This window comes from Burkholderia sp. AU16741 (assembly GCF_002223345.1).
Lineage (GTDB): Bacteria > Pseudomonadota > Gammaproteobacteria > Burkholderiales > Burkholderiaceae > Burkholderia > Burkholderia sola.
The window spans coordinates 689420-746194 of the sequence record NZ_NKEZ01000007.1; the positions used below are offsets into that span (position 1 = coordinate 689420).

The following is a 56775-nucleotide window of genomic DNA, read 5'->3' on the forward strand; positions in this document are numbered from 1 at the left end:
GTGGACCAGCCAGAACGCGCTGGATCTCGGCGTGCCGCTGCCGCTGATCACCGAGTCGGTGTTCGCGCGCGTGCTGTCGTCGCTGAAGACCGAGCGCGTCGCGGCCAGCAAGATCCTGTCGGGCCCGGCCGCCGCGCCGTTCGACGGCGATCGCGCCGCGTTCGTCGAAGCGGTGCGCCGCGCGCTGTACCTGAGCAAGGTGATCTCGTACGCACAGGGCTTCGCGCAACTGCGCACGGCGTCGGAAGAATACGGCTGGAACCTCGATCTCGGGACGATCGCGAAGATCTTCCGCGCGGGCTGCATCATCCGCGCGCGCTTCCTGCAGAAGATCACCGACGCCTATGCGAAGGATCCGGCGCTCGCGAACCTGCTGCTCGACCCGTACTTCAAGGATATCGCCGCGAACTATCAGACCGCGCTGCGCGACGTCGTGGTGGCCGCGGTGAAGGCCGGCGTGCCGGTTCCGGCGTTTGCATCGGCGGTCGCGTATTTCGACAGCTACCGTTCCGAGCGGCTGCCGGCGAACCTCGTGCAGGCGCAGCGCGACTTCTTCGGCGCGCACACGTTCGAGCGCACCGACAAGCCGGGCAGCTTCCACGCGAACTGGTCGTAACCGGCAGGCGGGGCAGCATTGTTGCGAAAATCTATTCTCTGAATAGGGTTTTTCTATTCCGGATGCCAGCATTGTTGGCTCACGGGAAACAGTGTTTTCGTTCTTTCATGGTTTTCCCTAGGTGCTGCCGGGACTAAACTCTGTTCCATCGCTGCAGACATGGTGTGTGCGGCGGAGCAAAAAAATCCTCGGAGGTAATCATGAAATCGCTGATCGCAACGTTCGCTGCTGCTGCTGTCCTCGCCGTCCCCGCCGTCTCGTTCGCCCAACAGAACGCGCCCGTCACCCGTGCCCAGGTGAAGGCCGAACTGGTTCAACTGCAACAGGCCGGCTACAAGCTGGGCAGCGACCGGACGAACTACCCGGAAAGCATCCAGGCTGCTGAAGCGCGTGTGAACCCGCAACAGAACGTCGCTGCCGCCGACACGACCGGCTACGGCGCACAACCGGCCGCCGGCCAGGAATCGGGCGCACCGGCTGCCGCCAAGACCGGCTGGCAAGTCAAGCGCATCTCGGATGGCGCACCGGTCTACAAGGGTCGTTAATGGTACGGCCGCGCTGGCGACCGCATCCGACCCCCTGTAGTACAAAAGCCCGTCGTTCCGCATAGCGGAACGACGGGCTTTTTCATGGGCGGCGCGTAATGCGCCGGTATTCAGTGCAGCGGGCGTCTGCCGCGCCCGATATCGCGGAACAGCGCTTCGGCCGGTTCCAGCACCTGCAGCCACGTTTCGTCGTAACCGCTCAGCGTGTCGAGCGCGTCGCGCAGCCGTTCGATCGCGAGGACCGGCAACTCGACGCTGTGACGCGTGGCGCCGGTCAGGTGCGTGACGCTCGCCAGCTGGACGAGCGCATCGGCCGCTTCGGCGACGTCGGTTGCGAACAGCAGGTGCCGGTTGAGCAATTCGACCAGACCGCTGGAACCGGCGAAATCGTCGGCGTCGAGCTGCACGGAGAGAAACGTCGCGTTGTTCATTGTCATGCTCCTCGTTGTCGTTGGATCGCGCTGCGCATCACCGAGTATAGGCGGCGATCGAAGCGGACAATATGACGGCGCCGAGGCGGCACGCGATGAGGGCGCCTCCGAAGAAAAAGCCGCAAGCGGCCGCCCGGCACGGCTCGCAGGCCGCCGGCGCCCGCGCGGCGCCGCAAGATTGTGTCCGGATCGGGCAACTATCGGGGCCTTGACCGCGACAAATGGTATCTTTGCCGATCGGGACGATGCGAAAAAAGGGCCGGTGAGCGCTTCGCACCCACGTTCCGCTGTGGAAACTGACGGCCGCGAAAGCGGTCGGATACTGATTGATCCGGCCGTTCGGCCGGACATCGTGCGTCGCACGCCGGGGGGCGGTGGGCGGCGCAACGACGCAAATCCGGGAGGACCCTTGAGAGAAACTATTCCCATCCACGACGCGCTCACGCGCTGGCTGCCGCAGGCGGCGCTCGTCGCCGCGGCCATCGCGCTGACGGGCTGCACGATGACGCCATGGACCGACAACTGGCAGCCCACGCGCCAGCCGGCGTCCACGTCGGCGGCGACGCCGGGCGTGATTGCCGGTTATTACCGCGTGAACCCGGGCGATACGCTGGCGGGCATCGCGAACGCCTACGGGCAACGCGTGCAGGACGTCGCCAACTGGAACCGCATGGCGCCCACCGACGCCGTGTCGCCGGGCCAGGTGCTGCGCGTCGCGCCGCCGCAGGCCGCGACCTCGTACGGGCAACCGCCGGCGGCGGCCGCCCAGCCGGGCTCGCTCGCATGGCCGGCCACGGGCGTCGTCGCGACGCCATTCTCGGCCGGCAAGACGCGCGGCGTCGTGATCGCCGCATCCGGGCCCGATCATTCGGTGCGGGCCGCGGCAAACGGGCGCGTCGTGTACGCCGGCTCCGGCGTCAAGACATACGGTCCGCTCGTAATCCTGAAGCACGACAACGGGCTCATCACGGCCTACGGGCACAACGGCAAGCTGCTCGTCAACGAAGGCGACGCGGTGCGCCAAGGTCAGCCGGTCGCCGAAATGGGCACCGACGCGAGCGGTCGCTCGACGTTCGAGTTCGAAGTGCGCCAGAACGGCAAGGTCGTCGATCCGATGAACTTCCTGCCGCGCAACGGCGGCTGATCGTCGGCATCGCCACGTGTGCGCCGGGCGGCGCACACGTTCCCGCCTCCTTCACCTTTTCCGCTTTCATCCGTCGTTGAGCGTCGCGCCGCCGGACTGTCTCGCACGATTGCCGAGCCAGCAAATGCCCAACGCGAGCGCCGCCGCGCCGAGCGCGATCAGCGAACACTGGATCGCGACGGGCAGGTAGCCGTGCGGCCGCGGATCGACGAACGGGTAGGGATACCAGTTCTCCACCGCGCCGCGCACGAGCGTATAGCCGAGATAGACGACCGGAAAGCCGAGCCACGCGAATGCACTGCGGCGCGGAATCGGCGAGCGCGGCTCGACATACAACCAGTCGCACAGCATCACGAGCGGCACGATCCGGTGCAGTACCCAGTTGTTGAGCGCCGGCGTGACGTGGTGCAGCGCATCGAGCCGTGCGAGCAGCAGCTCGTAGACGATCGCGGTGATCAGCACGTACAGCACCGCCGCGCCGCGCATCGATTCGTAGCGGGTCGAGCCGGGGCGCGCGATGCGCCACAGCCCCGCGGCCAGTATCGCGGCCGCGTAGAGGCTGCTCAGTTGCGTGAAGTAGCTGAGGTAGTTGCCGAGATGGAAGCTTGGCAGGCGCCAATAGTTGGCGACGCTGTGCAGTGTGGTGGACACCGCGAGTAGCGCGGCGAGCAGCCGGTAGGCCGCAACGAAGAACGCTTTGCTCATGATGCCCGCGCGCCGTCGCACCAAAGCTTCATCGTGCCACAGCGGCTCGCGCGCGCGATGCGGATTTTCCATAGGGCGAGCCATCGCGCGGCGCGCGCCGACGATTCATCGGATATTTGACCGCGCCGTGCAAAACCGGACGCCCGTGCGGCTACAATCGCCACAGCTTTGCCGGGCGCAGGCCGTTTGCAGTGGGCGCCCTCCCCGCATACGACACGAGACGAAGCATGAAAAACATCCTCGCGAAACAGACGCGCTACAGCTCCCCCGCGATCTTCTTCCACTGGGCCATCTTCCTGCTGGTCGCGCTGGCTTACCTGGCCATCGAAATCCGCGGCCCGAAGGGCAGCGACAGCCGGGCGTTCTGGATGAGCGTGCACCTGACGGCCGGTACGTGCGTCCTCGTGCTGTCGGTGCTGCGCGTGCTGTGGCGAGTCGTCAGCCGCGTGCCGGAGGCGATTGTCCAGGCGACGCTGCTGCGCTGGCTGTCGAAGCTCGCGCATTTCGCGCTTTACGCGTTCATCATCGCGCAGCCGCTGCTCGGCATCATGATGATCAACATGGGCGGCAAGCCGGTGTCGCTCGACTGGCTCGGCGTGTCGTTCACGCTGTTCGGCCCCGACAAGGCGCTGCGACCGACGATCAAGGAGGCGCACGAGCTGATCGGCAATGCGTTCTACTTCGTGATCGGCCTGCATGCGCTGGCCGCGCTCTACCATCATTTCATCCGGCGCGACGACGTGCTGCGGCGCATGATGCCCTGATCGTTCGGCTGCCGGCGCGCGCGGCACGCGGGGGCGCATGGTTGTGTTGACAACCATGCGCCCCCGGTTCGTTTACCGTCGCCCGCACTGGCCATCGCGTAGAACATTCTGTAACATCGCGGCTGTTTTTTACATTCCGCCGACTCGTTGCCGTACATGCTGCACCGACATCGTCACCTGACTGCCTGGCTTGGCCTGCTCGCGATCTGGATCGCGATCGCGGCGCCGCTGGTGTCGCAGTGGCGTATCGCGCGGGCGGCCACGCCCGATGCGATCGTCTGCAGTACCGAGCATGGTGCGAATCGTTCGTCCAATGCACGCGGCATGCACGATCATGCGCTGCATCTCGACGCGTGCGGCTACTGCGGTTTCTTCGCGCATAGCCCGGCCATCGGCGCGCCTGCCGCCGCATCGGTCGGCTCCCTTCCCGTCGTTTTCGTTTCCGCCGCCGCGTCGCCTGCCGTCGCGGCACGCGGCGACCGCTATCCGCGCGCCTATCCGCGCGCACCGCCCGAGCGCGCCTGACGCGTTTATTCCGTTCTTGTTACCGCCGATATCCGTGCGGCCCGTCGAGGCCGCGTGGAGGGCGTCACTCGGGCTTTCGATCATGACCAATTTCCAGTTGCGTGCGCCGCGGGCGCCACGCAATGCCGGTGCGCGGCCTCTGCCGCGCATGCTGAAACTCGCCGTTCCCGCGCTGGCCGTCGGCGCGCTGGCCGCGAACGCTGCCGCCGCCGACACCACGCGTGCCGCAAGTGCGCCGACGGGCGATGCGGCCATGCTGTTGCCGCCCGTCGAAGTCGTCGCATCGCCGCTGTCGACACCGCTCGTCGTCGTCACGGACCCGAAGGCGCCGCGCCAGCCGCTGCCCGCGAGCGACGGCGCCGATTACCTGAAGACGATTCCGGGCTTCACGTCGATCCGCAGCGGCGGCACGAACGGCGACCCCGTGCTGCGCGGGATGTTCGGATCGCGGTTGAACATCCTCGCGAACGGGATGCCGACGCTCGGCGCGTGCCCGAACCGGATGGATGCGCCGACGTCGTACATCGCGCCGGAAAGCTATGACAAGGTCACCGTCGTGAAGGGGCCGCAGACCGTGCTGTACGGTCCGGGCGCGTCGGCCGGCACCGTGCTGTTCGAACGCGTGACGCCGCGTTTCGAGCGGCCCGGCATGCGCTTCGACGGCAGCCTCGTCGGCGGGTCGTTCGGCCGCAACGACCAGAACGTCGACCTGACCGCCGGCACGCCGGACGTCTATGGCCGCGTCACAGCGAACCACGCGCATGCGCAGGACTACCGGGACGGCAACGGCGACACCGTGCCGTCGCAGTGGGACAAGTGGAACGCCGACGCGGCGCTCGGCTGGACGCCCGACGACCATACGCGCGTCGAGCTGACGGCCGGCACCGGCGACGGCTATGCGCGCTACGCGGGCCGCGGGATGGACGGCGCGCATTTCCGCCGCGAGACGTTCGGCCTGTCGTTCGACAAGCGGCATCTCGGCGACGTGCTCGACCGGATCGAGGCGCGCGTGTACTACAACGAAGCCGATCACGTGATGGACAACACCACGTTGCGGCAGCCCGACCCGACGAGCAGCATGCCGATGCGGATGGCAGCCGACGTACGGCGCCGCACGGTCGGCGCGCGTGCGGCCGCGACGTTCCGTTTTGGCGACGACGTCAAGCTCGTCACGGGTGTCGATGCGCAGTCGAACCGGCTCGACTCGCGTTCGTCGATGGGGCGGCAGAACTACCGCGACCTGCCGTGGGATGCCCAGGCGACGATGTGGAACGCGGGCGTGTTCGGCGAGCTGACTTGGTATGCGAGCGACGTCGCGCGCGTGATCGGCGGCGCGCGCATCGACTATGCGAGCGCACGCGACAAGCGCCCGATGAAGAGCGGGATGATGACGAGCAAGCCGAATCCGACTTTCGATGACGATCGGACGAAGGTGCTGCCGAGCGGCTTCATGCGCTATGAGCGCGATCTCGCGTCGTTGCCCGTTACGTGGTACGCGGGAATCGGCCATGCGGAGCGTTATCCGGACTACTGGGAACTGTTTTCCGCGACGCGCGGGCCGGCCGGTTCGGTCAACGCGTTCTCGGCGGTGCAGCCGGAGAAGACCACCCAGCTCGATATCGGCGCGCAATACAAGAGCGACCGGTTCGATGCGTGGGTGTCCGCGTACGCGGGCTACGTACAAGATTTCATCCTGTTCAACTATGCGGCCGGCATGATGGGCCCGACCACGCAGGCCACCAACGTCAACGCGCAGATCGTGGGCGGCGAAGCCGGCGTGTCGTGGCGGCCCGTCGCGCCGCTGCGCGTCGAGACGTCGCTCGCGTATGCGTGGGGGCGCAACGTGGCGAGCGGCGATCCGCTGCCGCAAATGCCGCCGCTCGAAGCGCGCATCGGGCTCGAATACACGCGCGGCGCGTGGTCGGCTGGCAGCCTGTGGCGCATCGTTGCGCCGCAGCATCGCTATGCGATGAACGAGGGCAACGTGGTCGGCAAGGACTTCGGCCCAAGCGCCGGATTCGGCGTGCTGTCGCTGCATACGCAGTACAACGTCGGCAAGACCGTACAGATCTCGGTCGGCGTCGACAACGTGCTGAACAGGGCCTACACCGAGCATTTGAATCTCGCCGGCAATGCCGGTTTCGGCTATCCGGCGAACGCGCCGGTCATGGAGCCGGGGCGTACCGCATGGGTGCGCGTGAGCGCGAAGCTGTAGCCCGCAACGCGCGTGTGCGTCGCAGCATCCGCATGCCTGAACGCCGCACCGCCCGAACGGGCGGCGCGCGTCAACCGATTAGAGAACCGTATCTAGTCGAGGCTCAAACGTTCGCCAGTCGTGCTTCACTCCCGCATTCGACCCGCGCGGTGCGCGCAATGCGGCGTGCGTGTCGATCCGGTGTCATTCGCACCGGCAGCACAATAATCAGGAGAACATGCATGGCCAGATCGATGCGTTCCAGGGTAATGGCAGGGGCAGTGGCATGCGCGATGAGCGTCGCGCCGTTCGCGGCGACGACCGCGGTGACGACGCTCGCGACGACGCACACGGCGATGGCGGCAACCGCGCCCGCCGACGACTATGCGGCGACGCGCTATCCGATCATTCTCGTGCACGGGCTGACCGGCACCGACAAGTATGCGGGCGTACTCGAGTACTGGTACGGCATCCAGGAAGACCTGCAGCAGCATGGCGCGACCGTCTACGTCGCGAACCTGTCGGGCTTCCAGAGCGACGACGGCCCGAACGGGCGCGGCGAACAGCTGCTCGCTTACGTGAAGACGGTGCTCGCCGCGACCGGCGCGACCAAGGTCAATCTCGTCGGTCACAGCCAGGGCGGGCTGACGTCGCGCTATGTCGCGGCCGTCGCGCCCGATCTCGTCGCGTCGGTGACGACGATCGGCACGCCGCATCGCGGCTCCGAGTTCGCCGACTTCGTGCAGAGCGTGCTCGCGTACGATCCGACCGGGTTGTCGTCGACGGTGATCGCCGCATTCGTCAATGTGTTCGGGATCCTGACGAGCAGCAGCCACAACACGAATCAGGACGCGCTCGCGTCGCTGAAGACGCTGACGACCGCGCAGGCCGCCATCTACAACCAGAACTATCCGAGCGCGGGCCTCGGCGCGCCAGGAAGCTGCCAGACCGGCGCGCCCACGGAAACCGTCGGCGGCAACACGCATCTGCTGTATTCGTGGGCCGGCACGGCGGTGCAGCCGACGCTTTCCGTGCTCGGCGTGACGGGCGCGACGGACACGAGCACGATTCCGGTCGTCGATCCGGCAAACGCGCTCGACCTGTCGACACTCGCGCTGCTCGGCACGGGCACGGTGATGATCAACCGCGGCTCGGGCCAGAACGACGGGCTCGTGTCGAAGTGCAGTGCGTTGTACGGCAAGGTGCTGAGCACGACCTATAAATGGAACCACCTCGACGAGATCAACCAGTTGCTCGGCGTGCGCGGCGCGTATGCGGAAGATCCGGTCGCGGTGATCCGCACGCATGCGAACCGGTTGAAACTCGCGGGCGTGTGATCGATGACGGCACGTGAAGGGCGCGCGCCGCTGGCGCGGCGCGCCGCGATCTATGGTGTCGTCGGGCTGGCGGCGATTGCCGGCGTCGCGATGTGGAGCGGTGCGGGATCGCATCGCGGCACGGGCGCCGCGGGTGACGCGCCGGATGCGGCCGCGGTGGGCGGCGTGGCGGCCGCCGCGCCGCAGCCGGCGGTGCCGGCGAGTGCAGGCCTGCCGCCGTCGCTCGCCGGTTCAAGCGCGCCGCGGTTGCCGCTCGATGCGGGCGGCCATCTCGCGAAGTCGCGCGCGGTGCGCGATTTCTTCGACTATTGCCTGACCGCGCAGAGCGACCTGAGCGCGGCCGCGCTCGATGCGTTCGTCGTACGCGAGATCGCCGCGCAGCTCGACGGCACGGTCGCGCAGGCCGAGGCGCTCGACGTGTGGCACCGGTATCGCGCGTATCTCGACGCGCTCGCCCAATTACCCGACGCCGGCGCGGTCGACAAGTCCGACCTCGGCGCGTTGCAACTCGCGCTCGACCAGCGCGCATCGATCGCGTACCGCACGCTCGGCGACTGGAGCCAGCCGTTCTTCGGCGCGGAGCAGTGGCGGCAGCGCTACGACCTCGCACGATTGAAGATCGTTCAGGATCGCTCACTGACGGACGCGCAGAAGGCGGAGCGGCTCGCGGCGCTCGAGCAGCAGATGCCGGCCGACGAACGCGCGGCGCAGCAGCGGGTGGACCGGCAGCGCGCCGCGATCGACCAGATCGCGCAATTGCAGAAGAGCGGCGCGACGCCCGACGCGATGCGCGCGCAACTGACGCAGACGCTCGGCCCTGCGGCCGCCGCGCGCGTCGCGCAGATGCAGCAGGACGATGCGTCGTGGCAGAGCCGTTACGCGGACTACGCGGCGCAGCGTGCGCAGATCGAGTCGGCCGGCCTGTCGCCGCAGGATCGGGACGCGCAGATTGCCGCGCTGCGGCAGCGCGTGTTCACGAAGCCCGGCGAAGCCGTGCGCGCAGCGTCGCTCGATCGTGGCGCGGGCAGCGCGCATTGACGAACCGGGTGCCGCCGCGTGCGGCAGGCTTCACGCCGCGCGCGTGACGTTCCGCGGCAGGTGTTGCTCGATGGTATCGGCGAGCGTGTCGAACGCCGGGCGAATGCCTTCGTGCGCGACGCAGGCATAGCCGAGCAGCAAACCCTGCCGCGCGGTATCGAGGTTGCTGTAGTAGCTGGTGAGCGGGCGCACGATCACGCCCGCGTCGAATGCGCTCTGCGTGACCGCGCGATCGTCGCAAGCGTCGCAAGCGTCGGGCAGGCCGAGCACCAGATGCAGGCCGGCCTCGTCGCCCATCACCGGCAGCGCGTCGCCGAAGCGCGCGCGGATCGCGTCGATCATCAGTTGCCGGCGCTCGCCGTACAGCGTGCGCATTCGTCTGACGTGCGAAGTGAGGTGGCCGTCCATGATGAATTCGGCGAGCACGGCCTGCTGCATCAGCTGGCCTTCCCGATACAGCTCCGACAGCCCGGTGCGGAAGGTGTCGACCAGATGCTCGGGCACGACCATGTAGCCCATCCGCAACCCCGGGAACAGCATCTTGCCGAGACTGCCGACGTAGATCACGCGGCCCCCCTCGTCGAGCCCCTGCAGCGACGCGAGCGGGCGGCTGCCGTAACGGAATTCGCTGTCGTAGTCGTCCTCGATGATCCAGCAGCGATGCTGGCGCGCATATTCGAGCAGCATGCGGCGCCGCGCGAGGCTCATCACCATCCCGAGCGGGTACTGATGCGACGGCGTGACGAGCACGAGCCGCGGCGGATGCTGCATGTCGCTCGCGCGCGGATCCAGCCCTTCCTGGTCGACCGGCACCGGCGCTAGCGTGAGGCCGGCCGCCTGCAGCACGCTGCGCACGCCCCAGTAGCACGGTTCCTCGACCCACGCGCGATCGCCGATGTCGGACAGCAGCCGCACGGCGAGATCGATCGACTGATGGATGCCGGTCGTGATGATCACCTGGTCCGGCGAGCATTTGACCGAGCGCGCGACGCGCAGGTAATCCGCGAGCGCGCGCCGCAGCGGCCGGTAGCCGCCGCCCGGCGCATAGGTCAGCAGCTCCGGATTGGCCTCCTTCCACAGTCGCGCCTGCAGGCGGCTCCACGTGCGGCTCGGGAATTCCGACACGTCCGGCACGCCCGGCATGAACGCCCCCCACTGGCGCCGCGACACGCCCGCATGCTCGACCAGTTGCCGCCCGCGCATCGACAGGCTGCCCTGCGCGTCGGGCGGCGGCGGTTCATCGAAGGTTGACGGCGGCGGCGCGGCGCCCGGCACGCGGATCGCGGCGGCATCCGGCCGCGTGTCGGCCACGTAGGTGCCGCTGCCGGTCGTCGTCAGCACGTAGCCTTCGGCCGTCAGCTGGTCGTACACGTGCAGCACGGTATTGCGCGCGATCGACAGGTCGCCCGCGAGCGTACGCGAACTCGGCAGCTTCGTGCCCGGCCCCAATTCCCCGGTCAGGATGGCCTGCTGCATCAGTTGCAGCAGTTGCCGGTACATCGGTTCGGGCGAGTTGCGGTCCACTCGGGCGGACAGCCAGTCGGCGAGGATCACGGTATCCAAAGTGGTCCTACTAGGAATATTGAAATGGTTCCCTAGTATAGAACCGTGCGGGCCGTATAGTGGCTCGCATCTCAAAATCAATTGTCGCGGAACCAGGGGATAGCCACGATGAAGTCCGATGATGTGATCGTCAGCTTTCGCGGCGTGCGGAAGACCTACGACGGCGAGACGCTCGTCGTCAAATCGCTCGACCTCGACATCTACCGCGGGGAATTCCTGACGCTGCTCGGGCCGTCCGGCTCGGGCAAGACGACTTGCCTGATGATGCTGGCCGGCTTCGAATTCCCGACCGGCGGCGAGATCCGCCTCGACGGCGAACTGCTGAACACCGTGCCGCCGCACAAGCGCAACATCGGCATGGTGTTCCAGAACTACGCGCTGTTTCCACACCTGACGGTCGAGCAGAACGTCGCGTATCCGCTGACGGTGCGCAAGCTGCCGGCCGCCGAGCGCGCGGAGCGCGTCGCGCACGCGCTGAAGATGGTGCAGATGGAGCGCTTCGCGAAACGCTATCCGGCGCAGCTGTCGGGCGGCCAGCAGCAGCGCATCGCGCTGGCCCGTGCGCTCGTGTTCGAGCCGAAGCTGGTGCTGATGGACGAGCCGCTCGGCGCGCTCGACAAGCAGTTGCGCGAACACATGCAATACGAACTGAAGGCGCTGCACGAAAAGCTCGGCGTGACCTTCGTGTACGTGACGCACGACCAGGGCGAGGCGCTGACGATGTCCGATCGCGTCGCCGTGTTCGACAAGGGCATCGTGCAGCAGCTCGACACCGTCGACCGCCTGTACGAATCGCCGTGCAACGAATTCGTCGCGAACTTCATCGGCGACAGCAACCGGCTGCGCGGCACCATCGCGCGCGTCGACGGCGAATTCTGCGAATTCCGGCTCGACGACGGCACGAAGCTCGTCGGCCGCCATATCGGCGAAGCCGCCGAGGGCGCATCGGCCGTCGCGTGCATCCGCCCCGAGCGCATGAGCCTCGCCGAGCACGGCATGAATGGCGCGAACGGCACGAATGGCGCCGCCAATTGCGTGAGCGGCGAGGCGCGCAGCCTCATCTATTTCGGCGATCACGTGCGCATGCGCTGCGCACTGCCGGGCCAGGACGAATGCTTCGTGAAGGTGCCGCTCGGCACCGGCGCGCTGGATGCGTTCTCGCCCGGTGCGCCGGTTTCGCTTGCATTCTCGCCCGAACACCTGCGCGTGTTCGCGTGAGCATGGCTCACCCGGTTTTCCGCAGCACGTCGTCAACAACAAAGCCCACTTCCACCACGAGAGGAGAGGAACCATCATGAAACGAGCAAGCTTTACCGCGCGTCGCACGGCGCTCGCGCTGGCCCTGGTCGCGTTCGGCGCATCGGCCGCCGCTGCCGAGCTCACGGTCGTCAACTTCGGCGGCGCGAACGGCGACGCGCAGAAGGCCGCGTTCAACCAGCCGTTCGAGAAGGCGACCGGCAACAAGGTCACGGCCGTCGAATACAACGGCGAGCAGGCGAAGGTGAAGGCGATGGTCGAGGCGAAGCACGTCAACTGGGACGTGGTCGAAGTCGAATCGGGCGACCTGAACCGCGGCTGCGACGAAGGGCTGTACGAGAAGCTCGACTGGTCGAAGATCGCGAAGAAAGCCGACCTGATTCCGGAAGCGCCGCAGGTGTGCGGCGTCGGCTTCTTCGTGTGGTCGACCGCGCTGTCGTACAACGCGGACAAGCTGAAGTCGGCGCCGACCGGCTGGGCCGATTTCTGGAACGTGAAGAAATTCCCCGGCAAGCGCGGGATGCGCAAGGGTGCGCGCTACAACCTCGAATTCGCGCTGATGGCCGACGGCGTCGCGACGAAGGACGTCTACAAGGTGCTCGGCACGAAGGCCGGCCAGGATCGCGCGTTCAAGAAGCTCGACGAGCTGAAGCCGTACATCCAGTGGTGGGAAGCGGGTGCGCAGCCGCCGCAGTTCCTCGTCGCCGGCGACGTCGTGATGTCGACCGCGTACAACGGCCGCATCGACGCCGCGCAGAAGGAAGGCAAGAACCTGAAGGTCGTGTGGAACGGCAGCATCTACGACCTCGACTACTGGGCGATTCCGAAGGGCTCGCCGAACAAGGCGCTGGCCGAGCAGTACATCGCGTACACGCTGACGCCGAAGCCGCAGCAGGCGTATGCGCAGCACATCGCGTATGGCCCGGCGAACGTCGCGGCGATCAAGTCGCTCGACGCGAAGACGCTCGCGAACCTGCCGAACTCGCCGGCCAACGGCAAGAACGCGGTACTGGAGGACATCGGCTTCTGGACCGACCACAGCGACGAGCTCGAACAGCGCTTCGCCGCGTGGGCAACGAAGTAAGCGGTCAGGCATCCTCACGGGTGTCGTGATGCAACCGGCCGCGCGACGCGTCGATCGCGTCGCGCGGCATTCCGCCGGAACGTGCCCGGCCGGAGAGAACCATTGAACACGATGACGATCGCGCCTTCCTCGCCGTCGACCGCCGCGCTCAAGCGCGAGCTGAAGGCCGCCGAGTCCCGCAAGCGCACGATGGCGCTGCTGCTGATCGCGCCGCTCGCGATTTTCCTGCTGCTGATTTTCGTCGTGCCGATCGGCACGCTGCTCACGCGCGCGGTGCAGAACCCGGAGATCGCGACCGCGTTGCCGAACACGATCGCCGCGTTGTCGGGCTGGGACCGCAAGACGCCGCCGGCGGACGCCGCGTATGTCGCGCTCGCGGCCGACATGACGAAGGTGGCCGACAGCGAGGCGATGGGCGCGCTCGCACGGCGCCTGAACACCGAGATTCCCGGCTATCGCTCGCTCGTCGCGAAGACGGCGCGCGCGATGCCGCTGAAGGGCGACGGCGACGCGGCGCCGACGCCCGCGCAGACCCGCGCGAAATTCATCGATCTCGATGCGCGCTGGGGCGACGTCGCGTACTGGCAGGCGATCGCGAAGAACGGCAGCCAGGTGTCGCCGTTCTACCTGCTCGCCGCGCTCGACCACAAGCAGGACGGCTTCGGCCACATCGTGCAGGCCGATCCCGACCAGTCGATCTACCTCGCGATCTTCGGGCGCACGTTCGTGATCGGCGTGGCCGTCACGCTGTTCGCGCTGCTGCTCGGCTATCCGCTCGCATACTGGATCTCGACGCTGTCGGAGCGGCGCGCCAACCTCGTGATGATCCTCGTGCTGATTCCGTTCTGGACGTCGGTGCTCGTGCGCGTCGCCGCGTGGATCGTGCTGCTGCAGAGCGAAGGGCTGATCAATACGGCGCTGATCGGCAGCGGGCTGATCTCGCACCCGCTCTCGCTGCTGTTCAACCGCGTCGGCGTGTACATCTCGATGACGCACATCCTGCTGCCGTTCATGATCCTGCCGCTCTACAGCGTGATGAAGTCGATTCCGCCGACCTACCAGCGCGCGGCGGTGTCGCTCGGCAGCCATCCGTTCGCCGCGTTCTGGCGCGTGTACGTGCCGCAGACTTATCCGGGCGTCGGCGCGGGCGCGCTGCTCGTGTTCATCCTCGCGATCGGCTACTACATCACGCCCGCGCTGCTCGGCGGGCCGAACGACCAGATGGTCAGCTACTACGTCGCGTACTTCACGAACGTGACGATCAACTGGGGCATGGCGTGTGCGCTCGGCGGGCTGCTGCTCGCGGCGACGCTCGTGCTGTATGCGGTGTACGGGCGCTTCACGCGCACCAACGTGAGCCTCGGCTGAGCGCCGGGCACAGGGAAACGGGAAGGGGATGCCGACCATGAAACTCGCCAGGCCGCTGTTCGCGCCGCACATGTCGTTCGTCGAGCGCGCGTGGTACGTCGCGCTGCGCGTGCTCGTCGTGCTGACGCTGCTGTACCTGATCCTGCCGGTGCTCGCGATCGTGCCGCTGTCGTTCTCGTCGAGCACGTTCCTCGTGTATCCGATCCCGGGTTTCTCGATGCGCTGGTACGAGAACCTGATCGCATCGGACGAGTGGCGGATGGCCGCGAAGAACAGCTTCATCGTCGCGCCGTCGGCGACTGTCGTCGCGACCGTGCTCGGCACGCTCGCGGCCATCGGCCTGACGAAAGCTGACTTCCGCGGCAAGGGGCTGCTGATGGCCGTGCTGCTGTCGCCGATGATCGTGCCCGTCGTCGTGGTCGGCGTCGGCATGTATCTGTTCTTCGCGCCGCTCGGGCTCGCGAATACCTACACGGGGCTGATCGCCGCGCACGCGGCGCTTGGCGTGCCGTTCGTCGTGACGACGGTGGCCGCGACGCTGCAGGGCTTCAACCAGAACCTCGTGCGCGCGAGCCTGTCGCTCGGCGCGAACCCGGTCACGACGTTCTTCCGCGTGACGCTGCCGGTGATCGCGCCGGGCGTGATGTCGGGCGCGCTGTTCGCATTCGCGACGTCGTTCGACGAAGTGGTCGTCACGCTGTTTCTCGCGGGCGCCGACCAGACGACGCTGCCGCGCCAGATGTTCACGGGCATCCGCGAGAACATCAGCCCGACGATCGCTGCGCTCGCAACGATCCTGATCATCTTCTCGACGAGCCTGCTGCTCGCGCTCGAATGGCTGCGCGGCCGCAATGCGCGGCGTGCGGTGACCTGACCTGACGTGGTGGCGCGACGGCGGCGCGCGCATGCCACGCATCGGCGCATTGCCGATGCGTGATGTCGCCGGCAGACGCGGCCGGGCCGGCCCCCAGCGCCGACACGACGAAGCGGGACGCGAGCTCGAACGGCCGCCCGGCAGCCGCCGGATCGTCGATCGTTGTGCGCATCGACGATGCCGGGCGCAAGGCACGGCATCTCGCCAGCTTTCGTTTCGCTGACTGACGCGGCGGCCGCCTGCAGGTTTGATGCGGCTCTGCAACAATACGGATCGCGGCAACGTGCGCGCCGGTCTTGCCGTCCGGCACGCCGCCGCCGCGCCGCTCAATCCGCGACGCCGCGCGTCGCTCGTCAGCCGAGCCCATCTTGTCCGAATTCGCTTCCCCCGCCGGCGCGCACGAGCCGGCCGTCAACTGGCGCGCGATGTCCGCCGTGCTGCTGGCCGTCGCGCTCGCGACGCTCGACACCGCGATCGCGAACACCGCGCTGCCCGCCATCGCCGCCGACCTGCATGCGTCGCCGGCCGCCTCCGTGTGGATCATCAACGCGTATCAGCTCGCGATGGTCGCGACGCTGCTGCCGTTCGCGTCGCTCGGCGACATCGTCGGCCACAAGCGCGTGTATGTCGCCGGGCTGGCGGTGTTCACGCTGGCGTCGCTCGGCTGTTCGCTCGCATCGACGCTGCCGATGCTGACCGCCGCGCGCATCGTGCAGGGCTTCGGCGCGAGCGCGATCATGAGCGTCAACGTCGCGCTGATCCGCGGCCTGTTCCCGGCGCACCGGCTCGGGCGCGGCGTCGGCTTCAACGCGCTCGTCGTTGGCGTGTCGTTCGCGGTGGGGCCGACGATCGCGTCGCTGATCCTGTCGGTGGCCGCGTGGCCGTGGCTGTTCGCGGTGAACGTGCCGCTCGGCGTATTCGCGCTGGCCGTGGCGATTCCTTCGCTGCCGCAGACGGCGCGCGGCAAGCATGTATTCGATCCGGTGGCTGCGCTGTTCAACGTGATCACGTTCGCGTCGCTGATCTTCGCGCTCGGCGAATTCGCGCAGCGCGGGCCGCTCTCGGTCGTGTGCACTGCCGCCGCGGTGGCGTTCACGTTCGGCTGGCTGCTGATCCGCCGGCAGGCCGGCCATCCGGCGCCGATGCTGCCGGTCGACCTGTTCCGCCGGCCCGTGTTCACGCTGTCCGCGCTGACGGCCGTGTGCGCGTTCGCCGCGCAGGGGCTCGCGTTCGTGTCGCTGCCGTTCTATTTCGAAACCGTCCTGCATCGCAGCGCGGTCGAGACGGGTTTTCTGATGACGCCGTGGTCGGCGATCGTCGCGCTCGCCGCGCCGATCGCGGGGCGGCTGTCGGATCGTTATCCGCCCGGGCTGCTCGGCGCGATCGGGCTCGCGTTGCTGAGTGCGGGGATGGTGTCGCTCGCCGCGCTGCCGGTGTCGCCGGGTGTCGTCGACATCGGCTGGCGGATGATGCTGTGCGGCGCGGGCTTCGGCTTCTTCCAGTCGCCGAACCTGAAAGCACTGATGTCGAGCGCGCCGCCCGAACGCAGCGGCGGCGCGAGCGGGATCATCGCGACCGCGCGGCTGATCGGGCAGGCGACGGGCGCGGCGCTGGTTGCACTGTCGTTCGGGATCGCGGGCCGCCACGGGCCGACGCTGGCGTTGATGCTCGGTGCGGGTTTCGCGGGCGCGGCGAGCGTCGCGAGCGGGCTGCGGCTGTTCGCGCCGTCGCATCGGGCCGGCGCGCCGGTCGTGTCGGAGCCGGTGAAGGAACCGGCGGCGGAGTAGGGCGCGGCACGGTCGCGACCGGCGCACGGCACACCCTCGCCGCGCGCCGGCTTTCATGCATCGCTCAGAACCCGCCCGACTTGATCAGCTGGTTGAGGTTCGCGATGTTCAGGCTGCCGAAGCCGGTCGTCAGATCCCAGCCGGTGCCGGCGGTATAGCCGTACCCCTGATAGCCGTTGTTGCCCGACACGACGTCATAGCGCACGAGCGACGGATGCGACGGAATGTCCGCATAGAAGTTGCCGGCCGGGAAGCCGAGGCCCGTGCCGTTCGCCGCGAGCAGCCGTGCCCAGAAGCCCGTGAAGATCGGCGCGGCGAGGCTCGTGCCGCCGATCTGCTGCAGCTGGCCGTAGTTGTAGATGTACGCGCCCGTGCTTTGCGCGGCATCGAACGCGACGTCCGGCAACCGGCGATTGCTGCCCGACTGCCACGACGGCGCGGGCAGGATCGTGCTGACACCGCCGCCCGTCGCCCACAGCTTGCCGTTCGAATCGAGTCCTTCGTTCCACACCGTCTCGTTCGAGAACGCGCCGGCCGACGTCGTGTAGAGCGTCGTGCCGCCGATCGCGAGCACGTGCGGCGACGCAGCCGGCCACGACACCGTGTAGTTCGAGCCGTCCGGGTAGCCGCGGTTGTTGCACTCGTACACGCCTTCGTCGCCCGACGATACCGAGAACGTCTGGCCCTGCGCGGCTGCCGTCGTGAAGATCTGCTCTTCGGCGTCGATCGTGCCGTCCGCGTTCGCGTCGGTTTCGCACCAGCCGAGCGACACGTTGATCACTTTCGCGGTGTCGTCCGACACCGCGCGGTTGAACGCCTGCGTGAGGCCCGTGTTGCCGGCGGCGTTCAGGTCCGCCATGTAGAACACCAGCTTGCCGACCTGGCCGCCGGCCGAGCCGACGATCGACTGGCTGTCGAGATCCCATTCGCCCTGGCCGTCCTGGTCGTCGCTGTAGCTGCCGCCCGTGCCGTTGGTCTTGACGGTCTGCGTCGTGACCGTGCCGTAGCCGTTGCTCGACGTGAACTGCTTCAGGTCCTGCAGCGTCTGCGATACGCCGCCGATCGTGATGATGCCGACGGTCACGCCGGCGGCGGTTGGCACGCCGGTCGCGTTGTAGAGGCCCGGGAATTCCTTCGGATAGTGGCCTGTCGCCGTGCCGGCCGCGAGCGCCTGCGGCTTCGCCACGTTGCCGATGCGCAGCATCGGCCGCGCCCGCGCGACACTTTGCAGCCCGAGCACCGAGCCGACGACGTCGCCGAGCGCACGCGGCACTTGCGCGGCCGACGTGTTGGCGAAGCCCGAGCGGCCCGCGTAGTCGAAGTGCACGAGCGACGTGTTGAACGCGGCCTTCACCGTGCCGGCCGTGCCGCTGGCCGAGATCAGCAGCCGGTTCGGCGCGACCTCGACGTTCGTGAAGCCGCTCTTGTGCAGATAATCGACGACCGACTTCACCTGCGCGTCGGTCGGCGCGTAGTTCGCGAGGAACTGCTCGTGCGTCAGGTACTGGCGGTAATGCGCGCTGCCGGGCCGGTTCACGTCGCGCGCCAGTTGCTTGAGCTGGGCGGCGTTGCGCAGCTTCAGGCTGACGACGACATTGGTCGTTTCACCGGCTGCCAGTTCGCGCGACGGCGCCGCACTGCGCGCCATCAACTGCGGGCCGGTCAGAAAGGCCTTCGTATGAGTATCGACCCAATCCGTCATCGCGTGCGCCGCTGCGGCGGCGAACACGAGCGGTGCCACGCACGCGAGGCGGCGGGGCGACGGAAGGGGAAGGGCAAACCAGGCGTTCCTTTTCATCGGGAGTCCTTTTTAGGAGAGGCGACGTTACTGGAACCCCGGCCCTTGTGGGGCCGCGAGCGGTGACGAGCGTAGGGCGTCGGTGCCGTTCGGGTAGCTGCCATTTTCCATAGCTGTCAGTTCTGACAACGGGGCGCATGACTGCGCGCGCAGCGCCGTTCACGCGGGCAATGACGGGCCCGGTGGGCGGAACCGGTTCGCGGCACGACGGCGCGGCAACGCGCGTCGCTCACACGCACCAGTCGTTCGTTGCAGCGCCGGAATGTGCGTGGTCGTGGACGAGAGCGCGACGTGGATGCATGGCGTTTGCGTGTCAATGGCGGCACGCCGTATCGCACTATGTGGTCATTGGAAGCGACTCGTCAGGAACCGCTTCGCGCAGGCACAAAAATGGGGCCAGCCGAACCCGAACGTTTCCCGAACTGTGGAACAGCGCGGCGGCCAGTCTTGCAGGCTGCTTTCGGATCGCGAGCCGCAATTGCGGATTAGAGGAAATATTCGAATGTAATGGATGGAACCCCTTGCTGTTCGGGAGGGAACGAAGCTGCCGTTACGTGGCCGGGCGGGTACGGTCGCAATGAAATCGGTAGCGCTCACCTACGTCCGATTTCCGCCGTTGCTTCATTTGGACTCGACCTTCGGGGGGCTCGGACATGTCGCGGGGCGAACGGCTATGAGTCAGCCGGGGGTTGCGACCGAGAGAATCGGTATCGGAAAAACACGAAATCCATTTTTGTTCCATCGGAACGCGTAAATGGATTCGGCTTCAAATCCCGGTTCTTACCAATTTCATATTCGTCCTATGGCGGCTTTGTCCCTTGCTCGGTTAAAGTCGCGCGGCCTATTCCGCAAACGTTTTCGGAGGATTGATTGACCCCGAGCACGGCCAATTTCGACACGCCCGCACGTGCGGGTATCAACATCCATCAGTTCTATAGCCTTGATCTCAAGGGCATGCCTGCCGCCGCGCTAGCGGACGTCTATGAGTTCGATGGGGCACGCGGAATCGGAGAGCCGACGAAGTACACGATCCAGTTCACGCACCCTCGCCATGACCTGTCACGCACTGAATTCCTGAACCGAATCGGAGCGTTTGTGATTCAGCCGCCGCCGCGTGATCGGTGGAGCCAGCCTGAAAGCGCACGCCGCGTGCAAGGCGTGGTGACGGGCTTCGCACTCAAGGCGACCAACCGCGACCAGTCGTTGTACGAGATTGTGCTGGAATCGCGTCTGGCGCTGTTGCGCAATGCGCCCAAATGCCGGTTCTTCTTGGACAAAACCATTCCCGAGATCATCGAGCAGATTCTGCGGGAGCATGAGTTCAATCAGATCTTCGCGCGCTTTGAATTCCAGTTGCATCGTACCTATCGCAAGCGCAGCTTCGTGATGCAATGGGGTGAGGACGACCTGGCGTTCATTACGCGCTTGTGCAGACGCTCTGGCATCTGGTTCGTGTGCGAGGAAGGCAAGCATTGCGAGCAGGTGCGCTTCGGCGACGACTATGCGCACTACCGCCGCGATCCCGAGCGTCTAACAGTTGCGTACCGGCCGTACAGCGGCCTGGAGGCGGGAGGTGTCGAATCGGTCAGCGCGCTCGAAATGCGCGCGACGACGTTGCCGGCAACCTACATCGTGCGCACTTTCAATACCGAAACGGCGATCTCGAATCCGATCGAGGCTGTCAGCCCGATCCGCGACGACCGCACCACGTATGGTGAAGCGTATACCTGGGGGATGCCGAATCAGAGCGAGGACGAGGCGAAGGAGGAAGCGCAATTGCGTCGCGAAGCAGCGCTGACCGGACAGGTCGCATATCGCGGCGAGTGCGACATGCTGGACCTCACGCCCGGTTCGGTGCTGAAACTGTCCAACTGGACGCTGTCTGATGCGAAGCATGGCCTACTTGTAGTGCGGGCGACGTGCGGCGCGAGCCGGAAGAGTGCGTATCACATGAAATTCGACGCGATTCCGTCCGATCGCCAGTATCGAATGCCGCTGATGGAAGAAACGTGGCCGCGGATCGACGGTGTCATAACCGGGACGATCGCTTCGTCGGGAGGCTGGAGGGATCCTTATCTGGATGGTCAGGGCGAATACATCGTGGATCTCCATCTGGATCGAGACACGCGGGCGCCCGGTCTGCAAAGCTGTCCAATGCGGCTGGCAAAGCCGTTCGCGGGGCCGAACCAGACCGGATTTCACTTCGGCCTTGTCGAAGGGACGGTGGTCGGCGTGAGCTTCCTGTGGGGCTGCGTGGATCTGCCGTTCATCAGCCATGTGCTGCACACCGCCCAACACACGGATCCGATCGTCGCAGGTGTCCCCTGGGGCACGCGCAATACGATCCGCACGCGCTCGAACAACACCGTCGAGTTGGATGACCGGGAGGGCCAGGAACACATCAAGGTCGCGACAGAGCACGGCAAGACGCAGCTCAATCTCGGCTATACGGTGGACCGGGACCAGCGACTGCGCGGCGAGGGCTTCGAACTGCGTACCGACGAGCGGGGGCACGTCCGTGCGGGTGGCGGCCTGCTGGTGTCGTCCGACAGGCAGGAGAAGGCGATCGGACAGTCGTCCGACACGCGGCCGATGACGAACCAGTTTGCATTGACGCAGGCACAGGCTCAGGGATTGACCAACGCCGCAGCCGTCGCGCATGCGGAGATCGCGGACCTGAAGGCCGAGAACGCGTGGCTGAAGGACGAACTCGCTAGTCTGAAGACGGCCGTGATCGCGTTGTCCGCACCGAACGGCATTGGCCTGGCGACGCCGGATCGGGTGATGGTGTCGGCGGGCAAGGACGTGAGCGTCGGTACGTCGGCGCGATTCAACGTGAATGCGCTTCGGAATGTTGCTATTGCGGCAGGCGAGGTGCTGTCGCTGTTTGCGCACAAGTTCGGCATCAAGCTCTATGCCGCGCGCGGGAGAGTTCAAATCCAGGCGCAGTCGGATGCAATGGAGATGGTGGCGCAGAAAGACATGCGAATCACCAGTGCCGACGGTACTACAACGGTCAATGCCGCTAACGGGGTCGTGCTCGGCGGCGGCGGCACGGCTTACATCAAGGTACACGGCGATAACGTCGAGATTGGCGGGGCTGGTTGCCTGATCCTCAAGATCATCGAAATCCAGAAGGAAGGACCGGGTGCGCTGTCGCTGCCACTGCCGAAATTCAGCCAGACCGATATCGCGAACGATGAGCGCTTCATTCTCAGCGACGACATCACCGGCCGACCAATTGTGAACCGGCCGTACAAGACTCAGTTGGCTAGCGGGCAGATTATCGAGGGGGTCACCAACGGCAAGGGAGAGACTTCGTTGAGCCGGCAGGACGTTGCGCGAGGGCTCAAGCTGCTGCTTCAGAACAATAAGGAAGCCTGATTCATGACCGACCAGTCAAACCAGTCAGATGGTACGGGCGACGATGACGATGCGGCGCAGCTCTATCAACATGACACTGCAACGCGCATCGTGCCGATGAAGCGCGATCATCTTGGGCAACCGTATTGGGAGTCTTATCACACGCCGAGCAGTTTTCAGGTGCGGGCAGAGTGTCGAATTCCGCCTCATATGCCCGGCGTCATCATCTTTGTGCATGGTGTGAATTCTACGGGGGAGTGGTATGACGCGGCTGAAAAGGCGTTGTGTGAAGGACTAAATGTGCGCTTGAATCGTGCTGACGGTTGGAAGCTCAGAGAGAACAGATACATTACCTACGATAAGAAAACTGATATGCCGATCGCTCGCCAGCTTGATCCAGAGTGGAGCGGCCATTCTCCCGTGATCCGCTTCTATTGGGGCTACAGCGCAGCTCCTGGGACCGAGCGCAACTGGCGCATCCCGATGCGCAATCCGCGCGGCTTCGATATCTGGGCGCCAGCGTGCACGAACGAGAACGGTCCGTGGTATTGGGGCGGCGGCCCTTTCCAGAATGGCACCAACAACCTGCCGCAGTTGTGGAGTTGCGAGGGATTCAAGCGTCATGTGTTCAGGTTCGACATGGAGTCGTTGAATACGGAGGCTGATCGCCAATTGCAGGACGCCCCTCCGCGCACGTACTACGCGCACGCGGCTCAACGGCTGGCCGACCTGATCGATCGGATTCGAAACGAGTGCCCGCGCGATACGGTGTCAGTGATGTCGCATAGCCAAGGGACGATGATCGCGCTGGCGGCGACCGCCTTATGCAAGACGCGCGCGCCCGATGCCGTGTTCGTGATGAATTCGCCTTATGCCCTGGATGACAAGATCACGGACGCGCTGGCCTGCGGTGCGGAGCGTCCCACACCGGAGGCACGCGTCAACACGTTCAGGAATATCGCAAGCCGGATCAAGCAGGACAAGCGTGTTTTCACTGAGACGGAATTGAAACAGCTTCAGTGCGGCGCGTCCGAAGACATGGATTTCTGGCGGCCTGACAACCAGCGCAAGTCCGGCCTGCATGAGCGCGACAATCATGGCCGGCTGTACGTGTACTTCACGCCGCATGATCGAGTAATGGGCGCGGTGCCGCTGCAAAGCATCGGCTGGCAGGGCGTGGATGACGAATTGCTTAAAGAGTTGGATGACATCGTGAAGCAGCGCATGCTGGCGCGCGGTACGCCGGTGGGCGATGCGCCTGGTGCAAAGAGATTCGGCACGCTGCCACCGACTCCCGAAGACAAACTTGTACCTGGAGCAAAGTCTACCGATTTCTGGAACGGCAACCGGAATATCTTTACGCCCCTCGTGAAGCTATGGGCGGTACCGCATCCCGATAAAACGGTGACGATCAATGCCGAGCAGGTGCCGAATCCGGTCACGGAAGAGGAAATGAAATACTTCGATTTATCTCGGCTGACCGCACCAGAGATGGGTAAGTGGGTCAAGAATCCAATCGATCCGAACCAGGGCCAATACGCTGATCCCGACTACCGGTACATGCGCTCGATTTTTCAGCCCGCACGTACCGTTACTACCGAGGATATTTACAGGTCCAAACGCGCAAATCGACTTGAGACCCAAGACGAAATGCTGCACCGACTCGATACCTATCTCGCCGAGCCGACTAATCACAGCACGTTGCCGCAGCATCAGGCGTTCATGCGCCGAGTGGTGGCCTACGATCTCCCAATCGGCTTTTGTGATGCATATGAGAAGCCGGCGTTCTGGACCCTCCTGATGAAGTCTGCCGACTGGACGCAGGGCTATGACGATTATTTCGAGCTTGGCGCTCCCCAAAGCATTGTTAAACCTGCCTATATCGATTGGGACACGGTGGCCGAGGAACAAAGCAAGGCCGAAGCTGAACAATTGCGGCAGCAGCAGTGGAAAGGAGGAGCGTGATGAAGTGCTCGATTGTTATCGTTGTACTGGTAGCCCTGATGCAGGGATGTGCGGCACAGCAAAGGCAGATATTCTCATTGGGTAATTTTTTGCGTGTAAATGCACTTCCCTATGATTCGCCGACTCAGATAATTTATAGGATCGATGATCATCGCTTTGTTACGCTCGAGAACTATCGAGACTGCAATTATGGTCAAGCCTATTACAACGATATGCGCATTGGTATAAAAACGGGCCTGGGTAGGGCTAGTATCGAAGATTACCAAGGTAGACTCATTAATGCCGATATGACCGGGAAAAATTTGGCATTTCCGTCCGGTGCGCCACCGCATCTTGGAACATCAGATCATGGAGTTGACGTTGGATTGTTGTATTCGACGGACGGTGGGAGGAACTTTTCCGCAATGGTTTATATGAAACACAGCTTTGATCCGTTCGAGGATTCGCGGGACTATTCGGTCTTTGTAACCGGCGACCGACTCTATGTCTCCAATAGATCGGCAGACAATGACGCCTACGTTGTCGAATATCCGATGGTGCCAGGCATTGATTTAAGCAAACCCTATCCTCCTGGCGTCCGGGGCGGGAGTTTCGCTGCATCAAAGCGGCCTAGTGTTTTCTCAAAGCTTCGCACACCCTCCGGCCAGGACCGAATCACCTGTGACACATCGATCAAACCAACCAACCCGGATGCGCCGTTGATACCTCAGTGAAGTGCAAACGCCGATGAAAAACGTCATGACCATAATTGCGCTGATTGCCCTGATGCAAGGGTGCACCGCGCAGACTCCGCGCCGTCCGGCCTTCGGGCTTGGTGATTTCATGAGCTCAGCGCTCAAGGAGTTGCCGTATGACTCGCCGCCACAAGTGATCTATCGGATTGACGATCATCGCTTTGTAACGTTGGAACGTTACCGGGACTGTCATCATGGGGAATCGTACTACAACGACACCCGCGCTGGGATTCGAAAATTTTTAGGGCGAGGCATGTTTGAAAATTTCCAGGGCCGCATCATTAATGCCGATCCGAGCGGTCAGAATATTGTGTTGCCTTTGGCCTACCCGAATGAAATGGTTTGTGGGAATGGCGAAAAAGGTTGTGCGGTACCGTTTTGGTACTCGCTAAATGGTGGGAAAACTTTCGCCACGAAGGTCTACGCGGATCATAGCTTCAACCCGTTTGAGGATTCGAAGAAATATGCATTCGCAGTTACGCGAGATAGTATTTTTGTTTCAAAAAAAATCAGCGAGACGGTGGACGTGTTGGACACTGATCGCTATCCGCTCATTTCTAATTCTATGCATAAGCGCATCGAGTTTGATGCGAAGATGCCGTCCAATCTTCGCACACCCTCCGGCCAGGACCGAATCACCTGCGACACATCGATCAAACCAACCAACCCGGATGCGCCGTTGATACCTCAGTGAAGTGCAAACGCCGATGAAAAATATGCCCCTGATGCTTCAATGAGACGCTCAATTCATATCACCGTACACGTACTACATCATCATGAAGAACCCAATATGCATAGGCGATGCGACGACACACGGCGGCATCGTAAAGACCGCTTCATCGACGTTCGACCTCGACGGCCGCAAGGTCGCGTTGTTGCATGACATCGTCTCGTGTCCGGAGCACGGTGACAACGCGATCGTTGAATGTGCCGAGGGCTACAGCGAAGGCGGCCGGAAATGGGCTGTGCATATGTGCCGAACGCGGTGCGGCAGCCAGGTGATCGCCAGCAGCACGGGGATGAAAATCGTATGAGCAGAACATGGGCCCTCCCAGGTGTCGCTGAGTATCAGTACGGCAAGCCGCCCTCGATCTGGTGGTGTGTGCTTGCCGTAGTCGTCATACAGACCGCCGGCATACTCATCACGGTATTCAACTGGGAGCAGGGTAAACCGGTGATGTCCGAACTATTCTTCGTGCGCGCGTTCCTGTTGCCGCTGCTGATATCGGGCGGCGTATGCTCGGCGATCTATTCCGGCTACGAGGATTGGATCGAGCGGGTTGATTGGTGGAATTTCCTGTGCCGCGCCGAGCGGGCTGCATGGCGGCAATGGGCACAAGCTCATGTGATGATCGTTGATAGCATCGCGTTGACGGCCGAGCCCGAGTTGGCGAACGTCTGCTTGGCCTGGAGGGCAGCGCGCCGATCAACCCCGGCAAGATCCTGCCTTTGCCGCAAACGGAAGGCTCGGCAGGCGTATCGCGGCTTGCGGTGGTACTGGAGCAACTGACGAGCCGGTTCTCGGCCAGCCTCGTGCGTCATGATGCGTCGGGTCATGCGATCGACGTGATCCTGCAATCCGCCAACAAGGACGATCTGGCCGAACTGCGAGCGGTCTGGAAAAAACTGAATCTACCCAATCTCGTGCAGTTCTTGTGGGTGCCGTTCGATGCGAACGAGGCGAATATCGACACGTGGTTCGACAAGGGCTGGACGTCCGATTTCCGGCTGTTGCTGGCCTGCCAACTGCATGCGGAGCGCATCGAGCCGGTCTGGTCCGAGGCCGCTGTGGCGATGTTGCTTACGTCGCCGCGTGTAGCCGCGAGCCTCAAGGCAACGGTCTTGCCGCAGGCGCGATTATTCCGCCCGATCGCGATGCCATCCGATTCCGTGGTGGACGGGCTGGAGACGCTGCTGTCCTCGGAGCAGACGCCACGCCGGAGAATCCGGCACGCATGGATGAGTGATCTACCGTCCCAGGGCCGTCATGCAACGCTGGGCGCCATCAAGGACGTAAGCCCGGAGCTGCCGGTGCACGACGTCGATCGCGCGATCGGCAAACCGGGGCCGGTAAATGCGCTCTTGCTTCAGGCGCTCGCGGCGCAGATGGTCGCGCATGGCCAGGGCGCGCAACTGATTGCTTCAGTTAGCGCCCAAAAGGTGCGGCTGAACCTGGTTGGAACCGAGTTCGTTCCTGTGCCTCGCGTCGATGCAGCCTATGCGCGTCTGCTGAGCTTGTCTGTCACCGTGGGCGGGAGTTGCTGCCTGCTCGTGATGATGATTGCGTTGCATGCCCTCAACGCATCTCAAGGCTGGTTTTGGGCCTGTATAGGCGGGTTCGTCTTGCTGTTTCTGATACAACTCGGCGGCTCGTTTTTAAGGCGTAACCTGGTGGAAGATGACTTTTTCCGACAACTGCAACGCATGGAAGCCCGAACATGAGAGCGCTTGATGCGTGGCGCCGGACTGTACGCGACGATTGAATAAGAAATAGAAAGGACTGGATTCCGGCTGCGTAGTGTGGAGACTTCTCGCAATCTTCCTTGCCACAGGCCCAGTCGCCACGATCGTGGACGTCAGCAAAATTCCTCCTTGACACTCGCTGCCTGGCCGCTATCCTTCCATCCATAACCAGTTGGTTATGGATTTTGGACACTATGCAAAACGCTCAGGACACGCTTTTCCGGACACTCGCCGACCCCACGCGCCGTGCGCTTTTCGAGCGGCTCTGCGCGGAGGGCGAACTGACGGTTGCCGCGCTGACGACCCATGCGGGTGTGTCGCAGCCGGCGGTATCGAAGCATCTGGGCGTACTGAAGCAGGCCGGGCTCGTGAACGACCGTCACGAAGGCCGGCAGACGCACTACAGCGCGCAGCCGCAGGCGCTGGCCCCGTTGATCGACTGGACGAGCCAGATGGCAGGCTTCTGGCAGAGCCGGTTCGATGCCCTCGAAGATCTGCTCAAAAGGATGGATCAGTCATGAACCAAGCCTCTACCGAAACGCGCTCCGTCGTCGTCGACCGGGAGCTGCAGCATCCGCCGGAGAAGATCTGGCGCGCGCTCACGCAACCGCACCTGATCGAGGCGTGGCTGATGACGAGCGATTTCGAGCCCGTCGCGGGCCGCGCGTTCACCTTTCGCGCGGACTGGGGCTCGGTCGACTGCACGGTCCTCGCGATCGAGCCGCACCGTACGCTGTCCTATACGTGGGCGGCCCACGGCCTCGAAAGCGTCGTCACGTGGACGCTCACGCCGACGCCGGCCGGCACGCACCTGCGCATGGAACAGGTCGGCTTCCGCGCCGATCAGGAGCAGGCGTACCGCGGCGCGCAGTATGGCTGGGTACGGTTCTTCGAGTCGCTCGAACAGGTGCTGTCGCGTCCTGACTCGCAAATGGAGGCTCACGCATGAGTGCAACGGACCTCACGCCATCCGAGCGCATCGATGCGCTGATCGCCGGCATCGCCGACTGGCGCGGCAAGACCTTCGCCGAGCTCCGCCAGACGATTCTCGCGGCGGACGACAGCATCGTCGAGGAATGGAAGTGGATGGGCAGCCCCGTGTGGTCGTGCGACGGGATGATCGCGGTCGCGAACGCGCACAAGGGCAAGGTGAAGCTGACGTTCATGCACGGCGCGAAATTGCCCGATCCCGACCAGTTGTTCAACGACGGTCTCGAAGGCAATGCGCGGCGCGCGATCGATTTCTTCGAAGGCGATAAGCTCGACAAGCGGGCGTTGAAAAACCTCGTGCGCGAGGCGATCGAATACAACCGCACGCATCTGAAGAAGAACGCGCGGGCGGGTTCCTCCGCGGGCGCGAAGGTGCGAAGCAGCAAGGCGGCGTGACGCGCGAGCCGGATGCCGGCCGGTGGCATCCCGCGAAAGCAGGGCGCTGCCGCGCGGTCGGCGCTACGCCGCGCGCCAACCGAGCGGCAGGCGAAAAAAAGCCCGACACGAGGTCGGGCATCCAAATCGGCCGCAACCGCCCGCGAGGCGGCTGCGGCACCTGCAAAAGCAGGGCGCTTACGCGGCGAGCAGCGAGCGCAGCACGAACGGCAGGATCCCGCCGTGCTTGTAGTAGTCGACTTCGATCGGCGTATCGATACGCAGCAGCACCGGCACGCGCTGCGTTTCGCCGTTCTTGCGGTGAATCACGAGCGTGACGTCCTGCTGCGGCTTGAAGTCGTCGCCGAGGCCTTCGATGTCGTACGTCTCTTCGCCGGTGATGCCGAGCGACTGCACGCTGTCCGCGCCCTTGAACTGCAGCGGCAGCACGCCCATGCCGACCAGGTTCGAGCGGTGGATGCGCTCGAAGCTGCGAGCGATCACGGCCTTCACGCCGAGCAGTTGCGTGCCCTTCGCGGCCCAGTCGCGCGACGAACCCGTGCCGTACTCTTCGCCCGCGAACACGACGGTCGGCGTGCCGGCGGCGACGTACTGCATCGCTGCATCGTAGATCGACTGCTGTTCGCCGCTCGGCTGGTGGATCGTCAGGCCGCCTTCGACGCGCGTGCCGTCCGCCTTCGCCGGGATCATCAGGTTCTTGATCCGGACGTTCGCGAACGTGCCGCGCATCATCACGTCGTGGTTGCCGCGGCGCGAGCCGTAGCTGTTGAAGTCGGCCTTCTGCACGCCGTTTTCCTTCAGCCACTTGCCTGCCGGCGAGTCTTCCTTGATCGAGCCTGCCGGGCTGATGTGGTCGGTCGTGACCGAATCACCGAAGATGCCCAGTGCGCGCGCGCCCTTGACGGTCGGGATCGACGCAGCCGGTTCCATCGAGAAGTCGTTGCCGAAGAACGGCGGCTCGGCGATGTAGGTCGACTTCGGCCAGTCGTAGACCTCGCCCGTCTCGCCCTCGATCTTGCTCCAGAGGTCACCCTTCTTGGTCAGCTTCGAGTAGTTGTCCTCGAACTTCTTCGGATCGAGCGCGAACTTGAGCAGTGCGTGGATTTCTTCGCTCGTCGGCCAGATGTCGCCGAGGTAGATGTCGCGGCCGCCCTTGCCCTTGCCGACCGGCTCGGTCATCAGGTCGCGCGTGATGTTGCCGGCGATCGCGTACGCGACGACGAGCGGCGGCGACGCGAGGAAGTTCGCGCGGATGTTCGGGTGGATACGCGCTTCGAAGTTACGGTTGCCGGACAGCACGGCCGCCGCGACGATGTCGTTCTTCGTGATCGCTTCGTTCAGTTCCGGCGTCAGGTCGCCCGCGTTGCCGATACAGGTCGTGCAGCCGTACGCCGCGACTTCGAAACCGAGCTTCGACAGGTAGGGCAGCAGGCCCGTCTTCGTCAGATACTCGGTGACGATGCGCGATCCCGGCGCGAGCGAGGTCTTGATCTTCGGATCGACCGTGAGGCCGGCCTCGACCGCCTTCTTCGCGAGCAGGCCGGCGGCCAGCAGCACGCTCGGGTTCGACGTGTTCGTGCACGACGTGATCGCGGCGATCAGGATGTCGCCGTTCTTCACGTCGACGCCGTTGCTCGTCGTGTACTGCGTGCCCAGGTCGTCCGCCTTCTTCGCGAAGCCGTTTTCCGCGACCGGCTTCGAGAACAGGTCGGTGAACGTCGACTTGACGTGGCCGATCTCGATGCGGTCCTGCGGGCGCTTCGGGCCGGCCAGCGACGGAGCGACCGTCGTCAGATCCAGCGTCACGACCTTCGTGTAGTCGATGTCGCCGGCGTTCGGGATGCCGAACAGGTTCTGCGCCTTGAAGTAGTTTTCGAACGCGGCGATTTCGGCCTTCGTGCGGCCCGTGCCTTCGAAGTAGTCGATCGTCTTTTCGTCGACCGGGAAGAAGCCCATCGTCGCGCCGTATTCGGGCGCCATGTTGCCGATCGTCGCGCGGTCCGGCAGCGACAGCGAGCGCGTGCCTTCGCCGAAGAATTCGACGAACTTGCCGACGACCTTCTCCTTGCGCAGCATTTCGGTGATCGTCAGCACCAGGTCGGTGGCCGTCACGCCTTCGCGCAGCTTGCCCTTCAGCTCGACGCCGACGACGTCCGGCGTCAGGAAGTACACCGGCTGGCCGAGCATGCCGGCTTCCGCCTCGATGCCGCCCACGCCCCAGCCGACCACGCCGATGCCGTTGATCATCGTCGTGTGGCTGTCCGTGCCGACGAGGGTGTCCGGGTAGTACACGGTGTCGGCGCCGTCCGTCTTCTTGTGGACGCCGCGCGCCAGATACTCGAGGTTCACCTGGTGGACGATGCCCACGCCCGGCGGCACGACCTTGAACGTGTCGAACGCCTGCATGCCCCACTTCATGAACTGGTAGCGCTCGTTGTTGCGCTGGAATTCCAGCTTCATGTTCAGGTCGAGCGCGTCTTTCTGGCGGAAGTAGTCGATCTGGACCGAGTGGTCGACGACGAGATCGACCGGCACCAGCGGCTCGATCTTCTTCGGGTTCTTGCCCGTGCGCTCGGCGACGCCGCGCATGGCCGCGATGTCGGCGAGCAGCGGCACGCCCGTGAAATCCTGCAGCACGACGCGCGACACGACGAACGGAATCTCGTCGACGCGCTTCGCGGTCGGCTTCCAGTTCGCGAGCTGCTCGATGTGCTCTTCGGTGATCTTCTTGCCGTCGTAGTTGCGCAGCACGGACTCGAGCACGATGCGGATCGACACCGGCAGGCGTTCGATCTTCGTCTTCAGTTCCTTGCCGAGCTGCGGCAGCGAGTAGAACTTGCCTTTGCCGGAACCGCTGTCGAATTCCTTGAGGGTCTTGTGGAGATTGTGGGCCATGGTGATTTTCCTGGGTTTAAGGCTAGGAAACAAAGAGTCCTGTAAATGACGGCTATATCACGTACAAGTCGACGTACTCATCGACCGGCATCGCTTCGAGCTTTGCCTGGTCCAGCGACACGTCGAGAATCGCTTGTTGCTGCTTGGCCGGGAAGCGGCGCGCAAGGTTGGTCCGGAATTTATCGACCAGCAGCGGGACGCCTTCGGCCCGGCGCCGCCGATGGCCGAGCGGATACTCGACCGCCACTTCGGCAAGCTTCGATCCGTCCTTGAACTCGATCGTCAGCGCATTCGCGATCGATCGCTTGTCCGGATCGTGGTAATCCTTCGTGAACTGCGGATCCTCGACGCACACGGTTTTCGCGCGCAGCGCGTCGATGCGCGGGTCCGCGGCGGCCGCGTCTTCGTAGTCGGCCGCGGTCAGGCGGCCGAACAGCAACGGCACGGCGACCATGTACTGGATGCAGTGGTCGCGGTCGGCCGGATTGGCGAGCGGGCCCTGCTTGTCGATGATGCGGATCGCCGCTGCATGCGTGCGGATCGTGATCCGGCCGATGTCGTCAGTCGTGCGGCCCGTCGCGGCGAGCTGCGCATGCAGCTGCAGCGCGGCCTCGGCGGCCGTCTGCGCATGGAATTCGGCGGGGAACGCGATCTTGAACAGCACGTTTTCCATCACGTACGTGCCGTACGGGCGCTGGAAGCGGAACGGCCTGCCGTCGAACAGCACGTCGTAGAAGCCCCAGGTTTTGGCGGTGAGCGCCGACGGATAGCCCATTTCACCCGTCTTCGCGATCAGCGCGAGGCGCACCGCACGGGACGTCGCGTCGCCGGCCGCCCAGGATTTGCGCGAACCGGTGTTCGGCGCATGGCGGTAGGTTCGCAGCGCTTGGCCGTCGACGAACGCGTTGGACACAGCGTTGATCAGCTCGTCGCGCGTGAGCCCGAGCAGGCGCCCGACGACGGCCGTCGACGCGACCTTCACGAGCAGCACGTGGTCGAGCCCGACGGCATTGAACGCATTCTCGAGGGCGAGGCAGCCCTGGATCTCGTGGGCCTGGATCATCGCGATCAGCACGTCGCGCATCGCGAGCGGCTTCCGGCCGGCCGCGCGGGCCGTGCGGGAGAGCCAGTCGGCCGTCGCCAGGATCCCGCCGAGGTTGTCGGACGGATGACCCCATTCGGCGGCGAGCCAGGTGTCGTTGAAGTCCAGCCAGCGGATCATCGCGCCGATGCCGAACGCGGCCTGGACGGGATCGAGCTGGAAGGACGTGCCGGGCACCTTCGCGCCGTTCGGCACGATCGTGCCGGGCACGACGGGGCCGAGCAGCTTGGTGCAGGCAGGGCAGGACAGCGCCTCGAGTCCGCATCCGAGCGTGTCGATCAGGCAATGACGCGCCGTCTCCAGCGCGAGCGCGCTGTCGATGCCGGTGTTCAGCACGTAGTCGACGATGTCGACGAGTACCGTATCCGGAGCAGGGCGGACGTTGGAGACCGGGGCGGACATCGAGGGGCCGGGAGCGGAAAAACGCGCGCGCTTAGTTCGTGGCCGGCTTCAGCTCGTTCGACTGCGTCGGCGCTGCGGCGCCTTGCGCCATTTCCGGCGTCACGCACTCGTCGGCGAGACGCTCGCCGCCGTTCGCGTCGGTGAACAGCATCGCCTTGGTCGGGATCACGATCAGCTTGAAGCCTGCGGCCGGATCGTAGAACGTGTCGGCGCCCGTCGTCGTGGCCTGACGCGGCAGCTTGTAGTTCTTCTTCGCCCAGTGAACCGTGACGACCTGGTCGCGCTTCATGTCGCCGGCGAGGTCGAACGACAGGCCTTCCTTACAGGACCACTTGACCGCGCCGTCCGGTACCGGATCGACCTTGGCGGCCGCGCGTGCCTGCGCCTTCTTGCTGCGCGGGATGATGCGCTTGGCCGGCGCCGGGCGCTTGGCCGTGGCCTTCTTCGCGGTGGTGGCCGTACCCTGGGCAAACGCGCTCGGAGCCGACACCAGCATCGTGGCGGACAAGGCGCCGATGGCGGTAGCGATCAGGAGTTTCTTCATGGAGTCAGAACCTTTCGATAATCAGTTGACAAGGGCCGGCAATCGAAACTGCCGGCCGGTTTGAAACTGCACGCGCCCCGAAAGCGCGCAGCGGCCGCTATTTTCACCTATTTGGCCGCGTACATATCAGGTTTTCGGGCTCCGTTACGTTTTTTGTCGTTTCGCAAACGTCTGTCCGGTCGGCGAAACGTCGAATGCATGAAACGCGTGTCTCGACGGGCCGCGCACGCTCACGGCGCGACGCCCGCGGCGGGCGGGCCGAACAGCGGTGCGGCCTCGTCCGGTACGGGCTGGCCGGTGGCCTGCGCCCGGCGCAGCACCGACCAGTAATAACGATAACTCGCGCGATCGTGCAGCGTATCACCGTGGCGCGTCGGGCCCCAGGCGGCGGCCTGCGCGGCCAGCAGGATCTCGGCGGCCAGCGTGACTTCGTCGACGCGCGGCGCGAAGGCGTCGACGATCGGGCGGATCTGCGCGGGGTGGATGCTCCACATCCGCGTGAATGCGAATTCGTCGCGCGCGCGGCGCGCATCGCCTGCGACGACGCTCATGTCGCGCACCTCGGTCGTCACGTTGTGCGACGGCGTCTTGCCGTGCGCATGACAGGCCGCGGCGATTTCCAGCTTCGCGCGGCGCACGAGCGGGTGGTCGAACTGGCCGGGCGAGCGCATCGCGGAATCGGGAATCGCGCCGTGGTGCGCGGAGACGAAATCCATCAGCCCGAAGCTCAGCGTGCCGACCGTCGGCAGCGCGGCGAGGGCGGCTGCCTGCGCGAGCGCGCCATGCGTCTCGATCAGCACGTCGACCGGGATCGGCTGCGCGATGCCGAGCTCGCGGCGCGTGCCTTCGATGAACGCGGTCATTTCGGCTGCATCGGCGGCGCTCGCGACCTTCGGCAGCGTGAGATAGGCGGGTGCGCGCGGCGCGCGCAGCACGATGCGCACGTCGTCGCGCCAGTGCGGATGGGAAAAGTCGTGGATGCGGACGCCGACGCGGCCGAAGCGGTTCTCGGCGCTGCCGAGCAGATCGGCGACGAGCGCTGCGTGCGCGGCTTCCTGGCCGACGGCCGCGCCGTCCTCGCAGTCGAGCGTGAGGTCGAACACGGGGCCCAGCTCCGCCTGCAGCGCGAGCGACTTGCGCATCAGCTTCTCGCTGCCCGCGTAGTGATCGCAGCAGGGCAGGATCGCGGGCGGGGACGCCCCGTCGTACAGCACTTGTGCAGGAGTGAGCGCGGCCATCTCTTCGACGTCAGGGGAGCGTGCAACGTGGAGAAAATCGGATTCGGGCAGGTTCTGGGCTGGTGCGCGGCGGGCGCGGGGGCGACAAAACGTGCGCGGATCGGATCGGTCGGCATGGGCCGGCAGCGCGCCGGCCCATGCCGAAACCGGGCGTCCCGAAAGGCCGCCCGGCATGATGCATGATGCTTAGTTCTTCAGCAGGTGGGCGACGCCATCGCGCTCTTCGAGCAGCTCGGCCAGCGTGCCGTCCATCTTCTCGCGCGAGAACGCGTCGATTTCGAGGCCTTCGACGCGCTTGTACTCGCCGTTTTCGCAGGTGACCGGCACGCCGTAGATGATGTCCTCGGGGATGCCGTACGAGCCGTCCGACGGGATGCCCATCGTGACCCACTTGCCGTTCGTGCCGAGCACCCAGTCACGCACGTGGTCGATCGCCGCGTTGGCTGCCGATGCGGCCGACGACAGGCCGCGCGCTTCGATGATCGCCGCGCCGCGCTTGCCGACGGTCGGGATGAACGTGTCGCGGTTCCACACGTCGTCGTTGATCAGCTTCAGCAGCGATTCGCCTTCTGCGGTCGCGAAGCGGAAGTCCGGGTACATCGTCGGCGAGTGGTTGCCCCACACGGCGAGCTTCTCGATCGATGCGACCGGCTTGCCCGACTTGGCGGCGAGCTGCGACAGCGCGCGGTTGTGGTCGAGGCGCAGCATGGCCGTGAAGTTCTTCTTCGGCAGATCCGGCGCCGACTTCATCGCGATGTACGCGTTCGTGTTCGCCGGGTTGCCGACGACCAGCACCTTCACGTCGCGGCTCGCGACTTCGTTCAGCGCAGCGCCCTGAACCGTGAAGATTTCGGCGTTCGCCGACAGCAGGTCCTTGCGCTCCATGCCCTTCGAGCGCGGACGCGCACCGACCAGCAGCGCGACGTCTGCATCCTTGAATGCAACCTTCGGATCGTCGGTGATCACGACGCCGGCGAGCAGCGGGAACGCGCAGTCGTCGAGTTCCATCACGACGCCCTTGACGGCGCCTTGGGCTTGCGGGAGGTCGAGCAGTTGCAGGATGACCGGCTGATCCTTGCCGAGCAGGTCGCCGTTCGCGATGCGGAACAGCAGGGAGTAAGCGATTTGACCTGCGGCGCCGGTGACGGCAACGCGCTTTGCGGGCTTAGCCATTGAAAATCTCCAGGACGGATGAAGCGTTGGACGCGAGCGAAAACGCCATTCTATGCGCGTTGTGCGTAGCGTTGCATTGAAGCAGGGCGGAGGACTCGCGATGGCGGACGCGGTGAACCTGGAGACGGCCGTGGCACGTAGCCGGGGACGCGCTGTTGCACCCGCGAACCCTTGCTCGACCGGGAGTGTAGGAGCCGTCACGCGCAAAGTCAAACGGTATCATATGTCTTATATAAGACAGATGTTTTGCGGAAATTGAGTGGACGAAAAAGTGCGGTTTGTGATGAAATGCGCGCCATGACATCGAACCAGGCGAACACCGCGAATCAGACCGGCGCAGGCAGCCCAGGGCAGCCGGGCGCGGGCGATCCCGCAGCCTCGCCCGCGGCCTCCGCGTCGCCGACGTTCAGCCCGTTATACCAGCAGATCAAGTCATTGATCACGCAAAGTCTCGAATCCGGCGAATGGAAGCCGGGCGAGATCATCCCCAGCGAAGTGGAGCTCGCGGCCCGCTACAAGGTCAGCCAGGGCACCGTGCGCAAGGCGATCGACGAACTGGCCGCCGAAAACCTCGTGGTCCGGCGGCAGGGCAAGGGTACTTTTGTTGCAACGCACAACGAGGATCGCGCGCAGTTCCGCTTTCTGCGTCTGCTGGCCGACGACGGCGCCGAGCACCCGCACGTGAGCCGCCTGCTCGAATGCCGGCGCCTGCGCGCGCCGGCCGAGATCGCGCGGCAGCTCGACCTGAAGCCCGCCGATCCGGTCGTGCAGGTGCGCCGCCTGCTGGAGTTCGACAGCGAAGTGACGGTGCTCGACGAGATCTGGCTGCCGGGCGCGATGTTCCGCGGGCTGACGTTCGAGCGGCTGAGCGAGTACAAGGGGCCGCTCTACGCGATGTTCGAGACGGAGTTCGGGACGCGGATGATCCGCGCGACGGAGAAGATCCGCGCGGTCGCGGCGGATCCGGCGGTGGCCGACCTGCTGCACGTGCCGGCCGGGTTCCCGCTGCTGTCGGTCGAGCGAGTGTCCTATACGTATGGGGACCGGCCGGTGGAAGTGCGTCGCGGCTGGTATGTCACAACCGGGTACTACTATCAGAATGACTTGAGCTGACGACGTTCGGCTCAGCCGCGTGCATCGCGTTTCCCACGCTCGCGGAGCACGTTTCGGGCCGCCTTTGTTCGTATTCGCGCAATTATCCAGAGCAGACTTTCGCTGCAGCGCGATATAAAAAGGCGCTAAAATCGCGGATTAGTGTGACAACATAGTAGGGGTCTAGCATGACTGACGCAGTAAGAAAGCCGAGGCCGGAATACCGGAACATCGGAATCGGCGACATCACGTTGAAATATCGCATGCCCCTGGCGGCGATATTGTCGATTCTCCACCGAGTCAGCGGCGCGCTGCTGTTCCTGTTCCTGCCGTTCCTGCTGTTCCTCTTCGACCAGAGCCTCACCTCCGAGCTCAGCTTCGAAGTCTTCAAGGCTTTCCTCTCCAACATCGTCGTCAAGCTGATCGTCCTCGCGTTGTCGTGGGCCTTCTTCCACCATTTCTGCGCCGGCATTCGCCACCTGCTGATGGACGTCAACCACGACGCCGTCTCGAAGGAAGGCGGCAAGCGGACGGCCGTCGTCGTCTTTGTCGTCTCGATCGCGCTGACGATCGCCATGGCACTCAAACTGTTCGGAGCATTCTAAGAAAATGGCAGCCAACAACCGAATCGGCTCGAAGCGCCTCGTCGTCGGCGCTCACTACGGCCTGCGCGACTGGCTCGCGCAGCGCGTCACCGCCACGATCATGGCGGTCTACACGGTCATTCTGCTCGTCCTGTTCTTCGGCGCGCACGATTTTTCGTACGAAGGCTGGGCATCGATCTTCGCCGCGCAATGGATGAAGCTCGCGACCTTCGTGATGCTGCTTTCCCTCTTCTACCACGCATGGGTCGGCGTGCGCGACATCTGGATGGACTACGTGAAGCCCGTCGGTGTGCGCCTGCTGCTGCAATCGCTGACCATCGTCTGGCTGCTCGCATGTGCGGGCTACGCCGCGCAGATTCTCTGGAGAGTGTAAAGAATGGCTGCAATCAAAACTTCCCTCCCGCGCCGCAAATTCGACGTCGTGATCGTCGGCGCAGGCGGCTCCGGCTTGCGCGCAGCGCTGCAACTGTCGCGCGCGGGCCTGTCGGTCGGCGTGCTGTCGAAGGTGTTCCCGACCCGTTCGCACACGGTGGCCGCGCAAGGCGGTATCGGCGCGTCGCTCGGCAACATGAGCGAAGACAACTGGCACTACCACTTCTACGACACGATCAAGGGCTCCGACTGGCTCGGCGACCAGGACGCGATCGAGTTCATGTGCCGTGAAGCGCCGAACGTCGTGTATGAGCTCGAACACTTCGGCATGCCGTTCGACCGCAACGCGGACGGCACGATCTACCAGCGCCCGTTCGGCGGCCACACCGCGAACTATGGCGAGAAGCCGGTCCAGCGCGCTTGCGCGGCCGCCGACCGTACCGGTCACGCGCTGCTGCACACGCTGTACCAGCAGAACGTCGAAGCGAAGACGCAGTTCTTCGTCGAATGGATGGCGCTCGACCTGATCCGCGATGCAGACGGCGACGTGCTCGGCGTGACGGCCCTCGAGATGGAGACGGGCGACGTCTACATCATGGAAGGCAAGACGACGCTGTTCGCGACGGGCGGCGCAGGCCGGATCTTCGCGGCGTCGACGAACGCGTTCATCAACACCGGCGACGGCCTCGGCATGGCGGCACGCTCGGGCATCGCGCTGCAGGACATGGAGTTCTGGCAGTTCCACCCGACCGGCGTGGCCGGCGCGGGCGTGCTGATCACCGAAGGCGTGCGCGGCGAAGGCGGTATCCTGCGCAACGCGAACGGCGAGCGCTTCATGGAGCGCTACGCGCCGACGCTGAAGGATCTGGCGCCGCGCGATTTCGTGTCGCGTTCGATGGACCAGGAAATCAAGGAAGGTCGCGGCGTCGGTCCGAACAAGGATCACGTGTTGCTCGACCTGTCGCACATCGGCGCCGAGACGATCATGAAGCGTCTGCCGTCGATCCGCGAAATCGCGCTGAAGTTCGCGAACGTCGACGCGATCAAGGAACCGATTCCCGTCGTCCCGACGATCCACTACCAGATGGGCGGCATCCCGACCAACATCCACGGTCAGGTCGTCGGCACGTCGCGCGATCACAAGGAGCCGGTCAACGGCTTCTACGCGGTGGGCGAATGCTCGTGCGTGTCGGTGCACGGCGCGAACCGTCTCGGCACGAACTCGCTGCTGGACCTCGTGGTGTTCGGCCGTGCGGCCGGCAACCATATCGTTCAGCACGTGAAGAACCAGAAGGAACACAAGCCGCTGCCGGCCGATGCAGGCGAATTCTCGCTGGCGCGCCTCGCGAAGCTCGACAAGTCGAGCTCGGGCGAGTACACGCAGGACGTCGCGAACGACATCCGCGCGACGATGCAGAAGCACGCAGGCGTGTTCCGCACGTCGGCGCTGCTGAAGGAAGGCGTCGAGCAGATGGCCGGCCTGGCGGCACGCGTGGAAAACATCCACCTGAAGGACAAGTCGAAGGTGTTCAACACCGCGCGCGTCGAAGCGCTCGAGCTGGAGAACCTGATCGAAGTGGCTCGCGCCACGATGGTGTCGGCCGAAGCGCGCAAGGAAAGCCGCGGCGCACACGCGCACAGCGACTACGAGCATCGCGACGACGACAACTGGCTGCGCCACACGCTGTGGTACAGCGAAGGCGATCGCCTCGACTACAAGCCGGTTCAAATGAAGCCGCTGACGGTCGAATCCGTGCCGCCGAAGCCGCGCACGTTCTAAGCCGAGTCAAAGGAATCCGAAATGGCAAAACGCATTTTTGAAGTCTACCGCTACGATCCGGACAAGGACGCAGCGCCGCGCATGCAGACGTACGAGCTCGAGATCCAGCATGAGCGCATGCTGCTCGACGCGCTGGTCAAGCTGAAGGCACTGGACGAGACGCTGTCGTTCCGCCGCTCGTGCCGTGAAGGCGTGTGCGGTTCGGACGCGATGAACATCAACGGCAAGAACGGTCTCGCGTGCCTGACGAACCTGAACGACCTGCCGCAGAAGATCGTGCTGCGTCCGCTGCCGGGCCTGCCCGTCGTGCGCGACCTGATCGTCGACATGACGCACTTCTTCAACCAGTACCACTCGATCAAGCCGTACCTGATCAACGACGCGCCGCCGCCGGAGAAGGAACGTCTCCAGTCGCCGGAAGAGCGCGACGAGCTCGACGGCGTGTACGAGTGCATTCTGTGCGCGAGCTGCTCGACGTCGTGCCCGAGCTTCTGGTGGAACCCGGACAAGTTCGTCGGCCCGGCCGGCCTGCTGCAGGCTTACCGCTTCATCGCGGACAGCCGTGACACCGCCACCGGCGAGCGTCTCGACAACCTGGAAGACCCGTACCGTCTGTTCCGTTGCCACACGATCATGAACTGCGTCGACGTTTGCCCGAAGGGCCTGAACCCGACGAAGGCGATCGGCAAGATCAAGGAACTGATGGTTCGCCGCGCGGTATAAAGATTGATGAGCGACGATTCGCATCAATCCGACCCGCACCGCCGCGCGCGCCTTCGCTGGCGCGCGCGGCGGGGTCTGCTGGAGAACGACATCGTATTCGAGCGTTTCTTCAGCCGATACGAGCATGACCTCACCGATGCAGACGTAGGCGCGTTGTCGCGCCTGCTCGATCTGAGCGACAACGACCTGATGGACTTGCTCCTCGCGCGCAAGGAACCAGAGGGCGACCTAGACAGCCCGGACATTCGCCGGCTGTTGGAGATGCTGCGCAACGTGTAACGCCAAGGTGTAACACGCTGCGCCCGTTATCGAATCCCGTTTCTTTATTTCGATTGAGGATGTGCCATGACTCCGTCTGATGTTAAAGCCACGCTATCGTTCAGCGACAACTCGCCGAGCGTCGAACTGCCGATCTACAAGGGCACGATGGGCCCGGACGTGATCGACATCCGCAAGCTGTACGGCCAGACCGGCAAGTTCACGTACGACCCGGGCTTCATGTCGACGGCAGCTTGTAATTCGGCGATCACGTACATCGACGGCGACAAGGGCGAACTGCTGTATCGCGGCTACCCGATCGACAACCTCGCGCAGAACGCGGACTTCCTCGAGTCCTGCTACCTGCTGCTGAAGGGCGAACTGCCGAACGCCGCGCAGAAGAAGGAATTCGTCGACACCGTCACGAAGCACACGATGGTGCACGAGCAGATGCACTTCTTCTTCCGTGGCTTCCGTCGCGACGCGCACCCGATGGCGGTGCTGGTGGCGGCCGTCGGCGCGCTGTCGGCGTTCTATCACGATTCGCTCGACATCAACGATCCGCGTCACCGCGAAGTGTCGGCGATCCGCATGATCGCGAAGCTGCCGACGCTCGTCGCGATGGCGTACAAGTTCAGCATCGGCCAGCCGTTCGTCTATCCGAAGAACGAACTGTCGTACAGCGCGAACTTCATGCACATGATGTTCTCGAACCCGTGCGAAGAGTACAAGGTCAACGACGTGCTCGTCCGCGCGCTCGATCGTATCCTGATCCTGCACGCCGATCACGAGCAGAACGCATCGACGTCGACGGTCCGCCTGGCCGGTTCGTCGGGTGCGAACCCGTTCGCGTGTATCGCGGCCGGTATCGCCTGTCTGTGGGGCCCGGCGCACGGTGGTGCGAACGAAGCCGCGCTGAACATGCTCGAGCAGATCGGTTCGCCGGACAACATCCCCGAATTCATCAAGCAGGTGAAGGACAAGAATTCGGGCGTGAAGCTGATGGGCTTCGGTCACCGCGTGTACAAGAACTACGACCCGCGTGCGAAGCTGATGCGCGAAACGTGCTACGAAGTGCTGAACGAACTGGGCCTGCACGACGACCCGCTGTTCAAGCTCGCGATGCAGCTCGAGAAGATCGCGCTGGAGGACGAATACTTCGTGTCGCGCAAGCTGTATCCGAACGTCGACTTCTACTCGGGTATCGTTCAGCGCGCGCTGGGCATCCCGACGTCGATGTTCACGTGTATCTTCGCGATGGCACGTACGGTCGGCTGGATCGCGCAGTGGAACGAAATGATTGCCGATCCGGAACAGAAGATTGGCCGTCCGCGCCAGCTGTTCATCGGCGATACGCCGCGCGAAGCGAAGCCGATCGACGCACGTTAAATCGTGTGCGGCGCGAACGGCCGGCAGGCCGCTCGCGTCGGGCAATCGCCACGCCACGACACCCCGACGGGTCCGCCCGTCGGGGTGTTTTCATTTGGGCGGCCGGCGCTCGCGCGATCCGGCGCGACGCTCCAGCGACGGCGGTCGGGCGTCGAGCGCGGGCGCGCCGTCGTCGGATGCGTGGCCGTGCTGCTTGAAGAACTGGCGGTACGCACCGGGCGTCATGCCCCGCGCGGCGAGGAACTGGCGGTTGAAGTTCGCGGCATTCGGAATGCCGCAGCGCGCGGCCACCGTCGCGATCGGCCAGTCGGTGCCGACGAGATGGCGGCACGCGTGCGCGAGCCGCAGCCGTTGCACGTAGCGGCCGACGCTTTCGCCGAGATGGCGCGCGAACAGCCGCTGCAGCGTGCGTTCGGACAGGTGCGCGAGGGTCGCGAGCGCGTCGATGCGCAGCGGTTCGTGGAACTGCCGGTCGATCGCGTCGAGCACGCGGTCGAGGCGTTCGGCTTCGGGGGCCACCGGGCCGGCGGGTGATGGAGCGCTGTCGGGCCGCTCGTACGCCTGTGCGGTGGCGAGCGGTTCGCCGCCGGCTTCCGCGAGATCGGCCAGCGTATCGAGCGTGGCCGCGAGCCGCATGCGCGGCGACGGATCGAGCAACCGCGACAGCCGCGCGCGCATCGCGCGGGCCGTCTCCACGTCGAAGCGCAGGCCGGGCGCCGCGCGCCGCAGCAGCGAGCGCAGCGGCGCGTATTCGGGGCAGCAGTCGGCCAGCCGCCGTACCCAGTCTCCGTCGAACCAGACGACGAGCGCGACCTCGGGCGCGTCGCGATCGATGCGCGCGTTCGACGACCACGTATGCGGCAGGTTGGGCGGCACGAGCACGAGATCGTCATCCGCGTAGCGCGCGACGTGATCGCCGATGAAGCGCTGGCCGCGGCTGTTGAGCGTCAGCGTCAGTTCGTACTCGGGATGGCGATGCCACTCAAACGGAATGCGTGCGAGCTGGCGGTGATACACACGGATCGAACAGCCGGACGCGAACGTTACGTGCTCGTATTGCGGTTTCATCGCGCCTCCGGTGGGAGCGGGCAGCGCGCCGTGGCATGATCGTGAACGATCTTCACGACGGAGCGATGCCATGTTTTCACATGTTTGCGTGGGTGTCGGCGATACGGCGCGCGCCTACGATTTCTACGCGCCGCTGTTCGCGGAACTCGGGCTGCGCCTGAAATTCCGCGAACCGGACGGCTGGTCGGGCTGGATGCCGGCCGACGCCGATCGGCCGCTGTTCTTCTTCGGCGAGCCGCTCGACGGCCGCCCGCCCGAGCCGGGCAACGGCTACACGATCGCGTTCGATGCGCCGACCCGCGCGCACGTCGACCGCTGCCACGCGCTGGCGCTGCAGCACGGCGGCACTTGCGAAGGGCCGCCGGGCCTGCGGCCGCACTATCACCGCGACTACTACGGCGCGTATTTCCGCGACCCGGACGGCAACAAGCTGTGCGTGGTCTGCCATCGTCCCGAGTAACACGCGGTTGTCAGGATTGTATCGATTGTTGGCCGAATAGTGTCGATGGCGACCGGGCGGCGGCCGTACGCTGAGTGCTCATCAGAACGCGATTCAGCGAGGAGACAAGCGATGCATCTGACGATTGACGATCTGCCGGCCGCGATCCGCACGGCGAAACGGGCGCTGCGCGCCGACCTGCCCGGCTACGCGGCCACGTTCCGCGAAGTGGAAGGCGACATCGCGCGGCAGGTCGATGCGATCCGCCGCGCGCACGCGCATGGCGACGACGTGATTCCGGTCGTGCCGTTCGCGGATATCGCGGGCGGGACCGTCGATCCGCTCGCGATCGCCGCGATCCGCACGCGTGGTGCGGTCGTGATCCGCGGCGTGTTCGATGCGCGGCAGGCACGCGACTGGAACGACGAGATCGGCGCGTATCTGGATGCGAACCGCTTCACCGACCGGCTGCATGCGCGCGCTGAAGATCGCTATTTCGGCAACCTCGCGTCGGGCAAGCCGCAGATCTACGGCGTCTACTGGTCGAAGCCGCAGGTGGCCGCGCGCCAGTCGCCGGCGCTCACGCAGGCACGGGTGTTCCTGAACCGTCAGTGGCGGCACGCGGACGGTGCGCGCACGCATTTCGATCCCGACCAGGTGCCCGCGTATGCGGACCGGATTCGTCGCCGGCCGCCCGGGTCGACGTCGCTCGGGCTGTCGCCGCATGTCGATGGCGGCTCCGTCGAGCGCTGGCTGGGCACGAATTTCCGCCAGGTCTATCGCCACGTGCTGGCCGGCCGGTGGCGCGATTACGATCCGTTCGATGCGGCGTTCCGCCCCGACGTCGAGGAGATTCCGTCGCCGGCCGTGTGTTCGATGTTTCGCACGTTCCAGGGCTGGACCGCGCTGACGCCGCAGGGGCCCGGCGACGGCACGCTGCAGCTGATTCCGGTCGCGAACGCGATGGCCTATGTCGTGCTGCGCGCGCTGCAGGACGACGTCGCCGACGACGACCTGTGCGGTGCGCGTCCCGGCCGCGCGCTGTCGATCCGCCCCGAATGGCACGCGCTGCTGCTCGACGCACTGGTGCCGATCCCGCACATGGAACCGGGCGACGCGGTGTTCTGGCACGGCGATGTCGTGCATGCGGTCGAGGATGCACATCGCGGCAGCGGCGACAGCAACGTGATGTACATCGCGGCCGCGCCCGGCTGTGCGAAGAACGATGCGTACCTGCAGCGGCAGCGGCGCGCGTTCCTGCGCGGCGACAGCCCGCCCGATTTCCCGGCCGATCATTTCGAGGTCGATTTCGACGGCCGCGCCGGGGAGGGCGATCTCACGGCGCTCGGCCGTTCGCAGATGGGATTCGAACCGGGCGCGTAACGCGCATGCAGGCGGCGAAGCGGCCGTTCGCGAGACGGCGGGCGGCCTGTCTGCCGAATCCGCTGCGTGTTGCGCGCAATTCGACGCAATCGGCTGTCGGCGCCGCCGAAATCGACGCGAATTGCGTAATTTGGCTTCCGATAATGGTCCGGATACAACGCCGCCGGCCCGTGCGTCGCACGGAGGCGGCGCAGATCATGGAGGAGTCGATGCAATTCACGCAAGCGATCGTTCGCCGTCCCGCGCCGTCCTGCGGCGCGGGCCTGACCACCGCCGAACTCGGCGCACCCGATTACGACAAGACGCTCGCGCAGTTCCACGCATACTGCGACGCGTTGCGCATGCTCGGCGTCGAGCTGACCGAATTGCCGCCGCTCGATGCGTTTCCCGATTCGCATTTCGTCGAGGACGTCGCGGTCGTCACGCCCGAATTCGCGGTGATCACGCGCCCCGGCGCGCCCGCCCGGCACGGCGAGATCGCGCACATCGAAGCGGCGCTGCGCGTGCATCGCGAACTGCTGCCGATGCAGCAGGGCCGCCTCGACGGCGGCGACGTGATGCTGGTCGGCAAGCGCTTCTTCATCGGCCTGACGAGCCGCACCGACGCGCAAGGCATCGCCGCGTTCGAGTCGCTGGTGTCGCGCTACGGTTACTCGGTCGTCGCGGTGCCGGTTGGCGCCGGCCTCCACCTGAAATCGGTCGTCAACGCGCTCGGCGACGACACGCTGCTCGTGACCGACGCGCTGGCCGCGCATCCGGCGTTCGCCGACTATCGCCGGATCACGATCCCGGCCGCCGACGAATACGCGGGCAACACGCTGCGCGTGAACGGCACGCTGATCACGCCGGCCGGCTATCCGCGCGTGCATGACGCGATCGCGTCGCTCGGCATGCCGCTGCACGTGATCGACACGAGCGAGTTCCGCAAGATGGACGGCGGCCTGACCTGCCTGTCGCTGCGGTTCTAGCCGATTGGCGCGCGGCGGCTTCGGCCGGATAATGTGGCCCGCATGCGGACCGGCAGGCGGCCCGCGCATGAGCCACGACCCGACCGGAGCGAACGCGGATGACCGACAGGAAGATGCGGCTCGACAAGATCGATCTCAGGATTCTCGACATTCTGCGCACCGACGGGCGAATTTCCTACCGGAAGCTGTCGGAACTCGTGAACCTCACGCCGCGGCCGTGCCAGGCGCGCGTGGAGCGGCTCGAGGCGCTCGGCGTGATCGAAGGGTACCGCGCGGTGATCAACGCGCCGCGCGCGACCAAGCTGATCGTCGTGATCGCGCAGATCGTGCTGGCCGACCACGGGCGTTCGCAAGCGCCGTTCGAAGAGGAAATGCGCGCGAGTCCGTCCGTGCTCGATTGCTGGCTGGTGAGCGGCACGTTCGATTTTCTGGTGCGGCTCGCGTGCGAGGATCTCGACGAGTACCGGCGGATCGCGAACGCGTGGCTGGAAAGCCCGCGGTTCCGGATCGAGAAGATCGTGACGACGGCCGAATTGCAGGCGATCAAGCGCAGCGTCGTGTGATGCGACCGGCCCGGCAGGGCCGGTTTCGATGCGAATGACCCAGGCAATCGATTTGCATTCCAGATGAAATCGGCTGGCCGGCTCACAATCGGGGTGAACACTATGGATGCCATGCAAGCGGCAGCGGAGACGGCCGCACCGTCCGGGACGACGCTGAAGCGCCATCTGCAGGGCCGCCACATCGCGATGATCGCGATCGGCGGCTCGATCGGCACGGGGCTGTTCGTCGCGTCGGGCGCGTCGGTCGCGCAGGCGGGGCCGGGCGGGGCGATCGCCGCGTATGTCGCGATCGGGATCATGGTCTACTTCGTGGTCACCAGGCTGGGCGAGATGGCCGCGCTGATGCCGGTATCGGGCTCGTTCGCGATCTACGGCGAGAAGTACGTCGACGAAGGCTTCGGCGTCGCGCTCGGCTGGACCTACTGGTACAGCTGGGCGGTGACGATCGGGATCGAGCTGGTCGCCGCGCAGATCGTGATGCGCTACTGGTTTCCGTCGGTGCCGGGCGTGTGGTGGGGCGCGACGCGGCCGCCGCGCGGCATGGGCCGCCGCACTGATCCTGCGTGCGATCCCACCGGCGCGCGTACGTTCTTCGGTACGTGCCGGGCCGTTACTTGTCCAGCTCCGGATAGTGCCGGAAGATCCCCATGTCGTTGAACGGTATGCGGCGTTCCGACTCGAGGTAGCGCGCGACGGGCGGATGTCGCGCGACGCGATCGTGCAATGCGACGAGCGCCGCGATCTTGCGCTCCGCGCGCTTCATCGCTTTCGGGAACGCATAGCGCAGGCCCTCGATCAGCTGGAACATCGTCAGGTCCGCGTAGCTGAGCGCGCTGCCCGCGATATAGCCGCTCTTGTGCGGGTTCTGTTCGAGCACGCGATCGAAGTAGCCGAGGAATTTCGGCAGCCGGTTCTCGAGGAAATCGGCCGCGCGCTCGGCCGCTTCCGCTTGCTGGTCCTCGTAGTACAGGCCGCTGCCGATCGGATGGTGCGTGTCGTGGATCTCGGTGATGAAATCGGCGGCGGTCAACTGGATCTGGTGCACCCACAGCCGGCCGGCTTCGTCGTCGGGTGCGAGCCCGAGCCGCGGGCCGAGAAACAGCAGGATGTTCGCGGTTTGCCCGACGACCACGTCGCCCGCCTTCAGGAACGGCGGCGCGAACGGCACGCATTCGGCCTTCGCGCTGTCCATCATGCGCATCATGGCCGACACGCCCATCCCGCGCCCCGATTCGCGCGCGACGTCGACATAGTCGGCGTCGGCTGCCTCGAGCGCGAGCCGCACGTACTCGCCGCGGCCCTGGATCTCGGGCCAGTAATAGAGTTCGTATCGCATGCTGTTCTCCTGTTCGTTGCGCCGAATGCTGTCGGCTGCGTGACGACGGGGCGGCCATGCGGCGCCCGCTGCGAATAGACAGTCTAGGAGATCGTCGGAAAAGTTCCGCGTGCGTCGTGCGCCACGCGCCGGCCACCGGCGAAACAACAGTGCGATGCGCTTGCCACCGATGAAACGGATTCGTCCATCGGCGAAGCGCAGCGGCGGCCGAACGGATCCGATCGGTGTTTTCACCGCAATTTAACCAACGCCGCCTACGATCGCGCTTCACCAGCCGGCGATGCGTCGCGATGCCGATGCGTGCGTGGTTGCTCGATGGCCTTTCCTCTTGACCCCGCGAAATCCGGCGGTCGCGCCTGTGGTCGGGCGCGTTCGTGGTTCGCATCCTTTCGTCCCGCACTCATGAGTCAACATACCCCGGCTTCGTCCCGCAGAACGTTCCTTTGCACCGCGTCGGCCGCGGCGGCTTCATTGCTCGGCGCATGCGGCGGCGACGGCGTCACGTCGGCGCCGATCGGCGACGCCGCGCTTGCCGCGCAGATATCCGCGAAACTGAACGCCCAGCTCGGCGATGCGGCGACCGTCGATGCGATCGTGCCGGCGATGACCGACGTCGGCTTCACGTGGGCGCTGCCGACGGTGCCGGCCGCCCAGATCGGCGCGATCGTCGCGTACAGCTTCGGCAATCGTCCGAACGCGGCGAGCGGCAATACGTCGAGCACCGGCGGCAACCAGTCCGCGCTGCCCGATCCGGGGCCCGTGAACGAAGCGCTTGCGGACGCCGTGTTCCGCATCCGCCAGTTGAAGCCCGTCAAGGTGTACGCGCAGTGGGAAATCGCGCGCTTTCTCGTATCGAAATACGGGCTGGGCGCCGACGTGCTGTCGTCGATCGAACCGGTGACCGCGAGCGACGGCTCGATCGTGTACCTGAGCACCGCGGGCGTCGCCGCCGTGGCCGTATCGCGCGCGGGCGGCGCGGCGGCGATGGGCGCCGTCGCGGTGGTCGGCCATCGCGATCATGCGAAGCGCTGCATCCAGACGTCGCGGCAGGCGGGCATGCAGGCGGCCGCGGTCGCCGAGGTGCCGCTGCCGACGACGTACGACCCGCAGTCGGGCCAGCCGTGGACGCGCAACCGCAGCCTCTATCTCGTGCACGACATGTATGCGCAGATGCTGACGCGCGCGATGACCGCGACGATGCAGGCGTTCCCGAAGGGCTGAGACCTTCCCTCGTTTCTCATTCGAATTCCCTATCCCTGACCATGACGAACCGCCGCCATTTCCTGGCTTCCACTTCATTGCTCGCCGCGTCGTGCGCCGCCGCCGCACCTGCTTTCGCGGACGACGCGCCCGTTTCCGACGCGGAACTGCAGCGCCAGATGCTCGGCAAGCTGACGAACGAACTGAACGATCGCGCGACCGCCGCCGACGAAACCGGTTACCTGCTCGACACGTTTTTCTCGTGGACGCCGCCGACCGTCGATGCTGCCGCCATCAACGCGATTGCCGCGTTCGGTTTCGGCGGTCGCGCCGGCACATCGGCTGCGGCGCCGGTGCCGGGCCCCGTGAACGAGGCGATCGCCGATGCGGTGTTCCAGCTTCGGCAGAAAGTCGCGGCGCCGGTCTTCGCGCAGCAGGAAGTCGCAAGCATGCTCGCGTCGAAGTACGGACTGACGGCTGGCGTGACGTCGATCGCGACGCCCGCCGCAGTCGCCGGCAGCCCGATACCGACGCCCGACGGCGTGGTCGCCGCGATCGTCAGGCAGGCTGGGTCGGCCACGGCGCTCGGCAAGGTCGGCGTGGTCACGCATCGCGACCAGGCGTCGCTCGCCGTGCGCGTGTCGAACGCGGCGGGGATGCAGGCGGCGGTGCCGGCCGGACTGGCGCTGCCGGGCATCTACGATGCATCGGCCCAGCAGCCGGCGATGCGGCGGCGCGATCTTTACCTGATGAGCAACGCCGGCATGCAACTCTCGATGCTGCGGCTCGCGCTGATCAATCGCGAATATCCGAACGGGTAGGCGAGGGGCGAACACGGGCACCGCACGCGCAATCGTCTCGCGCCGGATCGTGTGTGCCCGTTTTGGCTGGTAATGCCGATACAGGTATTGGCACTACCAGCCAAACCACTGTTTTTAATGGGTTTTTTCGCGTCCGGCCCGCGCCGGCGCGCGTTCTGCGTGGCATAATCGACCGCATCCGCAAGGCTTGTAGTCACAACGACCCCGCATACCCATGGCACAGACTCTCTACGACAAACTGTGGAACACCCACGTGGTCCACACCGAGGAAGACGGCACGACCCTGCTCTACATCGACCGTCAGCTGCTGCATGAAGTCACGAGCCCGCAAGCGTTCGAAGGGCTGAAGATCGCGCAGCGTCCGGTGTGGCGCATCAGCGCGAACCTGGCCGTGTCCGACCACAACGTGCCGACCACGGACCGCAGCCACGGCATCGCCGATCCCGTCTCGAAGCTGCAGGTCGACACGCTCGACGCGAACTGCGACGCTTTCGGTATCACGCAGTTCAAGATGAACGACATGCGCCAGGGCATCGTCCACATCATCGGGCCGGAGCAGGGCGCGACGCTGCCGGGCATGACGATCGTGTGCGGCGATTCGCATACGTCGACGCACGGCGCATTCGGCGCGCTCGCGCACGGCATCGGCACGTCGGAAGTCGAGCACGTGCTCGCGACGCAAACCTTGCTGCAGAAGAAGAGCAAGAACATGCTCGTGAGGGTCGAGGGCGCACTGCCGCGCGGCTGTACCGCGAAGGACATCGTGCTCGCGATCATCGGCAAGATCGGCACCGCGGGCGGCACGGGCTACGCGATCGAATTCGGCGGGTCGACCATTCGCGCGCTGACGATGGAAGGCCGCATGACCGTCTGCAACATGGCGATCGAGGCCGGCGCGCGCGCAGGCATGGTCGCGGTGGACGACACGACGATCGAATACCTGAAGGGCCGTCCGTTCGTGCCGACCGGCGCGGAATGGGATCAGGCCGTCGAGTACTGGCGCCAGTTCAAGTCGGACGACGGCGCGCAGTTCGACCGCGTGGTCGAGCTGAACGCCGCCGAGATCGTCCCGCAGGTCACGTGGGGCACGTCGCCGGAAATGGTCACGTCGATCGACGGCCGCGTGCCCGATCCCGAGCGCGAGAAGGATCCGGTCAAGCGCGACGCGATGGAGCGCGCGCTGGCGTACATGGCGCTCGAGCCGAACACGCCGATCGAATCGATCAAGGTCGACAAGATCTTCATCGGCTCGTGCACGAATGCGCGAATCGAGGACATCCGCGCGGCCGCGTACGTCGTGAAGAAGCTGAACCGTCGCGTCGCGTCGAACGTGCGGCTCGCGATGGTCGTGCCGGGCTCGGGCCTCGTGAAGGCGCAGGCCGAGCGCGAAGGGCTCGACAAGGTGTTCACCGATGCGGGCTTCGAATGGCGCGAGCCGGGCTGCTCGATGTGCCTCGCGATGAACGCCGACCGGCTCGAGCCGGGCGAGCGTTGCGCGTCGACGTCGAACCGCAACTTCGAAGGGCGGCAGGGCGCGGGCGGTCGCACGCACCTCGTGAGCCCCGCGATGGCGGCGGCCGCGGCGATCGAAGGTCACTTCGTCGACATTCGCCAGCTGGGGAACACGTGACGGCATCGAAGGTCATCGCGCGGCTGGTCGCCGCGCTGGCGCTGGCGGGGTTGGGCTTCGGCCTGGCCGGCTGCAATACCGTCCAAGGCTTCGGGGAAGACGTCAACGCCGCCGGCAACGCGCTGAAGCGCGCCGCGGAGTGACGTTTCCCGCCGAGAATTTGTCGATGTGCGCCGGCTGACTGCCGGCCCTTCAACCGGATAGACGGATCATGGAAAAATTCACTGTACATACCGGCGTCGTGGCGCCGCTCGATCGCGAGAACGTCGACACCGACGCGATCATCCCGAAGCAGTTCCTGAAGTCGATCAAGCGCACGGGCTTCGGTCCGAACGCGTTCGACGAGTGGCGCTACCTCGATCACGGCGAGCCGGGCCAGGACAACTCGAAGCGTCCGTTGAACCCGGATTTCGTGCTGAACCAGCCGCGCTACCAGGGCGCATCGGTGCTTCTCGCCCGCAAGAACTTCGGCTGCGGCAGCTCGCGCGAGCACGCGCCGTGGGCGCTGCAGCAGTACGGCTTCCGCGCGATCATCGCGCCGAGCTTCGCGGACATCTTCTTCAACAACTGCTACAAGAACGGTCTGCTGCCGATCGTGCTGACCGAGCAGCAGGTCGATCACCTGTTCAACGAGACGGTCGCGTTCAACGGGTTTGAACTGACGATCGATCTCGACGCGCAGGTCGTGCGCGCGGGCGACGGCCGCGAGTATCCGTTCGAGATCGCCGCGTTTCGCAAGTATTGTCTGATGAACGGCTTCGACGACATCGGCCTCACGCTGCGCCACGCGGACAAGATCCGCCAGTTCGAGGCGGAGCGGCTCGTGAAGCAGCCTTGGCTCGACACCAAGCTGGTCGGCTGACGTCGCCTTCGAGGCGGGCGCGCTTTTCGCGCGCTCGCCGGCCTGCCTCCATCACCATCTACCCAGTCAGGAATTTCGCATGAAGATTGCAGTGCTGCCCGGCGACGGCATCGGTCCGGAAATCGTCAATGAAGCGGTGAAGGTGCTGAACGCACTCGACGAGAAGTTCGAACTCGAACAGGCGCCGGTCGGCGGCGCGGGCTACGAGGCGAGCGGCCATCCGCTGCCCGACGCGACGCTGGCGCTCGCGAAGCAGGCCGACGCGATCCTGTTCGGCGCGGTCGGCGACTGGAAGTACGACTCGCTGGAGCGCGCGCTGCGCCCCGAGCAGGCGATCCTCGGGCTGCGCAAGCACCTCGAGTTGTTCGCGAATTTCCGCCCGGCGATCTGCTATCCGCAGCTCGTCGATGCTTCGCCGTTGAAGCCGGAGCTCGTCGCGGGCCTCGACATCCTGATCGTGCGCGAACTGAACGGCGACATCTACTTCGGTCAGCCGCGCGGCGTGCGCGCGGCGCCGGACGGCCCGTTCGCCGGCGAGCGCGAAGGTTTCGACACGATGCGCTATTCGGAGCCGGAAGTGCGCCGCATCGCGCACGTCGCGTTCCAGGCCGCGCAAAAGCGCGCGAAGAAGCTGCTGTCGGTCGACAAGTCGAACGTGCTGGAGACGTCGCAGTTCTGGCGCGACATCATGATCGACGTGTCGAAGGAGTACGCGGACGTCGAGCTGTCGCACATGTACGTCGACAACGCGGCGATGCAGCTCGCGAAGGCGCCGAAGCAGTTCGACGTGATCGTCACCGGCAACATGTTCGGCGACATCCTGTCGGACGAAGCGTCGATGCTGACGGGCTCGATCGGCATGCTGCCGTCGGCATCGCTCGACAAGCACAACAAGGGCCTGTACGAGCCGTCGCACGGTTCGGCGCCGGATATCGCCGGCAAGGGCATCGCGAACCCGCTCGCGACGATCCTGTCGGCCGCGATGCTGCTGCGTTACTCGCTGAATCGCGCCGAGCAGGCCGATCGCATCGAGCGCGCGGTGAAAACGGTGCTCGAACAGGGTTACCGCACCGGCGACATCGCGACGCCGGGCTGCAAGCAGGTCGGCACGGCCGCGATGGGCGATGCGGTGGTCGCCGCGCTGTAAGCGCATGGCGATGAAGTGCGGTAATTGATTCATGTGGAAAAGGGCGCGAACGGGCCGTCAAAATCGGCTGGTTCGCGCACGGTTGGCCGTTGTGCGGGCCACCGGCTTTGTGTAGACTCGAACGATGGCGCTGATTTCCCTGATCTCCCCGGTCCTGAAACTCCACGGCAACACTGCCCGTGCGGGTGCGCGCGCCATCGTCATCACGAAAACCATTACCACGAAAACGATCATTAAACGCTGATCGCCGTCGTGCCCGCCTGTTTCCCCGCGCGGTCACGCGGGGACGGAAATGGCGGGGAAGCTCCATTCAAAGCAAAGGGTTAGTCATGAACGTAGGTCTCGTAGGTTGGCGCGGCATGGTCGGCAGCGTCCTGATGCAGCGCATGCAGGAAGAGGGCGATTTCGACCTGATCGAACCGGTGTTTTTCAGCACCAGCAACACGGGCGGCAAGGCGCCGTCGTTCGCGAAAAACGAGACCACGCTCAAGGACGCGACCAACGTCGACGAGCTGAAGAAGTGCGACGTGATCATCACGTGCCAGGGCGGCGACTACACGAACGAGGTCTTCCCGAAGCTGCGCGCGGCCGGCTGGAACGGCTACTGGATCGACGCGGCATCGTCGCTGCGGATGCAGGACGACGCGGTCATCATCCTCGATCCGGTCAACCTCGACGTGATCAAGGACGCGCTCGTCAAGGGCACGAAGAACTTCATCGGCGGCAACTGCACGGTCAGCCTGATGCTGATGGCGCTCGGCGGCCTGTTCCGCGAGAACCTCGTTGACTGGATCACCGCGATGACCTACCAGGCCGCATCGGGCGCGGGCGCGCAGAACATGCGCGAGCTGCTGTCGCAGATGGGCACGCTGAACGGCGCGGTGCAGGAACAGCTCGCCGATCCGGCTTCCGCGATCCTCGACATCGACCGCCGCGTGCTGGCCGCGATGAACAGCGACGCGATGCCGACGAGCCACTTCGGCGTGCCGCTCGCCGGTTCGCTGATTCCGTGGATCGACAAGGATCTCGGCAACGGGATGTCGAAGGAAGAGTGGAAGGGCGGCGCGGAAACCAACAAGATCCTCGGCAAGCCGGCGATGGGCGAGCCGGGTTCGATCCCGGTCGACGGCCTGTGCGTGCGGATCGGCGCGATGCGCTGCCACTCGCAGGCGCTGACGATCAAGCTGAAGAAGGACGTGCCGCTCGACGAGATCAACGGCATCCTCGCATCGGCGAACGACTGGGTGAAGGTCGTGCCGAACGAGCGTGAAGCGTCGATGCGCGACCTGTCGCCGGCGAAGATCACCGGCACGCTGACGGTGCCGGTCGGCCGCCTGCGCAAGCTCGCGATGGGCGGCGAATACCTGTCGGCGTTCACGGTCGGCGACCAGTTGCTGTGGGGCGCGGCCGAGCCGCTGCGCCGCATGCTGCGCATCCTGCTCGACAAGTAAGCACGCCGGCTGTCCGGCCTGCGGGCCGGCTGCACGATACGACGCGCCGCGTCGGCCTCGAGATTCGGGGCCGGCGCGGCGCGTTTTTCATGCGCGATTCAGCGCAGGTTCAGCAGCGTGTGGTCGACGGCCTGCTGGGTCTTGATCGTCTGCGCATTCGCCTGGTAATTCCGGCCTTTCCGGCATGGGCGAGCGCGGGGTCGACATGTACCGATTCCTGTTTGAAGGCGATCGTATCGACGGGAATTATTGGGTCTGTGTAATTTTGTGTGATGCAATTGAATTAATGCAGAAAAAATCGATTTTGTATGGGCAATGGAGCGTGCGGAAGGCGGCCAAAGCCATACGGGGCGGGGATTTGGTGGTGTGGATTTTTACTTCTCCTATAAGAGAGGGAAATTGCCTTCTTATCGACGAATTGGAATTGATTGGAGCGGAGTGGGGCGTTGGTCGGAATGGGTTTTGATTTTTGCGGCTGCTCATTCATTAACGACGGGCGAGGTGAATTGTCGAGGCCGCGTTTTCGATTCTGTCGCTGCGACCCTGCGGCGGACGCCCGCTGAGCGCAAGAAAGCTGCGTCATTCGAGCGGGGCGCGAGGTTGCCGCGAGACGGCTTTCAACTGAGGTACGCAGGTCGTTTTGACCGATCGGGTACATGGGCTGCGGGCACGCGGACTCGCGCGGCACGAGCGCCCGCCTGCGCCCGGCCGTACCCCCGGCCGTACGTGTCGGGCGACGAATTCGGCCGGAATCCGATCGTGTGAAGTAAACTACGCGGTTACGACGCACAGACCCGCCGAAAGCGTCGCGTTCCGCGCGACGCTTTTGCATTTCTGCGGCACTTTATTGACGCTTCCAACCGCGAATCCGAGCCGCGCCCGTGCGCGGCGATAGAGCCAACGATGTCCCGAATTTCCTTGTTTCCGCGCCAGTCCCGTCTGTCGCGCGCCGTGCGTGGCGCGCTGGCGATCCTGGCGCTCGGCGCAGCCGCATCGGCGTGGGCCGTCGGCACCGGCGACCTGCCGGCATCCGGCGTCGGCGCCGCCGCACCGCTTACCGTGACGGTCCAGCCGGGCCAGTCGCTGAACGACATCGCGAAGGCGGCCACGCAATCGCACGATCCGGCCGTGCTCGCGCGCGCCGGGCGTGCGCTGTTCGACGCCAATCCGCAGGCGTTCATGAAGCGCGATGCGAGCCGTTTGAAAGTCGGCGCGACGCTGACGGTGCCCGCGCTCGACGCCACCGGCGCGGCGCTCGCGCCGGCCGGCGCATCCGCTGCGTCGGGTACGGCGGCCGCGTCCGCGCCCGCCGCCGCATCGGGCGGGGCGGCGATCGCGCAGTACGGCGCATCCGCGCCGCATTCCGGTTCGGCCGCGCAACCCGCGCCGGTGG

The 56775-nt window shown here is 65.3% G+C and carries 55 protein-coding genes and 1 pseudogene (2 of these 56 only partly in view); 45 read left to right on the forward strand and 11 right to left on the reverse strand.

What is annotated here, in order from left to right; translation table 11 throughout:
• Positions 1-616, forward strand: partial view of an NADP-dependent phosphogluconate dehydrogenase gene (gene gndA / locus CFB89_RS19965; RefSeq protein WP_089469340.1) — the 3' end only. Its footprint begins 797 nt before the window's first position; 616 of the gene's 1413 nt are visible here — the last part of the coding sequence; its start codon lies beyond the left edge, outside the window; it ends in the stop codon at positions 614-616.
• A gap of 200 nt (positions 617-816) precedes the next feature.
• The gene (locus CFB89_RS19970) at positions 817-1161 is read left to right on the forward strand and encodes a DUF4148 domain-containing protein (RefSeq protein ID WP_089469341.1); all 345 of its coding nucleotides are present in this window, start codon (positions 817-819) and stop codon (positions 1159-1161) included.
• A 110-nt stretch (positions 1162-1271) separates the two neighbouring features.
• Here the strand turns inward: CFB89_RS19970 and CFB89_RS19975 are convergent, their stop codons facing one another.
• Positions 1272-1592 carry a hypothetical protein gene (locus tag CFB89_RS19975; RefSeq protein ID WP_011694691.1) on the reverse strand — a complete coding sequence of 107 codons (321 nt, stop codon included), beginning with the start codon at positions 1590-1592 and terminating at the stop codon, positions 1272-1274.
• A 409-nt stretch (positions 1593-2001) separates the two neighbouring features.
• On the opposite strand from CFB89_RS19975, the gene CFB89_RS19980 reads away from it, so the two are divergent.
• Positions 2002-2736: a M23 family metallopeptidase gene (locus CFB89_RS19980; RefSeq protein ID WP_089469342.1), complete on the forward strand. Its 735-nt coding sequence runs from the start codon at positions 2002-2004 to the stop codon at positions 2734-2736.
• 66 nt (positions 2737-2802) lie between these two features.
• Here CFB89_RS19980 and CFB89_RS19985 read toward each other — a convergent pair whose 3' ends face one another.
• A complete protein-coding gene (locus CFB89_RS19985) occupies positions 2803-3441 on the reverse strand; it encodes a Pr6Pr family membrane protein (protein ID WP_089469454.1) in 639 nt (212 codons plus the stop codon).
• A gap of 227 nt (positions 3442-3668) precedes the next feature.
• Between CFB89_RS19985 and CFB89_RS19990 the strand changes: the two genes are divergently transcribed.
• From CFB89_RS19990 to CFB89_RS20010, 5 genes are all read left to right on the forward strand, one after another.
• Complete coding sequence (locus CFB89_RS19990) at positions 3669-4205, forward strand: cytochrome b (protein ID WP_089469343.1); 537 nt, start codon at positions 3669-3671, stop codon at positions 4203-4205.
• 156 nt (positions 4206-4361) lie between these two features.
• Positions 4362-4730: a DUF2946 domain-containing protein gene (locus tag CFB89_RS19995; RefSeq protein WP_089469344.1), complete on the forward strand. Its 369-nt coding sequence runs from the start codon at positions 4362-4364 to the stop codon at positions 4728-4730.
• 82 nt (positions 4731-4812) lie between these two features.
• Complete coding sequence (locus tag CFB89_RS20000) at positions 4813-6945, forward strand: TonB-dependent copper receptor (RefSeq protein ID WP_089469345.1); 2133 nt, start codon at positions 4813-4815, stop codon at positions 6943-6945.
• Between the two features lie 221 nt (positions 6946-7166).
• Positions 7167-8261 (forward strand): triacylglycerol lipase, encoded by a 1095-nt coding sequence (locus tag CFB89_RS20005; protein ID WP_089469346.1) that lies wholly within the window; start codon positions 7167-7169, stop codon positions 8259-8261.
• A 3-nt stretch (positions 8262-8264) separates the two neighbouring features.
• Complete coding sequence (locus CFB89_RS20010) at positions 8265-9299, forward strand: lipase secretion chaperone (RefSeq protein WP_089469347.1); 1035 nt, start codon at positions 8265-8267, stop codon at positions 9297-9299.
• Between the two features lie 30 nt (positions 9300-9329).
• Here the strand turns inward: CFB89_RS20010 and CFB89_RS20015 are convergent, their stop codons facing one another.
• Entirely contained in the window at positions 9330-10862 is a 1533-nt protein-coding gene (locus CFB89_RS20015; RefSeq protein ID WP_089469348.1) for a PLP-dependent aminotransferase family protein, read from the reverse strand.
• 108 nt (positions 10863-10970) lie between these two features.
• Here CFB89_RS20015 and CFB89_RS20020 point away from each other — a divergent pair, with 108 nt between their 5' ends.
• The 5 genes from CFB89_RS20020 (at position 10971) to CFB89_RS20040 (ending at position 17232) form a co-directional block, all read left to right on the forward strand.
• Entirely contained in the window at positions 10971-12080 is a 1110-nt protein-coding gene (locus CFB89_RS20020) for an ABC transporter ATP-binding protein (RefSeq protein ID WP_089469349.1), read from the forward strand.
• Positions 12081-12156: 76 nt separating this feature from the next.
• Positions 12157-13203, forward strand: coding sequence for an ABC transporter substrate-binding protein (locus tag CFB89_RS20025; protein ID WP_089469350.1), 1047 nt, complete (start codon positions 12157-12159; stop codon positions 13201-13203).
• A gap of 111 nt (positions 13204-13314) precedes the next feature.
• Positions 13315-14571: an ABC transporter permease gene (locus CFB89_RS20030; RefSeq protein WP_179233492.1), complete on the forward strand. Its 1257-nt coding sequence runs from the start codon at positions 13315-13317 to the stop codon at positions 14569-14571.
• Positions 14572-14608: 37 nt separating this feature from the next.
• Positions 14609-15445 carry an ABC transporter permease gene (locus CFB89_RS20035; RefSeq protein WP_089469455.1) on the forward strand — a complete coding sequence of 279 codons (837 nt, stop codon included), beginning with the start codon at positions 14609-14611 and terminating at the stop codon, positions 15443-15445.
• Positions 15446-15813: 368 nt separating this feature from the next.
• On the forward strand, positions 15814-17232 hold the full coding sequence (locus CFB89_RS20040; protein WP_089469456.1) for an MFS transporter: 1419 nt from the start codon (positions 15814-15816) through the stop codon (positions 17230-17232).
• 64 nt (positions 17233-17296) lie between these two features.
• Here CFB89_RS20040 and CFB89_RS20045 read toward each other — a convergent pair whose 3' ends face one another.
• Positions 17297-19030 (reverse strand): protease pro-enzyme activation domain-containing protein, encoded by a 1734-nt coding sequence (locus CFB89_RS20045; protein WP_089469352.1) that lies wholly within the window; start codon positions 19028-19030, stop codon positions 17297-17299.
• Positions 19031-19900: 870 nt separating this feature from the next.
• Between CFB89_RS20045 and CFB89_RS20055 the strand changes: the two genes are divergently transcribed.
• From CFB89_RS20055 to CFB89_RS20095, 10 genes are all read left to right on the forward strand, one after another.
• Positions 19901-22414, forward strand: coding sequence for a type VI secretion system Vgr family protein (locus tag CFB89_RS20055; RefSeq protein ID WP_089469353.1), 2514 nt, complete (start codon positions 19901-19903; stop codon positions 22412-22414).
• A gap of 3 nt (positions 22415-22417) precedes the next feature.
• A complete protein-coding gene (locus CFB89_RS20060) occupies positions 22418-24358 on the forward strand; it encodes a DUF3274 domain-containing protein (protein WP_179233482.1) in 1941 nt (646 codons plus the stop codon).
• Positions 24358-25071 carry a hypothetical protein gene (locus CFB89_RS20065; protein WP_089469354.1) on the forward strand — a complete coding sequence of 238 codons (714 nt, stop codon included), beginning with the start codon at positions 24358-24360 and terminating at the stop codon, positions 25069-25071. The genes CFB89_RS20060 and CFB89_RS20065 overlap by 1 nt, the downstream gene beginning before the upstream one ends.
• A gap of 13 nt (positions 25072-25084) precedes the next feature.
• Positions 25085-25786 carry a hypothetical protein gene (locus tag CFB89_RS20070; protein WP_089469355.1) on the forward strand — a complete coding sequence of 234 codons (702 nt, stop codon included), beginning with the start codon at positions 25085-25087 and terminating at the stop codon, positions 25784-25786.
• An 82-nt stretch (positions 25787-25868) separates the two neighbouring features.
• Positions 25869-26126: a PAAR domain-containing protein gene (locus tag CFB89_RS20075; RefSeq protein ID WP_089469356.1), complete on the forward strand. Its 258-nt coding sequence runs from the start codon at positions 25869-25871 to the stop codon at positions 26124-26126.
• On the forward strand, positions 26123-26602 hold the full coding sequence (locus CFB89_RS35415; RefSeq protein ID WP_256979716.1) for a hypothetical protein: 480 nt from the start codon (positions 26123-26125) through the stop codon (positions 26600-26602). Before CFB89_RS20075 ends, CFB89_RS35415 begins: the two co-directional genes overlap by 4 nt.
• Entirely contained in the window at positions 26542-27534 is a 993-nt protein-coding gene (locus CFB89_RS20080) for a hypothetical protein (RefSeq protein ID WP_256979717.1), read from the forward strand. The genes CFB89_RS35415 and CFB89_RS20080 overlap by 61 nt, the downstream gene beginning before the upstream one ends.
• Before the next feature lie 215 nt (positions 27535-27749).
• Positions 27750-28076, forward strand: coding sequence for a helix-turn-helix transcriptional regulator (locus CFB89_RS20085; RefSeq protein WP_089469357.1), 327 nt, complete (start codon positions 27750-27752; stop codon positions 28074-28076).
• Positions 28073-28504, forward strand: a complete 432-nt coding sequence (locus CFB89_RS20090) for an SRPBCC domain-containing protein (protein WP_089469358.1) — start codon at positions 28073-28075, stop codon at positions 28502-28504. The genes CFB89_RS20085 and CFB89_RS20090 overlap by 4 nt, the downstream gene beginning before the upstream one ends.
• Positions 28501-28941, forward strand: a complete 441-nt coding sequence (locus CFB89_RS20095) for a DUF1801 domain-containing protein (RefSeq protein WP_089469359.1) — start codon at positions 28501-28503, stop codon at positions 28939-28941. Before CFB89_RS20090 ends, CFB89_RS20095 begins: the two co-directional genes overlap by 4 nt.
• 177 nt (positions 28942-29118) lie before the next feature.
• On the opposite strand, the gene acnA is transcribed toward CFB89_RS20095, so the two are convergent.
• The 5 genes from acnA to CFB89_RS20120 form a co-directional block, all read right to left on the reverse strand.
• Positions 29119-31836, reverse strand: coding sequence for an aconitate hydratase AcnA (gene acnA, locus CFB89_RS20100; RefSeq protein WP_089469360.1), 2718 nt, complete (start codon positions 31834-31836; stop codon positions 29119-29121).
• 52 nt (positions 31837-31888) lie between these two features.
• Positions 31889-33340, reverse strand: a complete 1452-nt coding sequence (locus CFB89_RS20105; protein ID WP_089469361.1) for a bifunctional 2-methylcitrate dehydratase/aconitate hydratase — start codon at positions 33338-33340, stop codon at positions 31889-31891.
• 31 nt (positions 33341-33371) lie between these two features.
• Positions 33372-33884, reverse strand: coding sequence for a hypothetical protein (locus tag CFB89_RS20110; protein WP_089469362.1), 513 nt, complete (start codon positions 33882-33884; stop codon positions 33372-33374).
• A gap of 230 nt (positions 33885-34114) precedes the next feature.
• Positions 34115-35122, reverse strand: coding sequence for a CoA ester lyase (locus CFB89_RS20115; RefSeq protein ID WP_089469363.1), 1008 nt, complete (start codon positions 35120-35122; stop codon positions 34115-34117).
• 186 nt (positions 35123-35308) lie between these two features.
• A complete protein-coding gene (locus tag CFB89_RS20120; RefSeq protein WP_006479357.1) occupies positions 35309-36295 on the reverse strand; it encodes a malate dehydrogenase in 987 nt (328 codons plus the stop codon).
• Positions 36296-36592: 297 nt separating this feature from the next.
• Between CFB89_RS20120 and CFB89_RS20125 the strand changes: the two genes are divergently transcribed.
• The 7 genes from CFB89_RS20125 (at position 36593) to gltA (ending at position 42514) form a co-directional block, all read left to right on the forward strand.
• Positions 36593-37408 carry a GntR family transcriptional regulator gene (locus CFB89_RS20125; RefSeq protein ID WP_218828350.1) on the forward strand — a complete coding sequence of 272 codons (816 nt, stop codon included), beginning with the start codon at positions 36593-36595 and terminating at the stop codon, positions 37406-37408.
• 167 nt (positions 37409-37575) lie between these two features.
• The gene (gene sdhC, locus CFB89_RS20130) at positions 37576-37992 is read left to right on the forward strand and encodes a succinate dehydrogenase, cytochrome b556 subunit (protein ID WP_059582807.1); all 417 of its coding nucleotides are present in this window, start codon (positions 37576-37578) and stop codon (positions 37990-37992) included.
• A gap of 4 nt (positions 37993-37996) precedes the next feature.
• Positions 37997-38365: a succinate dehydrogenase, hydrophobic membrane anchor protein gene (gene sdhD, locus CFB89_RS20135; RefSeq protein WP_006487767.1), complete on the forward strand. Its 369-nt coding sequence runs from the start codon at positions 37997-37999 to the stop codon at positions 38363-38365.
• Between the two features lie 3 nt (positions 38366-38368).
• Positions 38369-40144: a succinate dehydrogenase flavoprotein subunit gene (gene sdhA, locus CFB89_RS20140; protein ID WP_089469365.1), complete on the forward strand. Its 1776-nt coding sequence runs from the start codon at positions 38369-38371 to the stop codon at positions 40142-40144.
• Positions 40145-40165: 21 nt separating this feature from the next.
• Positions 40166-40867 (forward strand): succinate dehydrogenase iron-sulfur subunit, encoded by a 702-nt coding sequence (locus tag CFB89_RS20145; RefSeq protein WP_006479352.1) that lies wholly within the window; start codon positions 40166-40168, stop codon positions 40865-40867.
• Between the two features lie 6 nt (positions 40868-40873).
• Complete coding sequence (locus CFB89_RS20150) at positions 40874-41146, forward strand: succinate dehydrogenase assembly factor 2 (RefSeq protein WP_089469366.1); 273 nt, start codon at positions 40874-40876, stop codon at positions 41144-41146.
• 66 nt (positions 41147-41212) lie between these two features.
• Complete coding sequence (gltA, locus tag CFB89_RS20155) at positions 41213-42514, forward strand: citrate synthase (protein ID WP_089469367.1); 1302 nt, start codon at positions 41213-41215, stop codon at positions 42512-42514.
• Between the two features lie 90 nt (positions 42515-42604).
• On the opposite strand, the gene CFB89_RS20160 is transcribed toward gltA, so the two are convergent.
• Positions 42605-43582: an AraC family transcriptional regulator gene (locus CFB89_RS20160; protein ID WP_089469368.1), complete on the reverse strand. Its 978-nt coding sequence runs from the start codon at positions 43580-43582 to the stop codon at positions 42605-42607.
• Between the two features lie 70 nt (positions 43583-43652).
• Between CFB89_RS20160 and CFB89_RS20165 the strand changes: the two genes are divergently transcribed.
• From CFB89_RS20165 to CFB89_RS20185, 5 genes and pseudogenes are all read left to right on the forward strand, one after another.
• A complete protein-coding gene (locus CFB89_RS20165) occupies positions 43653-44042 on the forward strand; it encodes a VOC family protein (RefSeq protein ID WP_089469369.1) in 390 nt (129 codons plus the stop codon).
• Between the two features lie 111 nt (positions 44043-44153).
• On the forward strand, positions 44154-45404 hold the full coding sequence (locus CFB89_RS20170) for a DUF1479 domain-containing protein (RefSeq protein WP_089469370.1): 1251 nt from the start codon (positions 44154-44156) through the stop codon (positions 45402-45404).
• 209 nt (positions 45405-45613) lie between these two features.
• Positions 45614-46372 (forward strand): dimethylarginine dimethylaminohydrolase family protein, encoded by a 759-nt coding sequence (locus tag CFB89_RS20175; RefSeq protein WP_089469458.1) that lies wholly within the window; start codon positions 45614-45616, stop codon positions 46370-46372.
• A gap of 98 nt (positions 46373-46470) precedes the next feature.
• Entirely contained in the window at positions 46471-46935 is a 465-nt protein-coding gene (locus CFB89_RS20180) for an Lrp/AsnC family transcriptional regulator (protein ID WP_089469371.1), read from the forward strand.
• A gap of 102 nt (positions 46936-47037) precedes the next feature.
• Positions 47038-47457 (forward strand): annotated as a pseudogene (locus CFB89_RS20185) (amino acid permease); the annotation flags it as partial.
• Positions 47458-47545: 88 nt separating this feature from the next.
• On the opposite strand, the gene CFB89_RS20190 reads toward CFB89_RS20185, so the two are convergent.
• Positions 47546-48271: a glutathione S-transferase gene (locus CFB89_RS20190; protein ID WP_089469372.1), complete on the reverse strand. Its 726-nt coding sequence runs from the start codon at positions 48269-48271 to the stop codon at positions 47546-47548.
• A gap of 402 nt (positions 48272-48673) precedes the next feature.
• Here CFB89_RS20190 and CFB89_RS20195 point away from each other — a divergent pair, with 402 nt between their 5' ends.
• From CFB89_RS20195 to CFB89_RS20235, 10 genes are all read left to right on the forward strand, one after another.
• Positions 48674-49492 (forward strand): hypothetical protein, encoded by an 819-nt coding sequence (locus CFB89_RS20195; RefSeq protein ID WP_089469373.1) that lies wholly within the window; start codon positions 48674-48676, stop codon positions 49490-49492.
• Positions 49493-49533: 41 nt separating this feature from the next.
• Positions 49534-50292, forward strand: coding sequence for a Tat pathway signal protein (locus CFB89_RS20200; protein WP_089469374.1), 759 nt, complete (start codon positions 49534-49536; stop codon positions 50290-50292).
• 214 nt (positions 50293-50506) lie between these two features.
• The gene (gene leuC / locus CFB89_RS20205; RefSeq protein ID WP_089469375.1) at positions 50507-51922 is read left to right on the forward strand and encodes a 3-isopropylmalate dehydratase large subunit; all 1416 of its coding nucleotides are present in this window, start codon (positions 50507-50509) and stop codon (positions 51920-51922) included.
• On the forward strand, positions 51919-52065 hold the full coding sequence (locus tag CFB89_RS20210) for an entericidin A/B family lipoprotein (RefSeq protein ID WP_089469376.1): 147 nt from the start codon (positions 51919-51921) through the stop codon (positions 52063-52065). The genes leuC and CFB89_RS20210 overlap by 4 nt, the downstream gene beginning before the upstream one ends.
• Before the next feature lie 68 nt (positions 52066-52133).
• Positions 52134-52784 (forward strand): 3-isopropylmalate dehydratase small subunit, encoded by a 651-nt coding sequence (gene leuD, locus CFB89_RS20215; RefSeq protein ID WP_089469377.1) that lies wholly within the window; start codon positions 52134-52136, stop codon positions 52782-52784.
• A gap of 79 nt (positions 52785-52863) precedes the next feature.
• Complete coding sequence (gene leuB / locus CFB89_RS20220; protein WP_011548096.1) at positions 52864-53931, forward strand: 3-isopropylmalate dehydrogenase; 1068 nt, start codon at positions 52864-52866, stop codon at positions 53929-53931.
• Positions 53932-54055: 124 nt separating this feature from the next.
• Positions 54056-54175 carry a hypothetical protein gene (locus CFB89_RS20225; RefSeq protein WP_006756675.1) on the forward strand — a complete coding sequence of 40 codons (120 nt, stop codon included), beginning with the start codon at positions 54056-54058 and terminating at the stop codon, positions 54173-54175.
• Between the two features lie 85 nt (positions 54176-54260).
• Positions 54261-55382: an aspartate-semialdehyde dehydrogenase gene (gene asd, locus CFB89_RS20230; RefSeq protein ID WP_089469378.1), complete on the forward strand. Its 1122-nt coding sequence runs from the start codon at positions 54261-54263 to the stop codon at positions 55380-55382.
• Between the two features lie 205 nt (positions 55383-55587).
• The gene (locus CFB89_RS34985; RefSeq protein WP_179233457.1) at positions 55588-55848 is read left to right on the forward strand and encodes a hypothetical protein; all 261 of its coding nucleotides are present in this window, start codon (positions 55588-55590) and stop codon (positions 55846-55848) included.
• A gap of 437 nt (positions 55849-56285) precedes the next feature.
• Positions 56286-56775, forward strand: partial view of a FimV/HubP family polar landmark protein gene (locus CFB89_RS20235; RefSeq protein ID WP_089469379.1) — the beginning only. 1643 nt of this gene lie beyond the right edge of the window; the window shows 490 of its 2133 coding nt (coding positions 1-490); the start codon lies at positions 56286-56288; its stop codon lies beyond the right edge, outside the window.

Bases quoted from the DNA above. Each gene is read 5' to 3' on its own strand.
- CFB89_RS20115 (WP_089469363.1), bottom strand. From the start codon at position 35,122: ATGGCCGCGCTCACTCCTGCACAAGTGCTGTACGACGGGGCGTCCCCG.
- CFB89_RS20000 (WP_089469345.1), top strand. From the start codon at position 4,813: ATGACCAATTTCCAGTTGCGTGCGCCGCGGGCGCCACGCAATGCCGGT.
- CFB89_RS20035 (WP_089469455.1), top strand. From the start codon at position 14,609: ATGAAACTCGCCAGGCCGCTGTTCGCGCCGCACATGTCGTTCGTCGAG.
- CFB89_RS20025 (WP_089469350.1), top strand. From the start codon at position 12,157: ATGAAACGAGCAAGCTTTACCGCGCGTCGCACGGCGCTCGCGCTGGCC.
- acnA (WP_089469360.1), bottom strand. From the start codon at position 31,836: ATGGCCCACAATCTCCACAAGACCCTCAAGGAATTCGACAGCGGTTCC.
- CFB89_RS19985 (WP_089469454.1), bottom strand. From the start codon at position 3,441: ATGAGCAAAGCGTTCTTCGTTGCGGCCTACCGGCTGCTCGCCGCGCTA.
- leuC (WP_089469375.1), top strand. From the start codon at position 50,507: ATGGCACAGACTCTCTACGACAAACTGTGGAACACCCACGTGGTCCAC.
- sdhA (WP_089469365.1), top strand. From the start codon at position 38,369: ATGGCTGCAATCAAAACTTCCCTCCCGCGCCGCAAATTCGACGTCGTG.
- CFB89_RS20125 (WP_218828350.1), top strand. From the start codon at position 36,593: ATGACATCGAACCAGGCGAACACCGCGAATCAGACCGGCGCAGGCAGC.
- CFB89_RS20060 (WP_179233482.1), top strand. From the start codon at position 22,418: ATGACCGACCAGTCAAACCAGTCAGATGGTACGGGCGACGATGACGAT.
- CFB89_RS20085 (WP_089469357.1), top strand. From the start codon at position 27,750: ATGCAAAACGCTCAGGACACGCTTTTCCGGACACTCGCCGACCCCACG.
- CFB89_RS20225 (WP_006756675.1), top strand. From the start codon at position 54,056: ATGGCGCTGATTTCCCTGATCTCCCCGGTCCTGAAACTCCACGGCAAC.
- sdhD (WP_006487767.1), top strand. From the start codon at position 37,997: ATGGCAGCCAACAACCGAATCGGCTCGAAGCGCCTCGTCGTCGGCGCT.
- CFB89_RS20045 (WP_089469352.1), bottom strand. From the start codon at position 19,030: ATGAAAAGGAACGCCTGGTTTGCCCTTCCCCTTCCGTCGCCCCGCCGC.
- CFB89_RS20200 (WP_089469374.1), top strand. From the start codon at position 49,534: ATGACGAACCGCCGCCATTTCCTGGCTTCCACTTCATTGCTCGCCGCG.
- CFB89_RS20095 (WP_089469359.1), top strand. From the start codon at position 28,501: ATGAGTGCAACGGACCTCACGCCATCCGAGCGCATCGATGCGCTGATC.
- CFB89_RS20075 (WP_089469356.1), top strand. From the start codon at position 25,869: ATGAAGAACCCAATATGCATAGGCGATGCGACGACACACGGCGGCATC.
- gltA (WP_089469367.1), top strand. From the start codon at position 41,213: ATGACTCCGTCTGATGTTAAAGCCACGCTATCGTTCAGCGACAACTCG.
- CFB89_RS20195 (WP_089469373.1), top strand. From the start codon at position 48,674: ATGAGTCAACATACCCCGGCTTCGTCCCGCAGAACGTTCCTTTGCACC.
- CFB89_RS20020 (WP_089469349.1), top strand. From the start codon at position 10,971: ATGAAGTCCGATGATGTGATCGTCAGCTTTCGCGGCGTGCGGAAGACC.
- CFB89_RS20090 (WP_089469358.1), top strand. From the start codon at position 28,073: ATGAACCAAGCCTCTACCGAAACGCGCTCCGTCGTCGTCGACCGGGAG.
- CFB89_RS20170 (WP_089469370.1), top strand. From the start codon at position 44,154: ATGCATCTGACGATTGACGATCTGCCGGCCGCGATCCGCACGGCGAAA.
- CFB89_RS35415 (WP_256979716.1), top strand. From the start codon at position 26,123: ATGAGCAGAACATGGGCCCTCCCAGGTGTCGCTGAGTATCAGTACGGC.
- CFB89_RS20010 (WP_089469347.1), top strand. From the start codon at position 8,265: ATGACGGCACGTGAAGGGCGCGCGCCGCTGGCGCGGCGCGCCGCGATC.
- CFB89_RS20105 (WP_089469361.1), bottom strand. From the start codon at position 33,340: ATGTCCGCCCCGGTCTCCAACGTCCGCCCTGCTCCGGATACGGTACTC.
- CFB89_RS20065 (WP_089469354.1), top strand. From the start codon at position 24,358: ATGAAGTGCTCGATTGTTATCGTTGTACTGGTAGCCCTGATGCAGGGA.
- CFB89_RS20030 (WP_179233492.1), top strand. From the start codon at position 13,315: ATGACGATCGCGCCTTCCTCGCCGTCGACCGCCGCGCTCAAGCGCGAG.
- CFB89_RS20145 (WP_006479352.1), top strand. From the start codon at position 40,166: ATGGCAAAACGCATTTTTGAAGTCTACCGCTACGATCCGGACAAGGAC.
- leuB (WP_011548096.1), top strand. From the start codon at position 52,864: ATGAAGATTGCAGTGCTGCCCGGCGACGGCATCGGTCCGGAAATCGTC.
- CFB89_RS20110 (WP_089469362.1), bottom strand. From the start codon at position 33,884: ATGAAGAAACTCCTGATCGCTACCGCCATCGGCGCCTTGTCCGCCACG.
- CFB89_RS20180 (WP_089469371.1), top strand. From the start codon at position 46,471: ATGACCGACAGGAAGATGCGGCTCGACAAGATCGATCTCAGGATTCTC.
- CFB89_RS19970 (WP_089469341.1), top strand. From the start codon at position 817: ATGAAATCGCTGATCGCAACGTTCGCTGCTGCTGCTGTCCTCGCCGTC.
- leuD (WP_089469377.1), top strand. From the start codon at position 52,134: ATGGAAAAATTCACTGTACATACCGGCGTCGTGGCGCCGCTCGATCGC.
- CFB89_RS34985 (WP_179233457.1), top strand. From the start codon at position 55,588: ATGTACCGATTCCTGTTTGAAGGCGATCGTATCGACGGGAATTATTGG.
- CFB89_RS20005 (WP_089469346.1), top strand. From the start codon at position 7,167: ATGGCCAGATCGATGCGTTCCAGGGTAATGGCAGGGGCAGTGGCATGC.
- sdhC (WP_059582807.1), top strand. From the start codon at position 37,576: ATGACTGACGCAGTAAGAAAGCCGAGGCCGGAATACCGGAACATCGGA.
- CFB89_RS19995 (WP_089469344.1), top strand. From the start codon at position 4,362: ATGCTGCACCGACATCGTCACCTGACTGCCTGGCTTGGCCTGCTCGCG.
- CFB89_RS20120 (WP_006479357.1), bottom strand. From the start codon at position 36,295: ATGGCTAAGCCCGCAAAGCGCGTTGCCGTCACCGGCGCCGCAGGTCAA.
- CFB89_RS20150 (WP_089469366.1), top strand. From the start codon at position 40,874: ATGAGCGACGATTCGCATCAATCCGACCCGCACCGCCGCGCGCGCCTT.
- CFB89_RS20160 (WP_089469368.1), bottom strand. From the start codon at position 43,582: ATGAAACCGCAATACGAGCACGTAACGTTCGCGTCCGGCTGTTCGATC.
- CFB89_RS19975 (WP_011694691.1), bottom strand. From the start codon at position 1,592: ATGAACAACGCGACGTTTCTCTCCGTGCAGCTCGACGCCGACGATTTC.
- CFB89_RS20175 (WP_089469458.1), top strand. From the start codon at position 45,614: ATGCAATTCACGCAAGCGATCGTTCGCCGTCCCGCGCCGTCCTGCGGC.
- CFB89_RS20190 (WP_089469372.1), bottom strand. From the start codon at position 48,271: ATGCGATACGAACTCTATTACTGGCCCGAGATCCAGGGCCGCGGCGAG.
- CFB89_RS20165 (WP_089469369.1), top strand. From the start codon at position 43,653: ATGTTTTCACATGTTTGCGTGGGTGTCGGCGATACGGCGCGCGCCTAC.
- CFB89_RS20070 (WP_089469355.1), top strand. From the start codon at position 25,085: ATGAAAAACGTCATGACCATAATTGCGCTGATTGCCCTGATGCAAGGG.
- asd (WP_089469378.1), top strand. From the start codon at position 54,261: ATGAACGTAGGTCTCGTAGGTTGGCGCGGCATGGTCGGCAGCGTCCTG.
- CFB89_RS19990 (WP_089469343.1), top strand. From the start codon at position 3,669: ATGAAAAACATCCTCGCGAAACAGACGCGCTACAGCTCCCCCGCGATC.